At 38.6% G+C, this 57,671-nt stretch carries 59 protein-coding genes (1 of these 59 running past the window's edge); 45 read left to right on the forward strand and 14 right to left on the reverse strand.

The window, feature by feature from the left end; genetic code table 11:
- Positions 1-371: 371 nt before the first annotated feature.
- From mnhG to AC2VNP_RS10410, 7 genes are read right to left on the reverse strand one after another with little or no spacing between them, the layout of a single operon-like run.
- On the reverse strand, positions 372-740 hold the full coding sequence (gene mnhG, locus AC2VNP_RS10380) for a monovalent cation/H(+) antiporter subunit G (RefSeq protein WP_486917273.1): 369 nt from the start codon (positions 738-740) through the stop codon (positions 372-374).
- Positions 715-996 carry a Na(+)/H(+) antiporter subunit F1 gene (locus AC2VNP_RS10385; protein WP_486917395.1) on the reverse strand — a complete coding sequence of 94 codons (282 nt, stop codon included), beginning with the start codon at positions 994-996 and terminating at the stop codon, positions 715-717. Before AC2VNP_RS10385 ends, mnhG begins: the two co-directional genes overlap by 26 nt.
- A complete protein-coding gene (locus AC2VNP_RS10390) occupies positions 996-1,472 on the reverse strand; it encodes a Na+/H+ antiporter subunit E (protein WP_216829004.1) in 477 nt (158 codons plus the stop codon). The genes AC2VNP_RS10385 and AC2VNP_RS10390 overlap by 1 nt, the downstream gene beginning before the upstream one ends.
- A gap of 5 nt (positions 1,473-1,477) precedes the next feature.
- Complete coding sequence (locus AC2VNP_RS10395; RefSeq protein ID WP_486917274.1) at positions 1,478-2,959, reverse strand: Na+/H+ antiporter subunit D; 1,482 nt, start codon at positions 2,957-2,959, stop codon at positions 1,478-1,480.
- Positions 2,952-3,290, reverse strand: a complete 339-nt coding sequence (locus AC2VNP_RS10400) for a Na(+)/H(+) antiporter subunit C (protein ID WP_275118453.1) — start codon at positions 3,288-3,290, stop codon at positions 2,952-2,954. The genes AC2VNP_RS10395 and AC2VNP_RS10400 overlap by 8 nt, the downstream gene beginning before the upstream one ends.
- Positions 3,290-3,715, reverse strand: coding sequence for a Na(+)/H(+) antiporter subunit B (locus AC2VNP_RS10405; protein ID WP_418198374.1), 426 nt, complete (start codon positions 3,713-3,715; stop codon positions 3,290-3,292). Before AC2VNP_RS10405 ends, AC2VNP_RS10400 begins: the two co-directional genes overlap by 1 nt.
- Entirely contained in the window at positions 3,712-6,135 is a 2,424-nt protein-coding gene (locus AC2VNP_RS10410; RefSeq protein ID WP_486917275.1) for a Na+/H+ antiporter subunit A, read from the reverse strand. The genes AC2VNP_RS10405 and AC2VNP_RS10410 overlap by 4 nt, the downstream gene beginning before the upstream one ends.
- A gap of 542 nt (positions 6,136-6,677) precedes the next feature.
- Here AC2VNP_RS10410 and AC2VNP_RS10415 point away from each other — a divergent pair.
- A complete protein-coding gene (locus tag AC2VNP_RS10415; RefSeq protein ID WP_486917276.1) occupies positions 6,678-6,881 on the forward strand; it encodes a hypothetical protein in 204 nt (67 codons plus the stop codon).
- Between the two features lie 338 nt (positions 6,882-7,219).
- Here the strand turns inward: AC2VNP_RS10415 and sda are convergent, their stop codons facing one another.
- Positions 7,220-7,360: a sporulation histidine kinase inhibitor Sda gene (gene sda, locus AC2VNP_RS10420; RefSeq protein WP_486917277.1), complete on the reverse strand. Its 141-nt coding sequence runs from the start codon at positions 7,358-7,360 to the stop codon at positions 7,220-7,222.
- A 697-nt stretch (positions 7,361-8,057) separates the two neighbouring features.
- Here sda and yqeH point away from each other — a divergent pair.
- From yqeH to AC2VNP_RS10455, 7 genes are read left to right on the forward strand one after another with little or no spacing between them, the layout of a single operon-like run.
- Complete coding sequence (gene yqeH / locus AC2VNP_RS10425) at positions 8,058-9,164, forward strand: ribosome biogenesis GTPase YqeH (RefSeq protein ID WP_486917278.1); 1,107 nt, start codon at positions 8,058-8,060, stop codon at positions 9,162-9,164.
- Between the two features lie 14 nt (positions 9,165-9,178).
- Complete coding sequence (aroE, locus tag AC2VNP_RS10430) at positions 9,179-10,024, forward strand: shikimate dehydrogenase (RefSeq protein WP_486917279.1); 846 nt, start codon at positions 9,179-9,181, stop codon at positions 10,022-10,024.
- Between the two features lie 5 nt (positions 10,025-10,029).
- On the forward strand, positions 10,030-10,323 hold the full coding sequence (yhbY, locus tag AC2VNP_RS10435; protein ID WP_486917280.1) for a ribosome assembly RNA-binding protein YhbY: 294 nt from the start codon (positions 10,030-10,032) through the stop codon (positions 10,321-10,323).
- A 23-nt stretch (positions 10,324-10,346) separates the two neighbouring features.
- The gene (locus AC2VNP_RS10440) at positions 10,347-10,943 is read left to right on the forward strand and encodes a nicotinate-nucleotide adenylyltransferase (protein WP_486917281.1); all 597 of its coding nucleotides are present in this window, start codon (positions 10,347-10,349) and stop codon (positions 10,941-10,943) included.
- On the forward strand, positions 10,912-11,487 hold the full coding sequence (yqeK, locus tag AC2VNP_RS10445; RefSeq protein WP_486917282.1) for a bis(5'-nucleosyl)-tetraphosphatase (symmetrical) YqeK: 576 nt from the start codon (positions 10,912-10,914) through the stop codon (positions 11,485-11,487). Before AC2VNP_RS10440 ends, yqeK begins: the two co-directional genes overlap by 32 nt.
- Positions 11,488-11,495: 8 nt before the next feature.
- The gene (gene rsfS, locus AC2VNP_RS10450; protein ID WP_486917283.1) at positions 11,496-11,849 is read left to right on the forward strand and encodes a ribosome silencing factor; all 354 of its coding nucleotides are present in this window, start codon (positions 11,496-11,498) and stop codon (positions 11,847-11,849) included.
- 20 nt (positions 11,850-11,869) lie between these two features.
- A complete protein-coding gene (locus AC2VNP_RS10455; protein WP_486917284.1) occupies positions 11,870-12,610 on the forward strand; it encodes a class I SAM-dependent DNA methyltransferase in 741 nt (246 codons plus the stop codon).
- Positions 12,611-12,666: 56 nt separating this feature from the next.
- Here the strand turns inward: AC2VNP_RS10455 and comER are convergent, their stop codons facing one another.
- Together comER and AC2VNP_RS10465 are read right to left on the reverse strand one after the other, a co-directional pair.
- Complete coding sequence (gene comER / locus AC2VNP_RS10460; RefSeq protein ID WP_486917285.1) at positions 12,667-13,503, reverse strand: late competence protein ComER; 837 nt, start codon at positions 13,501-13,503, stop codon at positions 12,667-12,669.
- Positions 13,504-13,617: 114 nt separating this feature from the next.
- On the reverse strand, positions 13,618-13,884 hold the full coding sequence (locus tag AC2VNP_RS10465; RefSeq protein ID WP_486917286.1) for a DUF2533 family protein: 267 nt from the start codon (positions 13,882-13,884) through the stop codon (positions 13,618-13,620).
- Between the two features lie 37 nt (positions 13,885-13,921).
- Between AC2VNP_RS10465 and AC2VNP_RS10470 the strand changes: the two genes are divergently transcribed.
- Together AC2VNP_RS10470 and AC2VNP_RS10475 are read left to right on the forward strand one after the other, a co-directional pair.
- Positions 13,922-14,533 carry a helix-hairpin-helix domain-containing protein gene (locus AC2VNP_RS10470; RefSeq protein ID WP_486917287.1) on the forward strand — a complete coding sequence of 204 codons (612 nt, stop codon included), beginning with the start codon at positions 13,922-13,924 and terminating at the stop codon, positions 14,531-14,533.
- Positions 14,534-14,641: 108 nt separating this feature from the next.
- A complete protein-coding gene (locus AC2VNP_RS10475; RefSeq protein WP_486917288.1) occupies positions 14,642-15,928 on the forward strand; it encodes a homocysteine synthase in 1,287 nt (428 codons plus the stop codon).
- 431 nt (positions 15,929-16,359) lie between these two features.
- Here the strand turns inward: AC2VNP_RS10475 and AC2VNP_RS10480 are convergent, their stop codons facing one another.
- Positions 16,360-16,557 carry a hypothetical protein gene (locus AC2VNP_RS10480; protein WP_486917289.1) on the reverse strand — a complete coding sequence of 66 codons (198 nt, stop codon included), beginning with the start codon at positions 16,555-16,557 and terminating at the stop codon, positions 16,360-16,362.
- A 29-nt stretch (positions 16,558-16,586) separates the two neighbouring features.
- Between AC2VNP_RS10480 and AC2VNP_RS10485 the strand changes: the two genes are divergently transcribed.
- Together AC2VNP_RS10485 and AC2VNP_RS10490 are read left to right on the forward strand one after the other, a co-directional pair.
- The gene (locus AC2VNP_RS10485) at positions 16,587-17,153 is read left to right on the forward strand and encodes a ComE operon protein 2 (RefSeq protein WP_486917290.1); all 567 of its coding nucleotides are present in this window, start codon (positions 16,587-16,589) and stop codon (positions 17,151-17,153) included.
- Between the two features lie 18 nt (positions 17,154-17,171).
- Positions 17,172-19,520 (forward strand): DNA internalization-related competence protein ComEC/Rec2, encoded by a 2,349-nt coding sequence (locus tag AC2VNP_RS10490; protein ID WP_486917291.1) that lies wholly within the window; start codon positions 17,172-17,174, stop codon positions 19,518-19,520.
- A 25-nt stretch (positions 19,521-19,545) separates the two neighbouring features.
- Here AC2VNP_RS10490 and AC2VNP_RS10495 read toward each other — a convergent pair whose 3' ends face one another.
- Positions 19,546-19,683 (reverse strand): YqzM family protein, encoded by a 138-nt coding sequence (locus AC2VNP_RS10495; RefSeq protein ID WP_209122973.1) that lies wholly within the window; start codon positions 19,681-19,683, stop codon positions 19,546-19,548.
- 612 nt (positions 19,684-20,295) lie between these two features.
- Here AC2VNP_RS10495 and holA point away from each other — a divergent pair.
- Positions 20,296-21,315 (forward strand): DNA polymerase III subunit delta, encoded by a 1,020-nt coding sequence (gene holA / locus AC2VNP_RS10500; RefSeq protein WP_486917292.1) that lies wholly within the window; start codon positions 20,296-20,298, stop codon positions 21,313-21,315.
- Positions 21,316-21,454: 139 nt separating this feature from the next.
- On the opposite strand, the gene rpsT is transcribed toward holA, so the two are convergent.
- Positions 21,455-21,721: a 30S ribosomal protein S20 gene (gene rpsT / locus AC2VNP_RS10505; protein WP_486917293.1), complete on the reverse strand. Its 267-nt coding sequence runs from the start codon at positions 21,719-21,721 to the stop codon at positions 21,455-21,457.
- Positions 21,722-22,054: 333 nt separating this feature from the next.
- Between rpsT and gpr the strand changes: the two genes are divergently transcribed.
- The 13 genes from gpr (at position 22,055) to deoC (ending at position 37,419) form a co-directional block, all read left to right on the forward strand.
- Positions 22,055-23,179, forward strand: a complete 1,125-nt coding sequence (gene gpr, locus AC2VNP_RS10510; protein WP_486917294.1) for a GPR endopeptidase — start codon at positions 22,055-22,057, stop codon at positions 23,177-23,179.
- A gap of 313 nt (positions 23,180-23,492) precedes the next feature.
- Positions 23,493-24,665, forward strand: a complete 1,173-nt coding sequence (spoIIP, locus tag AC2VNP_RS10515; RefSeq protein ID WP_486917295.1) for a stage II sporulation protein P — start codon at positions 23,493-23,495, stop codon at positions 24,663-24,665.
- 39 nt (positions 24,666-24,704) lie between these two features.
- Complete coding sequence (locus tag AC2VNP_RS10520) at positions 24,705-25,097, forward strand: DUF3679 domain-containing protein (RefSeq protein ID WP_486917296.1); 393 nt, start codon at positions 24,705-24,707, stop codon at positions 25,095-25,097.
- Between the two features lie 133 nt (positions 25,098-25,230).
- Complete coding sequence (gene lepA / locus AC2VNP_RS10525) at positions 25,231-27,066, forward strand: translation elongation factor 4 (protein WP_486917297.1); 1,836 nt, start codon at positions 25,231-25,233, stop codon at positions 27,064-27,066.
- Positions 27,067-27,248: 182 nt separating this feature from the next.
- Positions 27,249-28,391, forward strand: a complete 1,143-nt coding sequence (hemW, locus tag AC2VNP_RS10530) for a radical SAM family heme chaperone HemW (RefSeq protein ID WP_486917298.1) — start codon at positions 27,249-27,251, stop codon at positions 28,389-28,391.
- Positions 28,392-28,483: 92 nt separating this feature from the next.
- Entirely contained in the window at positions 28,484-29,515 is a 1,032-nt protein-coding gene (hrcA, locus tag AC2VNP_RS10535; RefSeq protein WP_486917299.1) for a heat-inducible transcriptional repressor HrcA, read from the forward strand.
- Between the two features lie 99 nt (positions 29,516-29,614).
- On the forward strand, positions 29,615-30,184 hold the full coding sequence (gene grpE / locus AC2VNP_RS10540) for a nucleotide exchange factor GrpE (RefSeq protein WP_486917300.1): 570 nt from the start codon (positions 29,615-29,617) through the stop codon (positions 30,182-30,184).
- A 63-nt stretch (positions 30,185-30,247) separates the two neighbouring features.
- Positions 30,248-32,092 (forward strand): molecular chaperone DnaK, encoded by a 1,845-nt coding sequence (gene dnaK / locus AC2VNP_RS10545; RefSeq protein WP_486917301.1) that lies wholly within the window; start codon positions 30,248-30,250, stop codon positions 32,090-32,092.
- 186 nt (positions 32,093-32,278) lie between these two features.
- Positions 32,279-33,391, forward strand: coding sequence for a molecular chaperone DnaJ (dnaJ, locus tag AC2VNP_RS10550; RefSeq protein WP_486917302.1), 1,113 nt, complete (start codon positions 32,279-32,281; stop codon positions 33,389-33,391).
- Positions 33,392-33,425: 34 nt separating this feature from the next.
- Complete coding sequence (gene prmA, locus AC2VNP_RS10555; protein WP_486917303.1) at positions 33,426-34,364, forward strand: 50S ribosomal protein L11 methyltransferase; 939 nt, start codon at positions 33,426-33,428, stop codon at positions 34,362-34,364.
- 62 nt (positions 34,365-34,426) lie between these two features.
- Entirely contained in the window at positions 34,427-35,179 is a 753-nt protein-coding gene (locus tag AC2VNP_RS10560) for a 16S rRNA (uracil(1498)-N(3))-methyltransferase (protein WP_486917304.1), read from the forward strand.
- A 5-nt stretch (positions 35,180-35,184) separates the two neighbouring features.
- On the forward strand, positions 35,185-36,531 hold the full coding sequence (mtaB, locus tag AC2VNP_RS10565; protein WP_486917305.1) for a tRNA (N(6)-L-threonylcarbamoyladenosine(37)-C(2))-methylthiotransferase MtaB: 1,347 nt from the start codon (positions 35,185-35,187) through the stop codon (positions 36,529-36,531).
- Between the two features lie 213 nt (positions 36,532-36,744).
- Entirely contained in the window at positions 36,745-37,419 is a 675-nt protein-coding gene (gene deoC / locus AC2VNP_RS10570) for a deoxyribose-phosphate aldolase (protein WP_486917306.1), read from the forward strand.
- Between the two features lie 396 nt (positions 37,420-37,815).
- Here deoC and AC2VNP_RS10575 read toward each other — a convergent pair whose 3' ends face one another.
- Positions 37,816-38,751 carry a Na/Pi symporter gene (locus AC2VNP_RS10575; RefSeq protein WP_486917307.1) on the reverse strand — a complete coding sequence of 312 codons (936 nt, stop codon included), beginning with the start codon at positions 38,749-38,751 and terminating at the stop codon, positions 37,816-37,818.
- 202 nt (positions 38,752-38,953) lie between these two features.
- Between AC2VNP_RS10575 and AC2VNP_RS10580 the strand changes: the two genes are divergently transcribed.
- From AC2VNP_RS10580 to AC2VNP_RS10670, 19 genes are all read left to right on the forward strand, one after another.
- Complete coding sequence (locus AC2VNP_RS10580) at positions 38,954-40,159, forward strand: acyl-CoA dehydrogenase (protein ID WP_486917308.1); 1,206 nt, start codon at positions 38,954-38,956, stop codon at positions 40,157-40,159.
- Positions 40,160-40,175: 16 nt separating this feature from the next.
- Positions 40,176-41,813, forward strand: a complete 1,638-nt coding sequence (locus AC2VNP_RS10585; protein ID WP_486917309.1) for a long-chain-fatty-acid--CoA ligase — start codon at positions 40,176-40,178, stop codon at positions 41,811-41,813.
- 39 nt (positions 41,814-41,852) lie between these two features.
- On the forward strand, positions 41,853-42,626 hold the full coding sequence (locus AC2VNP_RS10590) for an SDR family oxidoreductase (protein ID WP_275118487.1): 774 nt from the start codon (positions 41,853-41,855) through the stop codon (positions 42,624-42,626).
- Between the two features lie 31 nt (positions 42,627-42,657).
- Positions 42,658-43,833 carry a thiolase family protein gene (locus AC2VNP_RS10595; protein WP_486917310.1) on the forward strand — a complete coding sequence of 392 codons (1,176 nt, stop codon included), beginning with the start codon at positions 42,658-42,660 and terminating at the stop codon, positions 43,831-43,833.
- Between the two features lie 31 nt (positions 43,834-43,864).
- A complete protein-coding gene (locus AC2VNP_RS10600; protein ID WP_486917396.1) occupies positions 43,865-44,617 on the forward strand; it encodes an SDR family NAD(P)-dependent oxidoreductase in 753 nt (250 codons plus the stop codon).
- Positions 44,618-44,639: 22 nt separating this feature from the next.
- Positions 44,640-46,256 (forward strand): long-chain-fatty-acid--CoA ligase, encoded by a 1,617-nt coding sequence (locus tag AC2VNP_RS10605; RefSeq protein ID WP_486917311.1) that lies wholly within the window; start codon positions 44,640-44,642, stop codon positions 46,254-46,256.
- Between the two features lie 84 nt (positions 46,257-46,340).
- Positions 46,341-46,907 carry a TetR/AcrR family transcriptional regulator gene (locus AC2VNP_RS10610; RefSeq protein WP_486917312.1) on the forward strand — a complete coding sequence of 189 codons (567 nt, stop codon included), beginning with the start codon at positions 46,341-46,343 and terminating at the stop codon, positions 46,905-46,907.
- Positions 46,908-46,983: 76 nt separating this feature from the next.
- On the forward strand, positions 46,984-47,868 hold the full coding sequence (locus AC2VNP_RS10615) for a 3-hydroxyacyl-CoA dehydrogenase family protein (RefSeq protein ID WP_486917313.1): 885 nt from the start codon (positions 46,984-46,986) through the stop codon (positions 47,866-47,868).
- Positions 47,868-48,647 (forward strand): enoyl-CoA hydratase, encoded by a 780-nt coding sequence (locus tag AC2VNP_RS10620; protein ID WP_486917314.1) that lies wholly within the window; start codon positions 47,868-47,870, stop codon positions 48,645-48,647. The genes AC2VNP_RS10615 and AC2VNP_RS10620 overlap by 1 nt, the downstream gene beginning before the upstream one ends.
- 89 nt (positions 48,648-48,736) lie before the next feature.
- On the forward strand, positions 48,737-49,144 hold the full coding sequence (locus AC2VNP_RS10625) for an acyl-CoA thioesterase (RefSeq protein WP_486917315.1): 408 nt from the start codon (positions 48,737-48,739) through the stop codon (positions 49,142-49,144).
- A 52-nt stretch (positions 49,145-49,196) separates the two neighbouring features.
- Entirely contained in the window at positions 49,197-50,264 is a 1,068-nt protein-coding gene (locus tag AC2VNP_RS10630; RefSeq protein ID WP_486917316.1) for a phosphotransferase family protein, read from the forward strand.
- A gap of 19 nt (positions 50,265-50,283) precedes the next feature.
- The gene (locus AC2VNP_RS10635; protein WP_486917317.1) at positions 50,284-51,018 is read left to right on the forward strand and encodes a 2-phosphosulfolactate phosphatase; all 735 of its coding nucleotides are present in this window, start codon (positions 50,284-50,286) and stop codon (positions 51,016-51,018) included.
- A gap of 3 nt (positions 51,019-51,021) precedes the next feature.
- On the forward strand, positions 51,022-52,797 hold the full coding sequence (locus AC2VNP_RS10640) for an acyl-CoA dehydrogenase family protein (protein WP_486917318.1): 1,776 nt from the start codon (positions 51,022-51,024) through the stop codon (positions 52,795-52,797).
- A gap of 18 nt (positions 52,798-52,815) precedes the next feature.
- Positions 52,816-53,580: an SDR family NAD(P)-dependent oxidoreductase gene (locus AC2VNP_RS10645; protein ID WP_486917319.1), complete on the forward strand. Its 765-nt coding sequence runs from the start codon at positions 52,816-52,818 to the stop codon at positions 53,578-53,580.
- Positions 53,581-53,594: 14 nt separating this feature from the next.
- Positions 53,595-54,374, forward strand: a complete 780-nt coding sequence (locus AC2VNP_RS10650; RefSeq protein ID WP_486917320.1) for an enoyl-CoA hydratase/isomerase family protein — start codon at positions 53,595-53,597, stop codon at positions 54,372-54,374.
- A gap of 25 nt (positions 54,375-54,399) precedes the next feature.
- Positions 54,400-55,383 (forward strand): quinone oxidoreductase family protein, encoded by a 984-nt coding sequence (locus tag AC2VNP_RS10655; RefSeq protein ID WP_486917321.1) that lies wholly within the window; start codon positions 54,400-54,402, stop codon positions 55,381-55,383.
- Positions 55,384-55,638: 255 nt separating this feature from the next.
- Entirely contained in the window at positions 55,639-56,502 is an 864-nt protein-coding gene (locus AC2VNP_RS10660) for a branched-chain amino acid ABC transporter permease (protein WP_486917322.1), read from the forward strand.
- Complete coding sequence (locus tag AC2VNP_RS10665; RefSeq protein ID WP_486917323.1) at positions 56,502-57,494, forward strand: branched-chain amino acid ABC transporter permease; 993 nt, start codon at positions 56,502-56,504, stop codon at positions 57,492-57,494. Before AC2VNP_RS10660 ends, AC2VNP_RS10665 begins: the two co-directional genes overlap by 1 nt.
- Positions 57,495-57,508: 14 nt before the next feature.
- Positions 57,509-57,671, forward strand: the start of a protein-coding gene (locus AC2VNP_RS10670) for an ABC transporter ATP-binding protein (protein ID WP_486917324.1). Its footprint extends 623 nt past the window's final position; only the first 163 of its 786 coding nucleotides appear in the window; its start codon is at positions 57,509-57,511; its stop codon lies beyond the right edge, outside the window.

Consider the following 57,671-nt stretch of genomic DNA (forward strand, 5'->3'; position numbering starts at 1 on the left):
CAAAAATACGGTAGTCAAAACGCGAGTTGAAGCCCGAAAAAAGAGAGATCGCGAAAAAACGGTCATCAAAACGCGAGTTGAAGCCCGAAAAAAGAGAGATCGCGAAAAAACGGTAATCAAAGAGCAAGTTAAAGTCCGAAAAAAGATAAATCGTAAAAAAACGGTCGTCAAGGCGAGAGATGAAGCCCGAAAAAAAGGAACTCCTCAAAAAACGGTAATCAAACAGCGGGCGACCTCAAAAAGAAGCGCTATAAAAATGTCATCAAATCTGTCCCAAACACCACACAAAAAGAGAACCCCCAGGAAAAAGCCGCTTCACCAAGTTACACACGCATCCCTTAAACAAAAAAAAGCTAAAGGAGAAATCTCCTTTAGCTTTTGGCACGACTCTTTTTCTTGTCTTTTTCCATCTTTGCTTTTAAATCATCTTGAATGCTATGTTCCCACAACGGGACACCGATACGGTAAGCCGATCTAGACATCATCAAACCAGCAACCGGTGCTGTTAAGAAGACGAAGAGGATCGTTAGTAAGATTTTTGCAACAAACAGTTGTTCATAAAGAAGAAAGAACAAGAAGGTTGCTGTCATGATTAAAATAACACCTAATGTAGCACTCTTTGTAGCTGCGTGTAAGCGACCGTACACATCAGGGAAACGTATCATACCTACTGCGCCTAAAAGGCTGAGAAGACCGCCTAACAGGACGAATAGGCTAATTACTATCTCGATCAAAGACAACACCCCTTTCTAAGAACTTGGCTAGTGCGATGGAACCGACAAAAGCAAGAATACTGAGGACTAGAATGATTTCTGCGTAGGCCGTTGTTTCTTGAATAATCATGAGGATTCCAACAAAGCCAATTAAGTTAATACCAAATGTATCTAGTGCAACAACACGGTCAGACATAGTAGGTCCAATAATCGCTCGAATGAAGCAAACGAAAAGTGAAATGGACATGATGACTAGAACAATTTGCAACACAGTTTGCAGCATCAATGGGTCACCTCCATGATGGCTTTTTCAAACGTATTTTGAATTTGTTTGATCATCTCTTCTTTGTCAGGAACATGGATCGAATGGATATAGAGAATTTTATTATCATCCGAGAAATCCATCGATAATGTCCCTGGTGTTAACGTGATGAGAGAAGCTAATAGTGTTAATTCCCAATCCGTTTTTAATTTAGTTGGGACCGCAATAATTCCAGGCTGTATATTCATTTTAGGACTTAAAACGATCTTAATAACATCCCAGTTGGCTAGAATTAATTCTTTACTAAATAGTAAAATCAGCTTGATTATTGCAACCACACGTCTGAAGTAAAAATCGAATTTAAGAAAACGTCTCAGTACAAATAGGATAAACAAACCAACTACATAACCGATTAAAAAGTCGACCCAAGTGTAGCTATTTTGCAAGAAGACCCAAATGACAGCAATGACGAGATTTAATAAAATTTGAAAAGCCATAGCAACTACTCCTTAAGTACAGAATTAATATAAATCGATGGATTTAAAAGCTCTTCTGCAACTTCTAGTGAATATGAGAAGATCGGTTCTGCGAAGAAGCCTAACACAATCGTTAAAATGACTAAAGGAACAATTGGGAGAATTAACTTTCCAACCTTTTGTTTTGCTTGCTTTTCAGTCATCTTCTGCTCTCCCCAGAAAGCATAGATAAAGATTTTCATCATTGAGAAGAGGGTTAGTAAACCTACGACTAGGGCAACGGTAACGATAATGTAACGTCCTTCTTCAAAGCCCGCAAGAATAAGGGCAAATTTACTGAAGAACCCACTAAGCGGTGGAATACCAGCTAAAGAAATAGCAGAAATAAAGAACAACCAAGACAGCCAAGGATGTGTTTTTAATATTCCACCCATCTCTTTTAAGTTTGTTGTACCTGTTAACTTTTGTGTCGCTCCTGCAAATAGGAATAGTGCAGCTTTTACGATAATGTGATGAGCGATATAATAGATCGCACCCGCAATCGCAAGCGGTGTAAAAATCCCAAGACCCATTACCATATAACCGACCTGACTAATGATGTGATAGGAAAGGATACGTTTGAAGTCGAACTGTGATACCGCTCCTAATACCCCAAAGAACATTGTTAATCCAGCCAGGATAAGAATGATTGTATGTGTAAAGCCAGGGTCATGATTAAAGATTAACGTAAACATTCGAATAATCGCATACATTCCTACTTTCGTTAAGAGACCCCCGAATAGTGCGGCAATCGCAGCAGGCGGACCATAGTAAGAACGAGGCAACCAGAAGTAGAGTGGAAATAATGCACCCTTCATTCCAAATATGATCAGGAAGAGGATCGCAATTACATTTAATACCCCTTGTTGTTCTAGCAAAGCAACTTTAACTGCTAAGTCGGCCATGTTTAACGTTCCAGTTGCTGCGTAAATATAAGCAACACCGACGATAAACAGGATGGAAGCGAATATATTGATAGCTACATATTTTAAAGATTCACGTAGTTGATATTTGGTTCCGCCCATAACAATTAAAATGTATGATGCAATAAGCATAACTTCGAAGAATACGAACAAGTTAAACAAATCGCCTGTTAAAAATGCACCGTTTACCCCTGTCAGCAGGAAAAAGTAAAACGGATAAAAGTAATATTTTTCGCGTTCACTTGAAATCGTTTGAAAGGCAAAAAATAAACAGACAAGACCTACAATACTTGAAAGCACGACCATCATCGTAGCAAACATATCAGCAACTAGGATGATACCAAATGGTGCTTGCCAGTTACCTAGTTCTATTGTTTGAATGCCTTCTTGATAGACTAAAACGGCTAAGTAGATAGATACACCAAGAAGAGCAAAAACTGTAATCCCACTGATCACGCGTTGGATCGTATGCTTTTTTGCAAATAAGATGAGTACAGTCCCGATGATAAATGGTATTAATATTGGTAATATTACTAAATTATTCATCGCCAGTTCCCCTTAATTTATCTAAATCATCTGTTTTGTGCTCTTTATATGTTCGATAAGCTAAAACGAGTAAAAATGCCGTAACACCAAAGCTGATAACGATCGCTGTCAGAATTAATGCTTGTGGCAGCGGATCGGCATAGAAGGGAGCTTCTTCTCCTAGTAAAGGAGGGGCTCCTCTTTTTAATCCCGACATTGTCAGTAACAATAGATGTGCACCATGAGAAAGCAGCATTAATCCTAAAACAAGGCGTAATAAACTTTTCGTTAAGATTAAATACGTACCGACCATAAAGAGGACACCAACTGTGATGGACATTAAGATTTCCATTACGCATCATCCTCCGCAATCGTTAAGATTATTAACAATGCAATACCGACAACAACCAAGTAAATGCCTAAATCAAACGGTAATGCAGTTGTTAAGTGAAACTCTCCTAAAAATGGGACTGTAACATAACGATCAAACTGAGTTAAGAAAGGAAAACCAAGACCGATACTTCCCAGCCCCGTAAAGATTGAAATTAATAATCCAACCGCAATCATATGGGTGAAGTTAAATGGAATTGCTTTTTTTACACTTTTCATATCAAAGCCTAAATACATGAGTAATAAAGCACTTGCCGTCATTAACCCACCTATAAAGCCTCCACCTGGATTGTTATGTCCAGCAAAAAATAAGTAGACGGAGAAGGCGAGAATAATGAAAGTAACAATCCGCGTAATCGTGTGAAGCATTACATTGTTCGACCTCATACATCTTCCCTCCCAGTCATTCTTAGCTTAATAAGCGTAACTACTCCAAGTGCTGCTATTCCAAGTACGAGTACCTCTAGTAACGTATCAAGACCACGGAAGTCAACGAGGATAACGTTAACCATATTTTTCCCGGCAGCTAGCGTATAAGAGTTTTCTACGAAAAATTGAGAAATTGGCTCAATTCCATTGGACGTACTAAGAGCAAATGAACTAAATGCAGTTACCGTTACAAAAATACCGACAGCAATTGAAATGATTAAGTTCACACCATTGAATCGTGGAGTGAATTTTTCTTTTCTAAGCTCAGGTAAATGATAAAACGCAAGTAGTAACAATACGACCATTACTGTTTCAACAAGTAACTGAGTTAACACAAGGTCAGGCGCTCTAAATACAGCAAAGAATAGAGCGAGCAAGAACCCGATCACCCCAACAATAATGATGGCGGTAATTCGATGATTAATAAACGGAACGGATAGTGTTGCTGCAATAAATACGAGTGTCAAAATCCACATGTAAGGTGAGATGGTAGCCACATTGACTGTATCAATGGCAAAAACATCGTATCTAATAAAGGTGTATCCGAGTAAAAGAACTGAGAACGTAATCATGTAAGCAAAGTAATCACGTAATAATCCAGTCATTTGAATTTGAGTGACGCTAGTAGAGCCTTTAATTAACCCAACTAATGATTGATCATAAACGTAATTTAGCGGGTCACGCTCTTTTAAGTAGATATTTAATTGCATCCACTTCTTCGCTGTTAAATAAATGAATACCCCAACAGCAATTACACCAATCGTCATTAATAATTCGGTATTAAACCCGTGCCAGTGATAAATATTGACATAGAAGCGCTGACCTTCATCTAACAAACCTGGAAGAATTGCTGCCATTGCCGGCTCAATTACAGTGTAAGATAGAAGGTTCGGGAAAAATCCGAAAATAACAACTAATGATACTAGGATGATCGGACTGATTAACATTCCAATCGGTGCTTCGTGTACATGTTTTACATCAAAGTTTTCAGGTTTGAATTTCCCTGTGAACGTTTTGAAAAACATGATCGTACAGTAGACGAATGTAAAGACACTAGCAATCCAACCGACTACAGGGAATAGTAAGCCCCACGTTTGCATGTTGAAAATGTCTAGCTCGGAAGCTCTTAAAATCCCTGTAAAGAACATTTCCTTACTTAAGAAACCATTCAATGGAGGAAGACCTGCCATTGCTGCTAGACCAATTAAAGAGATCGTAAAGGTGATAGGCATGATGGCCATTAATCCACCTAACTTGCGAATATCTCGTGTCCCTGTTTCATGGTCGATAATACCGACGGCCATAAACAAGCCGCCTTTAAACGTCGCATGGTTGATTAAATGGAAGACCGCTGCTAATGTAGCTGCAGAATAGTAAAGAGCTGCTTCTGTCCCTGTACCATAGTATAAAGAAGCTGAGCCTAGACCTAGTAATGCCATGATTAAACCAAGCTGACTAATCGTTGAGAAGGCGAGAATAGACTTTAAATCCTTCTGGCGAACAGCTGAGACTGAGCCCCATAGTAGCGTGAATATACCAAACACTGATATAATCCAAAACCACTCTGGTAACCCGCCAAAAACAGGAGTTAAGCGAGCAACTAGATAGATACCGGCTTTAACCATTGTCGCTGAGTGTAAGTACGCACTTACAGGTGTTGGTGCTTCCATCGCATCCGGTAACCAGATGTGGAATGGGAACTGTGCTGATTTAGTGAATGCCCCTAGTAGAATGAGAAGCATAGCAGGTAAAATTAACGGATCATTCGCAATGACAGCTGCCTGTTCAATAATTCCGCGAATGCTGAACGTATTGGTCATGACGTATAGTAGTGAGAAACCACCAAGCATTGCAAATCCGCCAAACACAGTAATAAGCATTGATTTTTGTGCCCCGTAAATTGACTTTTCACGATGGAACCAATAACTAATTAATAGTGATGACGCTAAACTTGTTAATTCCCAGAAAACGTATAAGACAATTAAGTTGTCAGAAATAACAACTCCAAGCATTGCCCCCATGAACATTAATAAATAGACATAGAAGTTATTTAGAGATTCTGTTTTCTTTGACAAGTAATAGATAGAATAGAGAACTACCAGTGAACCAATTCCGGTAATCAGTAATAGAAAGAGTAAGCTAAGTCCATCCACATAAACAGTGAAATTAATGCCTAAAGAAGGTACCCATGGAACTGTATGTTTTACGACATTCCCATTCGAAGTCACCGGAAGAAATTGAATGAAATAAATAAATAAGAAAACAGGTAATGCCAGTACGAACCAGCCCGTATGTATATTTCGAATATACTTATAAAGAAATGGAACTAGAATGGCTAGTAAAAATGGTGCTACTGTAGCCCAGTGTAGAGCAGTCAATGTTTATTACCTCCTTAAATTATTTTATGTGACATATCAGACTTAAAGAGGCTGAGTCATAAGTGTTAAGTTTCCTAAGTCAATAAACGAATAGTTGCATATCACGAATTAAGATTGTAACTATTCATTTATCTTGAGGAACTTATCACTAGCATTTGATTCAGCCTCTTTAGAGAACACCGAGATTGCTATGTCAAAGAAATACGTGTACGAACAAAAAAGTCATTTTACTTAAAAACAGGTGCTTCATCGTTCATGATATGCGGACATTACAAGGCTAAAACAAATTATATAATAAATTAAAAACACTTGCACCTTTGAAACCATAGCAAAACAGTCAGTATTTATTGTTTATTTTAAATATGTAGAAATTCGTAAAAACGAAAAAAAAAATTTTTTTTTAAGCGTGTTAAAACATTGATAGTTTTCACCTAAATGACAAAAATATGTAACTTTTTACTAAATCCATGTATAAATCCTTGGATTATTTTTCATTCTATAAGTACAACCACTTTCTTTTAGAATATACTGGAGTGAAAAAAATGAGACTTAGAAAAGGTTTAGTTGCGCTGTCCATCTTTACGATCATGTTTATTGCTGCCTGGCAAGCTGATTCATATAATGACCGCATGTTACAAATGTATAATTTAGATGAAGAGCATGAAAATATGGGCATTTTAGAAGCACCGCAACAAATCCAACAGCTTGAACCGTTTAGGCCAAGAGAATATATTAAAATTCGATAAAGCATAGGATATCCAAATCAGTTTACTTGGGTGTCCTTTTTCGTATCTTTAAAAATTATAAATTGTCAGCAAAAAAAGTACATTCAATGCTTGGGACAATTTTAGGGAATTAAGAACATGTGCAAATACTACGCCGCTATCTTCGCATAAAGGCTTGCTAATCGGCGAGTTTTCTTTATTATATTAATAGGAGAAGTTGTGAGAAGGACGGATATTTTTTATAGTTACTTTACCCATATAAGGTAAAGTAAATGGACATATAACCGCGTCCAAAAATATACTACAAAAAAGACCAACTCAAGAATATACTGAGTCGGTCTGTTGATTTCTATGGTGTCTTATGAAGAGAGTTTAATTTTGTCTGTTAACGAACGACGGTCAATTTCAAGTTTAATGAGGTAGATAAAATCTTCACTTAATTTAAGTTCGATCGCTTTGAAATACGTTTCAATTAATAAATCATCTGATAATTTCTTCATTAATATTAACCTCCTCCAAAAGGAAATTTACTTGGTGATTGAAAAGTAACGGTTAACGAGTATATTTTTATGTATTAAGCATGTTTTACTAGGTCGATTAATATACTAATAGGATTTCCAATTTGTTGTAACCTAATCCTAACATGTACAAAAAAATAGAACAACCGTTCGTTTTATCCACAATTAACAGTGGATAACTTGTTGATTACTTGTTTATAAATGCAAAAATTCCATAATTTATAAGATGTTAATAGGTGAATAAAGTTATCCACAGTGTAGATAACAGCCAATTTTTGTCGAAAACTTTTTTGGTTTTTTTTGAAAAAAAACGAATTTTTTCGAAATATCTCATATTTTTTAGAGATAAGTTGTCCAAAGCGGTTGATTATTTTTGGAGCGCATTTTTACATAACATCAAGCTGTTTTATAAAAGCAGTAACTCCTCAAGATGAAATCATTGAAATATACAGAAAAAAATTGTATACTTACGGTTTGATTAAAGGTTTGGAACATTTATCCTTTAATGACAAATTGAACTCGTCAATTGCTATATCCGAAAAGAAAAGATCTTACACATTTTCCAAAAAATCATTAGACATAAGAGGATAACAAGATACTTGTTTCAAATAATAGGAATAAGGAAAAGTGTAAAGAAAGAAAGAAATCACTTAAAAGCACGTACATTGGAGGATGAATAGTGGAAGAAAGAGATATTATTTGTGCTGGTTGTGGTGTCAAAGTCCAATCCACTGACAAAAGTGAATTGGGGTATGCCCCAGCTTCGGCATTAGAACGCGATGTAATTATCTGTCAACGATGCTTCCGTTTGAAACATTATAATGAAGTCCAAGATGTGAAATTAACTGATGATGATTTTTTAAAAATCTTAAATACGTTAGGGAATACTAATTCTCTCATCGTAAAAATCGTTGATATCTTTGACTTCAATGGAAGTTGGTTACCTGGTTTACACCGTTTTGTAGGTCATAATGATGTCCTTTTAGTAGGTAATAAAGTGGATTTACTTCCAAAATCGCTAAATCCTAACAAGTTGGTCAACTGGATGAAACGTTCATCAAAAGAATTAGGTTTGAAACCGATTGATGTGATGTTGATTAGCGCGGAAAAAGGACATGGTGTATTAGATGTTGCTAACCGAATCGAAGAGTTGAGAAAAGGTAAAGATGTATATGTTGTAGGCTGTACAAATGTGGGGAAGTCCACATTTATCAATAGGATCATTAAAGAATTCGGTGGAGATGAAGAGCAGCTAATTACGACCTCTCACTTTCCGGGAACGACCTTAGATATGATTGATATTCCTTTAGATGATGGCTCAGCTTTATATGACACACCAGGTATTATTAATCATCATCAAATTGCCCATTATATTGATAAAAAAGAATTAAAAACGATCACACCGAAAAAAGAAATTAAATCCATGGTATTTCAATTAAATGAAGAACAATCATTATATTTCGGTGGGTTAGCAAGGTTTGATTTTGTTGAGGGTGAGAGAAGTTCATTTGTTTGTTATTTCTCAAATGAAATAAATATTCATCGAACCAAATTAGAGAAGGCAGATGAGTTATATCAAAATCACCTAGGTGAATTGTTGTCACCACCAGGGCCGGAAACGAAAGAAAACCTGCCGGAACTAGTTAAACATGAATTTTACATCAAAGAAAAAAGCGATATTGTTTATTCCGGTTTAGGCTGGGTTTCGATACACCAAGAAAACGTACGCGTCCATGCATACGCTCCTAAAGGTGTAGGTGTGACAATTCGACCAGCGCTCATTTAAAAGGGGAGAGAACGATGGGGAAACTATTTGGATTGATTGGTCATCCGGTAAGTCATTCGATGTCACCAAGTATGCATAATGATGCTTTTAGAAACCTAGACATAAACGTAAACCATCATTATCACGCTTTTGATGTAAAGGAAGAGGATCTTGAAGCTGCAATTTCAGGCATACGTGCATTAGGAATTAAGGGATTTAACGTAACTATTCCTCATAAAGTGAATGTGATGAAGTTTCTTGATGAGGTTGATAATGAAGCAAAATTAATTGGGGCTGTTAATACAGTTGTAAACGAAAATGGAAGATTAATCGGGTATAACACAGATGGAGAAGGGTACTTACAGTCTTTATTAAATGTAACTGGACCAAACCTTGGACAAAAGAAGACATTGGTCATTGGTGCCGGCGGGGCTGCACGTGCCGTATTTACGGTTCTTTCCCGGTACGGGGTTACCGATTTGCACATTGCTAATCGTACAACAGAAAAAGCAGCTACACTTGCAAGTGAATGTAATTGCGGTCAAGCAAACGCAGAGGTTCTTTCAATAGAAGAAGCCGGGGAACGATTGAACGACTATGATCTTATTATTAATACGACTTCAGTTGGAATGAGTCCTCGCATATATGATCTGCCAATTCATTTAGGGAATTTAAAGGTAGATGCAGTTGTTAGTGACTTAATCTATAATCCCTTAAAAACCAAACTTCTGCATGAAGCAGAAGAAAAAGGAGCAACCATCATAAACGGAGTCGGGATGTTTGTGGAACAAGGGGCGCTCGCTTTTGAAAAGTGGACAGGTGTTGCACCTGACCGCCAAAGAATGGAAAATATTGTATTACAACAACTAGGAGGATTTTAAAATACATGTTAACGGGAAAACAAAAACGTTTCTTACGCTCAAAGGCACATCACTTAACGCCAATTTTTCAAGTTGGAAAAGGCGGTGTAAATGACAATATGATTAAACAAATTAAAGATGCCTTAGAAGCGAGAGAATTATTGAAGGTAAGCGTCTTACAAAATTGTGATGAAGATAAAGATGAAGTGGCAAATGATTTAATTAAAGGAGCGAGAGCTGAACTTGTTCAAGTGATTGGGAATACTATAGTACTGTATAAAGAATCAAGAGAAAATAAACAGCTGGAGCTCCCACAATAATTAGAAAAAAGGGGAGAAAGATTGTGCGAAAAATCGGTATTCTTGGAGGTACATTTGACCCTCCGCATATCGGACACTTACTTATTGCTCAAGAAGTACTAGAGCAATGTAAGTTAGATGAAATATGGTTTATGCCAGCAAATATTCCTCCCCATAAAAAAAACGATGAAGTATCATCTGTTACTGACCGTATTGAGATGGTAACCAAAGCAATCGAAGGTGTTGACCAATTTACTGTTTCTACCATTGAGTTAGAGCGTAATGGACCATCTTATACGGTAGACACATTAAAAGAGCTTAAATTGAAATTACCAGATGTGGAATTTTACTTTATTATAGGTGGAGATATGATTGAACAACTTCATACGTGGGAACGTATCAATGAGTTGTTTGAGTATGTGACGTTTGTTGGTCTGCAGCGACCTGGATACTCCCAATCTTCCATGTACGAGGAGAAGTTGCAATTGTTAACAATCCCTCAAGTGGACATTTCTTCATCAGATATTAGAGAAAGACTTAAGGAAGGGCGGAGTATTCGCTACTTTGTGCCTGAACAAGTCCGTCAGTTTATTGAGGAGAGAGAGTTATATGGAACGAGTGCAAGCGTTAGAAATCGTTAAGTCACACTTAACCGATCATCGTTATACTCATACAATCGGAGTGATGGAAACGGCCATACAACTTGCTAAACAAGAAGGGATCGATCAAAAAAAAGCGGAATTAGCTAGTATTTTTCACGACTATGCTAAATTTCGACCGAAAGAAGAAATGCGTCAACTCATAAAAGAACAAAGTTTAGGTGAGGATTTTGTTCACTATGGTGATGAACTTCTTCATGCCCCATGTGGAGCGTATTGGGTAAAGTATGAGGTCGGAATTAGTGATGAGGAAGTATTATCTGCGATCCGTTATCATACGACGGGTAAACCGGATATGACGACGTTAGAAAAGGTTGTTTTTTTAGCTGACTATATTGAACCTGGAAGGCAATTTCCTGGTGTAGAAGAAGTGAGAGAAGCCGCTGCTAAAAATTTGAATTATGCTTGCATTATGTCTTTGCGTAATACGATGACTTTTCTAATGAAAAAAGATCAATTGATATATCCGGATACATTAGCCGCTTACAATCACCTAATAACTGAATGGAAAAGAATAGGGAGGTAATTATCTTAATGGATGTAAATAATGTATTAAAATTAGCTGTAAATGCAATTGATGACAAGAGAGCCGAAGATATTGTTGTACTTAATATGAAGGGTGTTTCATTAATTGCTGACTATTTTATTATTTGCCACGGGAATTCAGATAAGCAAGTTCAGGCGATCGCTCATGAATTAAAGAAAGTGGCTCAAGAAAATGGAATGGATTTAAAACGTTTAGAAGGGTTTGATCAAGCACGTTGGGTACTAGTTGACTTAAACGACATTGTTGTTCATGTGTTCCACCGCGATGAACGTTCATACTATAATTTAGAAAAACTATGGGGCGACGCACAAGTGATGGAGCTTGAGGGAGAACTACTATAGTTAACTAGAAAGGAAAAAAAATGAACTACGAGCAGTTTGCTTATTTATATGATCAATTAATGAAGGACGCACCGTATGACGAGTGGTTAAATTTCACAAAAGATAAGCTTCACCTCTATTTACCAGAGGCTAGAGAGTTACTAGATGTCGGTTGCGGGACTGGCGAACTTTTGCTTCGTTTAGCTAAAAAAGGTTACGATGTGACAGGGGTAGATTTATCGAGTGATATGTTAGTTGTTGCCAATAAAAAGGTTGAGGCTGAAAAGGTAACAGCGAAGTTGTTTGAGCAAGATATGAGAAATCTAGAAGGACTTGGTCAGTTTGACGCAGTTCTAACGTATTGTGACAGTTTAAACTACTTACCAAATGAGGACGATGTTCAAGCGGCATTCTCAGCCTTTAACCGATCCTTAAAAGATAATGGCTTGTTAATCTTTGATGTTCATTCATGTTTTAAAATGGATGAAATTTTTACGGGGCAAATCTTTGCGGATGATGATGAACATATCTCCTATATTTGGAAGGCGTTTGAAGGCAAGTATCCATATAGTGTGGAACACGATTTAACGTTTTTTGTTCAAAATGAAGATCAAACCTACACTCGTTATGAAGAGTTTCATGAACAGCGAACCTATAGTATTGACCAATATAAGCAGTGGTTAGAGGAGGCTGGCTTTGCAATTTTAGAAATTAGCGCAGACTTCGGTAAAGAGATCACAGAAGGAAGTGAGCGAATTTTCTTTGTCGCTCAAAAAAAATAAGCAGGAATTTAAATATCAACAAAGAATAAGACAAGAGACGAAGTGAGTCTCTTGTCTTATTCTTTGTATGTTTTAGAAGAAAATTGTTGTTCAATCAACTCTTTGTCTTCGTAATACTTGGCATGTGTTTGTTGAAAAAGGTGATCAAACATTGGGCCAATCTCTTCTTCTAATACTTTAATTCCTTCACCAGTTATGCCCCCAGGTACACAGACTCTTTGTTGTAATGTTGGTAATGTAAAAACCTCTTTTTCCAACAGCTTCCCCATTCCAATAATCATATTCGTTGCAAGTGTCGTTGCATCTTCCGCTGTAATTTCGGTTTGCCTTACAGCCGCATCCACAAACCGTTGTAAAATGTAACTAAAAAAAGCAGGCCCACAACTTACGATATCCGAAGCTACTCTCGTAACATTTTCGTCAATGACAAGAGGGGTAGAAATATGACTCAGAAGGGAGGTGAGTACCTCTTTGTCTTTACTCGAACAACGGCTGCCGAAACTAAGTAGTGATGGCCCCGCGTGTGCACGATTCAAAATACTTGGGATCGCTCTTGCCACTTTACAATTTACAATCTGTTCAAGCTGCTGGACGGAAATCGGGCTTGTAATGGAAATGAGTAGCTGGCTGCTGTACAAATCTGCTTGAATCGACTCTAACAACGAGTGGAACTGTAAAGGTTTTACACAAATGAAAATGAAGTCCGTTTTCTGTACAACCTCATTTGGTGTTTCACATACGTTAAGGGAATGGTGCCTTTTTCCAAGATTTTTTGCTTTCTCTAATGTACGATTATGAATGAACAGCTGGGATGGAGTGACAGCTTTTGCTTCAATTAAGGAATCAATTAAAATGGTTCCCATGCTTCCTGTACCGATTATCCCAATATTCATGTTGCATCCCTCCTTTTCCTCACGCTGTGCTTACATAGGGGCTACAGAATGTCCTCTAGACAGTCTTTAACGTAAATATATGAGGGATGCTATCGTATTATGTTTGTTTTTAAATTAACCGTTTATATTCGATCTATTTGCGTAATCTGAAACCATTTCTTTCGTCACCGTTTTTCTAGTAGGAAAACCAAACTTCATCGCTATTCCGTTCATCTCATTTGTAATTTGATTAATTTCAGTAACTGAAAAATCCTTCCCATTCTTCGCATCAGCTACTACCTTTTCAATAGTTGCTTCACGCATGGCCTCTAATCTTTTAAATTCCGTTTGTCCATTTATATGGTTTTCAACCTGTTTAGATATCGCTAAGTGTACACTCATGTTTAACATCCTTTCCGAAAGCGAGGTGTAATGATTGATGAAATTCTCCAAGCGTGAGCTGTGGCTCGTTTGTTTGATTGGAGTATTACTTCTAGTAGTAAGTTTAAGCTTTATTTTTCAGTTTGACAACAACTCCGATGCAGAAGAATTAAACTGGTACTTTGAAGAAGAGGAGGACAATGACCAAGTTCCAGTTGAACAGAAACTTTCTATCATTGTCGATGTGAAAGGGCAAGTTGTGTTACCAGGTGTTTACGAACTTGAAGAGGGTCAAAGAATGAAAGACTTAATCGAACTAGCGGGTGGATTAACTCCAGATGCAGATGAAATGAAAGTTAACTTAGCAGCCATTCTATCTGATGCGATGGCGATCTATATCCCTAAAGTGGGGGAGGAAGACACACCAATGGTTGATTCGGTCATGGTCGGTAATCATTCATCAACAAGTGAAAATGGAAAAATTAATATTAATCAGGCATCAGCCGAAGAACTTCAAAAGCTTCCAGGTATTGGTCCGGCAAAAGCAACTGCAATCATTGCTTATCGTGATGAAAATGGTCCCTTTCAAACGGTTGAAGATCTGCAACAAGTCTCAGGCATCGGCCCAAAATCCATTGATAAGATGAGAGATGAGATAACAACTAGATAACAGAAAACTCATAATACATTGACAACTAGTTGGATTAGGGATATAATCAGCGCAAAATTCATATAATTTCTATCTGATTTTTTAGGTGGGAGTAGGAGGAAAAAAAGCATGAGTGAGAACAAGTGGTCTTTAGAAACTATTGCTGTTCATGGAGGACAAGAAGTAGATCCTGCAACGCAATCAAGGGCTGTACCTATTTATCAAACAACATCATACGGATTTAAAAGCTCTGAACATGCAGCCAACCTTTTTTCTTTAGCAGAACCTGGGAATATCTACACGCGTATTATGAACCCGACACAAGACGTATTTGAAAAACGTGTCGCTGAACTAGAAGGTGGAGTTGCCGCGCTTGCTACAGCTAGCGGAAGTTCTGCGATCCATCTTGCTATCCTTAACATTTGTGAAAATGGTGATGAAATCGTCGCTTCAAGTGCATTATACGGGGGAACGTACAACTTATTTGTACATACGTTAAAAAAGATGGGAATTACTGTTCATCTTGTTGATGGAACTGATCCTGAAGCATTTGAACGTGCAATCACACCGAATACGAAGTTACTATATGGTGAAATGATTGGAAATCCTCAAGGAGACATTTTAGATGTAGAAGCCGTTGCGGCTGTTGCGCACCGAAATGGCATCCCGCTGATGGTTGATGCGACATTAGTAACACCTGCACTATGTCGTCCGATTGAACACGGCGCTGATATTGTTGTTCATTCTGCGACTAAATTTATGGGTGGTCACGGAACATCGATTGGTGGAGTAATCGTTGATGCTGGAAAGTTCGACTGGGGTAACGGAAAGTTTCCTGGATTGTCTGAGCCGGACCCTAGTTATCATGGTTTAGTCTACACTGAAGCTTTAGGGAACCTAGCGTACATTATTAAAGCTCGTGTTCAGCTGTTACGTGATTTAGGGCCAGCAATTGCTCCGTTAAACTCTTTCTTATTATTACAAGGATTAGAAACGCTTCACTTACGTATGGAGCGTCATTGTGAAAACGCTGAGAAAGTGGCTCAATTTTTAGACAACCATGAGCTTGTCGAGTGGGTAAGTTATGCTGGCCTATCTTCACACCGCTCATATGATTTAGCCAACAAATACTTACCAAATGGTAAAGGAGCAATTCTTACATTTGGTATTAAAGGTGGAACGGAAGAAGGCAAGAGATTTATTAATGCATTAGAATTGCTTTCACATGTTGCCAATGTAGGTGATGCGAAATCACTCGTCATTCACCCTGCAAGTACAACACACCAACAATTATCTGAAGCCGATCAGCGAGCAGCTGGAGTAACTCCAGAGCTTATCCGTCTTTCGATCGGGATTGAAAATGTAAATGATATTATTTCTGATATTGAGCAAGCACTTGTAAAAAGCCAAAGCTAATCAGGATGAGGGTGACTCCTAAGTAGTTTGTACGCAGTATGATGCGATGACGATCCATTTATTGTCGTATCACGTTACTGGAGTCTCCTCTTTTTCTTGAGGAAAACCTTTTGGATGTTGAGAGGCATTGGTCAGTCGGCTAAACGGAGATGTGGGATGTCAGCTTAGTTTTGTTGCAGCTGGCTGCGCGCTCGTCGTTTTAAATATAATAGGACTGAGAGGCCTTTATTTGTGACAAAAAGCCACTTTTGTTTAGTTTAGAGGACTCAGAAGCCCTTAATTACTAGTTTTCATGGAGTTGAGTAATGATTTTAGGCAAATAAGAGCCTCTCAGTCCGTGAAATCCATAAATGAGGTGGTTTTCTCTAAAATAAGGTCCTCTCAGTCGCCTAAATTCTAATTCCACCCAATTTCTTTTATTTGCTTCAGTCTCACCGTTTTGTGCGGCCTGTTGTTGTTTTGGCTGCAGGTGTCTTCAGCTCGAGCTGCTTCGGTCCATCAAACGTGGCCAAACAGCAGAATGCTCCTTCCTGCCTTCCTTCTCTCCAGCGTTTTTCGCCAATAACCAGGTACCTTTCGCTTTTCTTTCCATTGACGCATGTTTCTGACGTTGGATAAACTATAGACATAGAAGCCATTTTACAAGGAGTTGAAAAAGTTGAATCGAATTTCATGGGATCAGTATTTTATTGCACAAAGTCATTTGCTGGCAATGAGAAGTACATGTACACGTTTGATGGTAGGCGCTACGATTGTCCGGGATAAACGAATTATTGCAGGGGGGTATAACGGATCGATTTCTGGAAGCGATCATTGTATAGATGAAGGTTGTTATGTCGTGGATAATCATTGTATTCGAACGATTCACGCGGAGGTGAACGCCCTTTTGCAATGTGCTAAATTTGGGGTTCCTACACAAGGAGCAGAAATTTATGTTACTCATTTTCCGTGCTTAAACTGTACGAAGAGCATTATCCAGAGTGGTATTTCTGCCGTCTATTATTCAACTGATTATAAGAACCACCCGTATGCGTTGGAATTACTTGAACAAGCTGGGGTGAAAGTGAAGCAAGTTGAATTAGAAGAATTGATCTTAGATAAAAATTCAAATGAAAAGCTTCAATTTACAGCATCATTATTAGAAAAGCTAGCTGCAAGTGGGCTTTCAGAAGACGAGCTTAAAAAGCTTCGTGATGAAGCAAACAAGCTTTATACTCCACTTTAATGTAAAGGAGTTATTTCTTTGACTGGACGTTGGCATATTGTTGTATTGGCAGCGATCATTAGTATTGTAATAGCTACAAAAGGATTTCAAATCTGGTTACTTTTTCTTATAGCATACTTAAGCTATTATTTAATCGTTCACAGGCGAAGGATAAGGATGGACGGACTTTTTCTTGTCCTTTGCTTACTGTTATTTTATACGAGTAGTTCTTTTATTCATCAACATAATGTAACGAATTATTCCTCAGAACAAACCGCTTTTATGGGTACGATTAGTTCCATTCCACAAATCAATGGCGATCGCCTAAGCTTTCAATTCACAACCGTAACAGGTGAAAAGTTACAGACCAATTATTTAATAAAATCAGAACAGGAGCAGCAGCAGTTAAAAGCTCTTAAAGTTGGGATGAAATGCCCTTTGCTAGGTAAGCTCCGTAAACCGTCTCCGTCAACTAACTTTTATGCTTTTGATTATGAGGAGTTTCTTTTTTATCAAAAGATTCATTGGAATTTCAATCCTGAGACTGTAGTTATCCAAAAATGCCAGTCATCATCTTTTTCTTTTCGCTATTCTCTTCAAACTATTCGGCAACATGGAATTCAATACATTAGTGAGCACTATCCAGATGGATCCACGGGAATTGTTACTGCTTTACTATTCGGTGATCGAGCGAGTATGGAGGAGGACGTATTAGAAGCGTATCAGCGTTTAGGTGTTATTCATCTTTTAGCTGTTTCTGGGCTTCATGTAGGACTCATCTTTTCTGCGTTATTTTTTCTCTTCATTCGTTTCGGTATTACACGTGAGCGAACGATCGATCTATTGTTAATTTTATTACCGATGTACATGATCGTTGCCGGTGGTGCTCCTTCTGTTATTCGTGCAGTATGTATGACAGTTGTCGTGCTGGTTTCATTGCGGTTAAAAAAGAAATTACATCCACTTGACGGTATTAGTTTCGTTTGTCTTTTGTATTTACTTTTATCTCCTTATTCCTTATACCAGTTAGGCTTTCAATTATCGTTTTTAATTAGCTTTACTTTAATTGTTTCTGCAGATATGGTCAGTAAACAAATTCATTATTTCAAGCAGCTGGTTACAGTAACTGCCATTTCTCAGATCGCATCCTTTCCAATTATCATCTTCCACTTTTACGAAGTTTCTTGGTTAAGCTTGCCTCTTAATTTGGTGTATATTCCATTTATCTCTTTACTCGTTTTACCTGCTGTTTTTTTAACCTATTTTATTCATTTGATTTCACCTTTTTTTGGAAACTTCTTATTAGAGCTTCTGAATGGAGTAATTGTTTATTCACATTCAGGTTTAACATACCTTAATGATTTGCCTTTTAGTTCGATCCTTTTTGGTCAATTTGATATTTGGATTGCTTTCTGCTTCATGTATATTTGTTTTGCCGCGTTCCTTTTCTATGAAAGGAAAGTTTCGTTCAAGCGTTGGGCCATTCTAATATGCGCCCTGACAAGTTTGATGCTCATCCATTTTCTTAGCCCTTATTTTACTGGAAAAGGTGAGGTGACGATGCTAGATGTAGGGCAAGGTGACAGTATCTTTATTGAACTCCCGCATCGGAAAGCAGTTTATTTAATTGATAGTGGAGGCTTAGTAAGTTTTGGAAGAGAAGAAGAATGGAAAAGGAGATCTCGTGAATTCGATGTCGGAAAACATATCGTCGTTCCGTTTCTCAAAGCGAAAGGAATTCAAACGATTGATAAGTTAATTTTAACGCACGGTCATTACGATCATATAGGTGGTGCTGAGGCACTTCTTGATCAAGTAAAAATAAAAGAGATAGTATATGCTTACGGTCCTGTTGAAGGAGACTTTGAGCGGTATTTATTGACTGAATTTCAGCAGAGAGGGACAAATATACAGTTTGCTAAAGAAGGAATGGGATGGACGGTGGCAGGAAGTGATTTTCGTGTTCTATCACCTCAAGGCAATGAAGACAGTTTGAATAATCGTTCCATCGTTTTGTATAGCACATTGGGAGGGTTACGGTGGCTTTTTACCGGTGATTTAGAGCAAAGTGGTGAGGCGCGTCTTATTCGTGATTTTAAAAAGTTAGAGATCGATATTTTAAAGGCTGGTCATCATGGCAGCCGTACATCGTCAACCCCTCCATTTATCGATCATATTCAACCTAAACTCGCCCTCATTTCCGCTGGAAGAAATAATCGGTTTCAACATCCTCATACCGAGGTGATTGAAACATTCACTGAACGGAACATACCTATTTATCGTACGGACGAACATGGAGGGATCCGCTTTGTTTTCTCGAAGAAAGGGCTTCTTCATATAGAAACGGCTATCCAAAGCAAACATGAAAAAAGGTTACCATTGCGGTAACCCTTTTTCTTTAAGTATGGTTGTCTTACATGTTGCCGAATACGTCAACTAGTGAAGCGATAATAAATAAAGTGGCAAAGAAGCCGAAAGAAACGATAAACCCAACACCTGAATCAATTGCGTCGTTGCGTTTACATTGTACTCTTTTTTCGAACTCACTCATTAGTAACCCCTCCTATTTCATTCTTTAGTATAAGGGAAGACAAGAAAAAAATCCATACAATCCAAAGTCCTTTTCATGTAAAATATTCGCAGTTGTCTAGCTCCAACGCCCAACGACTAAGCGAGACTTCCCTCACCTTCGTACGATAAGTCAACATCGACTCCCTGCCGATCATCGTGTTTCCTTTATCTCCTCAGTCCAGTCCGTACGTCGCTATACGGGCGTTTGCGCTTTTCGTGTCAAATATTAAAATATTGTCTTCCACTGCTGTAAAGAGTTGTCACCTATAGTTTTCACCTGCATAGGATATCATAACTAATGTAGAGGTCGCCGCAAACATGATTATCGTCATTAGAGGGGTTTCCTAGGGTCCCTTTGATGGCGTTTATCATAAATGGAGGTTAACTCATGAAATTGGGTCTTAACTTATGTTAATGAGATGACTCGCTCATTTCATTATCAGCGGATTAAGTAGGGAGCCAATGAACAATGGGTTGGCCTCTTTTTCATGGTTAAATTACTTAACAAGTATGGACAATGCTTTTTATATTACCCATAATAATATTACCAATCTCTTTTAGGAATATCCAACCATTAGGAAGGGACGTAAAAATGTCATACATAGAAACAAAACGAAAAATTTCGAAAGAAAATATTGCCCCGATTTATTTGTTCATCGGTGAGGAGCGCTTTTTAGTTGATGATTTAATTCATTCAATCGTTGCTAAATCTTTAACAGAAGATGAGCTAGATTTTAATTTATCGACATATGAATTAAAGGAGACGCCGGTTGATGTTGCTGTGGAAGATGCTCAAACACTTCCATTTTTAGGATCAAAAAGAGTAGTGATCGCTAAAGATGCCTATTTTTTAACAGCGCAAAAAGACGATAGTAAAATAGAACATAATTTAAAGTTACTGGAAATGTATCTACAAAATCCAGTTCAAGAAACGGTATTTATTTTAACGGCACCTTATGAAAAATTAGATGAGCGGAAAAAGTTAGTCAAATCGTTAAGGAAAGAAGCAGAGGTTGTTGATACGAAAGAGTTTGACGAAAAAATGTTAAACGAGTGGCTAAATGAACAAGCGATGAGTCATTCGATTGAATTGACATCAGGTGGAAAAGAAAAATTAATTCAGTTACTAGGCGGAAATTTGTTAATGCTCGTTAATGAGATTGAAAAGCTTTCTCTTTACGTCGGGGAGCATGGGATGATTGATGAATCAGTAGTTGATCAACTGGTAGCAAAGACAGTTGAACAAGATGTTTTTATGTTAATCGACCATATCGTACATAAACGCATTGAAAAAGCTTTAGAAATCTATTTTGACTTAATGAGACAAAAGGAAGATCCCATTAAGCTTGTCGCTTTATTAGCACGTCAAGTACGTATCATTTATCAAGTAAAAGAATTGTTGAAAAGAGGGTATTCGCAACAACAGATTGCCGGTCAAATTAAAGTTCACCCATATGCTGTTAAGCTAGCGAGTCAACAAGGAAAAGCATTTCAAGAAGCCGCATTGTTTCGTTTATTAGAGCGGCTTGCCGAGACGGACTTTAATATTAAAAGCGGGCAAGTGGATAAGCATTTAGCGATTGAATTGCTTTTGATGGAATTTCACCGGTAAGTAGGTGTGACCACAGTGATAGCATCTATGTACAATGTCAATTTTAATAAGAATATAAAAAACGGAGAAACTCTAAAAGAGTTCCTCCGTTTTTTACCTTAAAAAAGTTAACTTTTTTAAAACTTAGCCAATCATTCGATTATGCAGAAACTCCGTTTAATTGCTTTTGTAAACGAGACTTTTGACGAGATGCTGCATTTTTATGAATAAGGCCTTTGCTTGCTGCTTTGTCAAGCTTCTTAGCAGCTGCAACGTAAGCTTCTTTTGCTGCTTCTACTTCGTTAGCTGCAACTTTAGCTTCAAAGTTCTTGATAGCTGTACGAAGAGCAGACTTTTGAGAAGCGTTTTGCACACGGCGCTTGTCGTTAGTTTTTACACGTTTAATCGCAGATTTAATGTTAGGCATTCCTTTCACCTCCCTGATGCAACCTTCACAACAGTGAATAAGTACAACAAACAGCATTCTATCAAAAACCATGAATAATTGCAATAGAAGAATGAAAACCTTCTTCACGGGAAACCTATTTTTAAAAGAAATACTACTAGTATGTGTTCAAAGGCAGGACAAAAAGATCCGTTAAGTTCGAGGAAGCGCAAGCTGACGAGCTACCACAGGATGTGGTGACTTCGACGTTCCCACAGGACGTGGGGTTCTTAGTCGAAGGTCTTCTAATGAAAGGATTTTTCCCGGACTTTTGAACAACCTTACTAGTATGTGTTCAAAAAGGAGGATCTCTCTGTGTCGGATAAAAACTTAGATTTAAGTGAATATAACGTACGAACAGATTTAGCGGTAGAGGCTCATGAAATTGTTCAGGAAGAAGAACAAAAGAAGGCGCCTTCCAAAGAAAGAAGAAGAATTGAAGGTGTTGTTGTTAAAGAAAAAGAACAAGAAGGTGTAAAAATAACTAGAGTAGAAATTACAGACCAAGGTGCTGAAAGGTTAGGGAAAAAAGCTGGCCGATACTTAACGTTTGAAACACAAGGAATACGAAAAAAAGATACAGCACTACAAGAGAAAGTGGAGTCTGTCTTTGCACGCGAATTTAATTTATTTTTGGAAGAGCTTAATATTACAAAAGAATCGAGCTGCCTAGTTGTCGGGTTAGGAAACTGGAACGTGACACCAGATGCTTTAGGACCGATTGCAGTTGAAAACCTTCTCATCACTAAGCATTTATTTGCGTTGGCACCAGAACAAGTAGAAGACGGATTTCGTCCGGTCAGTGCGATCGCACCTGGCGTAATGGGGATTACTGGAATTGAAACAAGTGACATTATCCACGGTGTTATTGAAAAAACAAAACCTGACTTTGTCATTGCGATTGATGCCTTAGCTTCTCGTTCGATTGAAAGAGTCAATACGACGATACAAGTTTCTGACACCGGTATCCACCCTGGAAGCGGTGTGGGGAATAAACGTAAAGAGTTAAGCCAAGAAACCTTAGGGATTCCTGTTATTGCCGTTGGTATACCAACTGTTGTAGACGCGGTTTCAATCACGAGTGATACCATTGATTTTGTTTTAAAACACTTTGGCAGAGAAATGAAAGAAGGTAATAAACCTTCGCGAGCTTTAACTCCTGCAGGAATGACTTTCGGTGAAAAGCGCCAGCTAACGGATGAAGATCTACCTGATGAGTCGAAACGCCAAACCATTTTAGGAATGGTCGGAACATTAGAGGAAGAAGAAAAGCGCCAGCTCATTCGTGAAGTGTTAGCACCGCTTGGCCATAATTTAATGGTGACCCCGAAGGAAATCGATGTATTCATTGATGATATGGCAAATGTACTTGCGATGGGACTGAACGCAGCACTTCATGGTGAAGTGGACCAAGATAACGTTGGGTCTTATACACATTAAGCGGATCGTAATTTGATTACAGCCCCCAAACTATACTAAAAAGCTGCTTCTTCATAGAAGCAGCTTTTTTGATATTTAAAGCCTATTGAGTAAAATAGTCTCTCAACATCTCAATGAAGGACACTTTCATTTCAATCCCGAAATGTCCCTCAACATCTCATGAAGGACACTTCCCTTGCATTTTTGCTTGTTTTGTCCTTCATCAACTTTAGCGTATGTTACTCCAAAAAGCCGGATTAATCCTCGTTTTTTTGGTTCTATACAAGACAGCTTGTACATAGATTGTGATAAGAGTAATCGAAAGGGTGGGAGTATGAGGAGAAACCGATTCCATGGTTTGACCATTTCAATAAATAGGACAAGTCTTAGAAAAATCGCTGTTTTTATTATTGTTGGGATTATCGCTGTTTTTATCTTTACAGGAATGTTAACATCCATTGATCCAGGATACGGTATGGCTTCTTCGACGGTTCATAGTTGGACAACCCAAGTTACTGGAGAAAATCTCGTTTACTTAATGGGAATGGGAAATAGATATTTTCAACAAGCGTTACCTGAAGATAGTCAACCTCCTAATTTGTCTAGTATTGCATTTGAACTCGCAACGAGTATTAACCCCGATGACCCGAGGAGTTTGCTGGGGAGGGAGTTACCTGGCTTTGCATTGTTTGACGGGAATATCGTCGTTGCCGGTGACAAGTCAGACTATACGAACATGCCAATTGAGTCGGCACCTCCAATGGAAGTGTTAATGGCAGAACGAGAAGCGGCAACAACGTCTTTTGATGAGTTGGACAAGCCGACAGATCAAGCGCAACCTGAGATGACAACTGGTGATCGAAAAGTTGTTCATATTATTCATTCGCATACAAGAGAATCGTTTTTACCGGAGTTAAAGGGTGTAACAAACCCGAATGAAGCATGGCACGCAGAAGTTAATATTTCGCTTGTCGGTGAAAGATTAGGTCAATCTTTAAGAAATCGCGGCATTGGTACGGATGTTGATAGTACAGACATTCAGAGTATTTTAAACCAAAGAGATTGGGGCTATCCGAAATCATATGATGCTTCAAGAGAATTAGTCAAAGAAGCAATGGCAAACAATGATCAATTAGAGTTCTTCTTCGATTTACACCGTGACTCTTTATTGAGAGATAACACTACAGTTACGATTAACGGTGAACACTACGCAAGGATTTATTTTGTAATTGGAAGAGATAATCGAAATAGAGAACAAAATACAAAATTAGCGAAAGACTTACACCACAGACTAGAGGAAAAATACCCTGGTTTAAGCCGCGGGGTTGTTGAGATGGGCGGTATTGGAAGAAATGGTGTATACAACCAGGATTTACATGGTAATTCGATTTTAATTGAGTTTGGTGGAGTTGAAAACTCAGTGGAAGAAAACTTTAGATCAGCCGATGCCTTTGCCGAAGTATTTAGTGAATTTTACTGGGAGCAAGCAAAAGTATCAACAGAGTAAAGCAACAAATAAAACCGGAATAGATGGGGAGGAAGAGGGATGACCAAATTTTTGCTTAAAACCTTTTTTGTACTAACGATCTTATTGTTTGGAGTTGTCTTTGGAATTCACCAGGCGAATGAAGGGACATTAAGCTTATTTGGAAAAAAAGAAGCAGAACAGACGGTCACAGCCCCTTCCACCCCGTCGATTGAAAAACAAAAAGTAAAAGACGAGAAACAAACTGTACCACCTGCTGAAAAAGAGCAACCTAAAGAGGAACGAGTAAAAACAACCCAAGAATTACAAGAGAAACAGCAACTTGCTGCTGATGTTGGTGCTTTTAATTTTTATTCTGAGCTCGGTTCAAATATAGGGGAATTACTAGAAATACTTGTCTATCATACCGTTTCAGCCATTACTGGAATTATCCATGGTTGGTTGAATAATTAACGAATGATCAATGAACTTCTGTCTTTTCAGACAGAGGTTTTTATTTTTTTACCCTCCAAAGCACTACGGTTATTGAAGGAAGAGCAACACATTGGTATAATCAAACTTAGTGCATATAGGAGTGATAATGACTATGAATAAAGAACAACGTTTAACGCGCAGATCGAAAATCAGAAACTTTTCGATTATTGCTCATATCGATCATGGAAAATCAACGTTAGCGGACCGAATTTTAGAGAAGACTAGTGCGTTAACGCAACGCGAAATGAAAGAACAAATTCTCGATTCAATGGATTTAGAACGTGAACGTGGAATTACAATAAAATTAAATGCTGTACAGCTTACTTATAAAGCAAGCGATGGCGAAGAGTATATTTTTCACCTAATTGATACGCCAGGACACGTCGACTTCACGTATGAAGTTTCACGAAGTTTAGCGGCGTGTGAAGGAGCTCTTCTAATCGTCGATGCAGCTCAAGGAATTGAAGCTCAAACACTTGCGAATGTTTATCTAGCTTTGGATAATGACTTAGAGATTTTACCAGTCATTAATAAGATCGACTTGCCAAGTGCTGAGCCTGAGCGAGTAAAAAAAGAAGTTGAAGATGTCATTGGTTTGGATGCTTCTGATGCTGTTCTTGCGTCTGCAAAGAATGGTATTGGTATTGAAGAAATTTTAGAGCAAGTAGTGGAAAAAGTACCGGCACCAACAGGTGATCCTGAAGCTCCATTAAAAGCGCTGATCTTTGACTCGTTATACGATTCGTATCGCGGGGTTATTGCGTATATCCGAATTATTGAAGGTACAGTTAAGCCGGGCCAGAAAGTTAAGATGATGGCAACAGGTAAAGAGTTTGAAGTCAATGAAGTTGGCGTATATACGCCGAAGCCGACTCGCCGTGACGAATTAACAGTTGGTGATGTAGGGTTCTTAACCGCTTCAATTAAAAATGTAAGTGATTGTCGTGTCGGTGATACCGTTACACTTGCAGAAAATCCAGCTGAAGCTGCGTTACCTGGTTACCGTAAAATGAACCCAATGGTTTTCTGTGGTATTTATCCAATTGATACAGCCGATTACAATGACCTGCGTGAAGCGTTGGAGCGTCTCCAATTGAATGATGCGTCTTTACAATTTGAGCCGGAAACTTCTCAAGCTTTAGGCTTTGGTTTCCGTTGTGGATTTTTAGGGTTGCTCCATATGGAGATCATTCAAGAGCGTATTGAAAGGGAATTTAATATCGACCTTATTACGACAGCGCCGAGTGTTGTTTATCACGTTTACCAAACGGATGGAGAAGTATTAGAAATTGATAATCCATCTAAAATGCCAGATCCACAAAAAATTGAACGAATTGAAGAGCCGTATGTTAAAGCTAAAGTGATGGTGCCAAATGATTATGTGGGAGCCGTCATGGAGCTTTGCCAAGGCAAGCGCGGTATATTTATTGATATGCAATATTTAGATGAGAACCGAGTTTCGATTGTTTATGACATTCCTCTATCTGAGATCGTTTATGATTTCTTCGATCAATTAAAATCAAATACAAAAGGCTATGCATCGTTTGATTATGAGTTAATTGGCTATAAGGAATCGAAGTTGGTGAAGATGGATATCTTATTAAATGCAGAAAAAGTGGATGCTTTATCGGTCATTGTTCACCGTGATTCTGCTTACGACCGTGGAAAAATTATCGTTGAGAAGTTAAAAGAACTTATTCCTCGTCAACAATTCGAAGTGCCTGTTCAAGCAAGTTTAGGGCAAAAGATTATTGCACGTTCAACGATTAAGGCGATGCGTAAAAACGTTTTAGCTAAGTGTTACGGGGGAGATATTTCTCGTAAACGTAAACTATTAGAGAAGCAAAAAGAAGGTAAAAAGCGTATGAAGAGTGTTGGTAGTGTAGAAGTGCCGCAAGAAGCATTTATGGCCGTATTGCGTATGGACGATTCTAACCCTTCAAAGTAACTGGATTTCTAATTTATAGACTAAGCAAAACCGCAGGCCTAAAAATCCTGCGGTTTTTTACCACCTAAGAAAGTTTTTTTGATTCCTAGGTGTAATTTTGATCAAGAACGACAACTAATGAATAAGAGAGATGACATTGTGTGTTCTAATATCTTTATCTTTTCATAGAAAGTAGGAAGACCATGCCGACTGCGATTTACGTTCACATTCCTTTTTGTGAACACATTTGTCATTATTGTGATTTTAACAAAGTATTTTTACAGGGACAGCCTGTCGATGAATATGTTCAAGCTCTTGATATCGAACTATCCGATGCAGCCGATAAGTATTTTACGGAACCGATTAAGACGATTTATATCGGGGGAGGAACACCGACAGCTCTATCAGCCAAGCAATTAGAGAAAGTATTCACAAGTTTACATACCCATTTCTCACTCAGAAACTCATTAAAGGAGTGGACGGTAGAAGTTAATCCAGGAGGGGTTACGGATGATCAGCTGAATGTTTTACGGGACGCTGGTGTAAATCGTCTAAGTATTGGAGTTCAGACATTTGATCCGCTCTTATTAAAGAAAATTGGCCGCACCCATCAGCCTGAAGATATTTATAAAACCATTGAGCGAGCGAGACAAAAAGGGTTTAACAACTTAACGGTGGATCTTATGTTTGGATTACCAGAACAAACTATGGAAGCATTCGACGATACTTTAAAAAAAGCTTTTTCATTAGAGATTGAACATTTTTCTGCTTACTCGTTGAAAGTGGAAGAAAAAACGGTTTTTTATAATCTTTTAAGAAAAGGAAAACTGCCCCTTCCTACAGAAGATGAAGAAGCTGTTATGTATGAACGGTTGATCGAACAAATGAACAAGCATGGATACCATCAATATGAAATTTCTAATTTTGCAAAGTCTGGTTATGAAAGTAAGCATAATATCATCTATTGGAATAATGAAGAGTATTTCGGAATTGGTGCAGGGGCCCACGGTTATATCAACGGTGTACGTTACGCCAACATAGGACCGGTACAAAAGTATATCCAATCTATAACGGAGAAGAAACAAGCAAGGTTCGCAGCTAACGAACTGAGTGAAAAAGAACGAATGGAAGAAGAAATGTTTATGGGGCTCAGGATGCTTAACGGTGTTTCAAAGCAAAAGTTCTATGAACGTTATGGAATACAGCTAACAGATATGTACCATAAGCAAATTGAACAACTAGTAGCAAGTCAATTAATTCATGTGACACCAGATCGGGTAAAATTAACAAGAAAAGGTGTTTTCTTGGCAAATGAAGTTTTTGAACAATTTTTAGTAGTAGAGTAGTGTCTAACTAGTTGACAAAAAATGACCTTTTTGATAATTTTATTTTAGATTTAGCACTCGATACATTAGAGTGCTAACAGAGGTGATTTGGGATGTTGACAGAACGACAACTTTTAATTTTGCAAGCAATAGTTGATGATTACATTCGTTCTGCAGAGCCAGTCGGTTCACGCAGCATTTCAAAACGTGAGGACGTTGAGTATAGTGCAGCGACCATTCGTAACGAAATGGCTGATTTAGAAGAACAAGGTTATATAGAAAAGCCTCATAGTTCTGCTGGACGAATACCGTCGCACAAAGGATATCGCTATTATGTGGATCACTTGTTAATGCCACATCATTTGACTGGTGAAGAAATTGAAAAAGTAGAAACTCTTTTTTCTAGTAAGAAAGAAGAAGCTGAACAAGTCATTCAACAGTCAGCAAAAATATTGTCACAAGTTACGAGTTATATTTCCATCGTACTAGGCCCTGAAATGTTTGAGGCTTCCTTAAAGCATGTACAAATTATTCCACTTTCAGACCATAAAGCGGTTTTTATTCTCGTGACCGACACAGGCCATGTTGAGAACTTTTCTATTAAAATTCCAGAGGGGATGAACCCTTCAGAAATGGAAAAAGTCGTTAATATCTTAAATGACCGTCTAAAAGGGGTACCACTCTATCGATTAAGGGAAAAACTGAATAATGAAGTTGCTAGTATTTTTAAAGAGCATCTTTACAACTATCAAGCTATCTTAGAAATGTTTCAGACAACGTTTCAAACAGATCGGAATGACAAAGTGTTCTATGGTGGGAAAACCAATTTACTCACGCAACCAGAATTTCGGGATGTAGAAAAAGTCAGACACCTGATGAACATTTTAGAAGAGGATACACTCGTTCAGCAGATTTTCCGCTCAGAGTCTTCAGGAATTCAAGTAAAAATTGGGCATGAGACAAATATGGATGCTTTAGAAAACTGCAGTATTATCACAGCATCGTATTCCATTGGTGGAAAACATATGGGGACAGTTGGAATCCTTGGGCCGACAAGGATGGAATATCGTCGAGTCATTGGACTCGTTGATTATATTTCTAAAGATTTAACGAAATTATTAACTCACTTGTATCAAAGAGGGTAGGAATGGTAATATTGACAATTAGTTGTGGGGACGTTCTCCCCACAGCTCAAAGTCATGTCATTCTAACATATGACTTTATAAATACGGGAGGTGAACAGGTTGGAACAGGAAAAAAATCAAACCGAAACAATAGTTGAAGAACAAACTACTGAAGAAGTAAATGAACAACCTGAAAGTGAAGTTGAGCAAACGGAAGTGACTGAAGAGCTTTCGGAAGAACAACAAAAGATAAATACACTAGAGCAACAAGTTGCTGATTTAAATAGTAAGTTGTTACGTGTTCATGCGGACTACGATAATTTTCGCCGTCGTACAAAAGATGAAAAAGAAGCGGCTGCAAAATATAGAGCACAAAGTCTAGTAGAAGAACTATTACCAGTACTAGATAACTTTGAGCGAGCTTTAGCGGTAGAGCCAGCTAATGAAGAAACAAAAACGTTGCTTCAAGGCATGGAAATGGTTTATCGTCAATTTCAAGATGGACTGCAAAAAGAAGGCCTAGAAGTTATTGAGTCTGTTGGACAAATGTTTGACCCACATTTACACCAAGCAGTTATGCAAGTTCAAGAAGAAGGACACGAGCCGAATACGGTCGTAGAAGAGTTTCAAAAAGGGTACAAACTGAAAGACAGAGTAATTAGACCTTCAATGGTTAAAGTGAATGGTTAATGCATCTAATACACTACATATATGAACTGAAAATTGAATTGATTTGAATGGAGGAGTTACAAAATGAGTAAGGTTATCGGTATTGACTTAGGTACAACAAACTCGTGTGTTGCTGTAATGGAAGGTGGAGAAGCGGTTGTCATTCCAAATGCAGAAGGAAATCGTACAACACCTTCAGTAGTAGCGTTCAAAGATGGTGAACGTTTAGTTGGGGAAGTAGCAAAGCGTCAAGCAATCACGAACCCAAACACTGTTATTTCAATCAAACGTTTCATGGGTACAGACCACAAGGAAGAAATTGAAGGTAAACAATTTAGTCCTCAAGAACTCTCAGCGATCATCCTGCAAAAATTAAAATCAGACGCTGAAAGCTATCTTGGTGAGACTGTAACAAAAGCAGTAATTACAGTCCCAGCTTACTTCAATGACGCTCAACGTCAAGCGACGAAAGACGCTGGTAAGATTGCTGGTCTAGAAGTTGACCGTATTGTAAACGAGCCGACAGCAGCAGCACTTGCTTACGGGCTTGAAAAAGAAGAAGATCAAACGATCCTAGTATATGACCTTGGTGGAGGAACATTTGACGTTTCTATCCTTGAGCTAGGTGATGGTTTCTTTGAAGTTAAAGCTACTTCTGGTGACAACAAACTTGGTGGAGATGACTTTGACCAAGTAATCATTGATCATCTAGTAGAGCAATTCAAAAAAGACAATGGCATTGATCTTTCTCAAGATAAGATGGCAATGCAACGTTTAAAAGACGCAGCTGAAAAAGCGAAAAAAGACCTTTCAGGTGTAACACAAACACAAATTTCGTTACCATTTATTACAGCTGATGCGACAGGTCCTAAGCACTTAGAGCTAAGCTTAAGCCGTGCTAAATTTGAAGAGTTATCTGCTGACTTAGTAGAACGCACATTAGGTCCGACTCGTCGTGCGCTTCAAGATTCAGGTCTTTCTGCAAGTGAAATTGACCGTGTTGTACTTGTAGGTGGTTCAACTCGTATCCCTGCAGTACAAGAAGCAATTAAAAAGCTTACAGGAAAAGACCCTCATAAAGGTGTAAACCCTGATGAAGTAGTTGCTCTTGGTGCAGCAGTTCAAGCTGGTGTATTAACAGGAGACGTTAAAGATGTTGTTTTACTTGACGTAACACCTTTATCACTAGGTATTGAAACAATGGGCGGCGTATTTACTAAACTAATTGACCGTAACACAACGATCCCAACAAGTAAGTCACAAACGTTCTCAACGGCAGCTGATAACCAAACAGCAGTTGATATCCATGTTCTTCAAGGGGAGCGTGAGATGGCTGCGTACAATAAAACATTAGGGCGTTTCCAATTAACAGACATTCCTCCAGCTCCACGTGGTGTTCCGCAAATCGAAGTATCATTTGACATCGATGCAAACGGAATTGTAAACGTAAGAGCGAAGGACTTAGGTACAAATAAAGAGCAATCAATCACGATCACTTCTTCTTCTGGTTTATCAGATGATGAAATCGAAAAAATGGTAAAAGAAGCTGAAGCGAACGCTGAGGAAGATAAGAAGCGCCGTGAAGAAGCTGAACTTCGCAACGAAGCAGATCACTTAGTATTTACGACTGAGAAAACATTAAAAGACCTTGGAGATAAAGTAGAACAAGCTGAAATTGATAAAGCAAACGAAGCAAAAGATAAAGTGAAAACAGCTTTAGAAGGAACTGATCTTGACGCAATCCGTACTGCAAAAGATGAGCTTCAAGAAGTAGTTCAACAGCTTTCTACTAAGCTTTATGAGCAAGCAGCTCAAGCAGCACAACAAGCACAAGGTGAAGCAGGTGCCGAAGGTGCTGGTGCACAACAAGCTGACGAAAATGTTTTTGATGCAGAGTATGAAGAAGTAAACGATAACGACAAGAAATAACAGTCTTTAGATACTTCTATTGAAAAAAGTCAAAGTCAGGCTTTCTTGGCTTTGGCTTTTTCATCTAATTAGGCACAGTGTCAAAATGGAGGGATAAAATATCTAGATTGGAATTTGTCTAACCTTTTTGAACGACACCTTATATGGTATGATTACTGTTATGTAAAAAAATCGGGAGTGGATAGGATGAGCAAGCGAGATTTTTATGAAGTCCTTGGAGTCGATCAGAACGCTTCAGAAGACGAAATTAAGAAAGCGTACCGAAAATTAGCACGTAAATATCATCCAGACGTCAATAAAGCCGCTGATGCGGAAGAGAAGTTTAAAGAAGTGAAGTCTGCCTATGATACGTTAAGTGACTCACAAAAAAGAGCGCACTATGATCAATTTGGCCACACAGATCCTAACCAAGGCTTCGGTGGCGGCGGAGCTGGTGATTTTGGTGGTTTTGGGGATATTTTCGATATGTTCTTTGGAGGCGGCGGTGGACGTAGAAATCCAAACGCTCCTCGTCAAGGTGCTGATTTACAATACACGATGACGATCGACTTTAAAGAAGCTGTATTTGGGAAAGAAACTGAAATTGAAATTCCTCGTGAAGAAACATGTTCAACGTGTACGGGATCGGGTGCTAAACCGGGAACAAAGCCTGAGACATGTTCTCACTGTGGAGGAAGCGGTCAATTAAACGTAGAACAAAATACGCCATTCGGTCGAATTGTTAATCGTCGTGTCTGTAACCATTGTAGTGGAACGGGTAAATTTATTAAGGAAAAGTGTTCAACTTGTCGTGGAGAGGGTACAGTAACTAAGCGTAAAAAGCTTAAAGTCCGTATCCCAGCAGGTATTGATCATGGTCAACAAATTCGTCACACAGGTCAAGGTGAAGCCGGCGCAAATGGCGGACCTCCTGGAGACTTATATATTGTATTTAATGTAAAACCACATGAGTTCTTTACTCGTTCTGGTGATGACATTTATTGTGATATGCCAATCACTTTCGTTCAAGCCGCACTTGGTGATGAAATTGAAGTGCCGACATTAGAAGGAAAAGTGAAGTTGAAAATTCCAGCAGGTACCCAAACCGGAACAAGTTTCCGCTTAAGAGGAAAAGGTGTACCGAACATTCATGGTCGTGGTCAAGGAGATCAGCATGTGAAAGTTAAAGTGATTACACCGAAAAACTTATCAGAGAAACAAAAAGATTTATTACGCGAGTTTGGTAAACTAAGCGGTACTGAAGTCGATGAACAGCATGATAACTTTTTTGCAAAAGTGAAGCGAGCTTTCAAGAGTTAATTTTTAATTAAGAATTTGGATGGAGTTGGTAGTTTTGAAATGGACAGAATTTAGTATTCATACAACACAAGAAGCAGTTGAACCAGTAAGTAATATTCTGCATGAAGCTGGAGCAAGCGGAGTAGTCATTGAAGATCCTCATGATTTAATTAAAGATTGGGGTGTCCATCTCGGCGAAATCTACCAACTCTCTCCTGATGATTATCCCGAAGAAGGAGTAATCGTCAAAGCGTATTTCCCAGTTAATAGTTTTTTAGCTGAAACAGTTGATGAAGTAAAAGAAGCGATTAATGGGCTACTTTTATATGATATTGATTTAGGTTACAACAAAGTGACCTTACATGAAGTGAAAGAAGAAGATTGGGCAACAGCTTGGAAAAAGTATTACAAACCTGTTAAAATTTCTAACTCTATTACAATCAGTCCAACATGGGAAGAATATAAACCAGTACGTGCTGATGAATGTGTCATTGAACTAGACCCTGGAATGGCGTTTGGAACAGGCACACATCCTACTACAGTCCTTTGTGTTCAAGCGATAGAGAAGTATATTCATAAAGGCGACAAAGTGATTGATGTTGGTACGGGGACTGGTGTGTTAAGTATCGCTGCCGCAAAACTTGGGGCAGGTAGAGTCATTGCCTTAGACTTAGATGAAATTGCTGTTGAAAGTGCCAAGTTAAATACGGAAATTAATAAAGTAGATGACGTCGTTGCTGTTAAACAAAACAACCTAATTGAAGGAATTGAAGGACAGTATGACGTGATTGTTGCTAATATTCTAGCCGAAATCATCGTTCGATTCGTCCAAGATGCGGCAAGGGTACTTAAACCAGGTGGAACTTTTATTACATCAGGGATTATCCAACGAAAGAAAGTAGAAGTTAAAGATGCACTTCTTTCCCATGGATTTGAAATTGAGGAAATATTAGAAATGGAAGATTGGGTAGCTATCATTGCAAAAAAGGTGTAAAATAAACACTACCGTAGTAGGGTAATACTACCTTCTCCAGTAGTAATAATTAGGTGAAAATAATGCAAAGATACTTTGTTGCAAAAGAACAAATGAATGACCATATGGTGCTCATACACGGTGAAGATGTAAAACATATTACTCGAGTCATGCGGATGACAGAAGGCGATCAGATTATTTGCAGTAATAATTTTGATCGAGTCTGTTTATGTGAAATCGATCGTTTTGAAGAAGATCAAGTGGTCGCATTAATTGTTGAAGATCTACCGAGTGAGAGTGAGCTGCCGGTTAATATTACAATTGCTCAAGCTCTTCCAAAAGGAGATAAGCTTGATTATGTCATACAAAAAGGAACTGAGCTCGGAGCAGCTCAGTTTATTCCTGTTCAAGGTGAGCGATCCATCGTTAAATGGGATGGAAAAAAAGAAGGCAAGCGAATTGAACGTCTAAGTAAAATCGCCAAAGAAGCTGCAGAACAGTCGCATAGAAGTCGTATTCCAGCAATGGAAAGCCTTCATACACTAGAGCAATTAATAGAGCGTAAGAACGAGTTTGACCATCTGTTATTTGCTTATGAGGAAGAGGGAAAGACAGGTAATCATAAACAGTTGGCTAACGTTTTTTCGAAAGCAGAAAACGGAGACTCTTTACTATTTGTGATTGGACCAGAAGGAGGCTTTTCTGAAGCAGAAGCCGTTAAGCTTCGTGAAGCTGGATTTATTTCTACGAGTCTTGGTCCAAGGATTTTACGAGCAGAAACAGCACCTATGTATATTCTTTCAGCTGTTTCGTATTATTTTGAATTAGAGAGGTGAGATAAATGCCTACAGTTGCATTTCAAACATTAGGTTGTAAAGTAAACCACTATGAGACGGAAGCGATCTGGCAGCTATTCAAAGCGGATGGTTATGAAAAAGTAGACTTTGAAAAAACAGCCGATGTTTATGTTATAAATACATGTACGGTTACGAATACAGGAGATAAGAAAAGCCGTCAAGTGATCCGACGAGCAATACGCAAAAATCCTGATGCGGTTATTTGTGTAACGGGATGCTACGCGCAAACATCTCCAGCAGAAATTATGGCGATCCCTGGTGTTGATATCGTAGTAGGGACACAGGACCGTACAAAAATGCTAGAGTATATCGAGCAATATACAAAAGAACGTGAGCCGATTAATGGTGTAAGTAATATTATGAAAACACGTGTTTACGAGGAACTTGATGTTCCAGCTTTTACTGATCGTACCCGTGCTTCTCTAAAAATCCAAGAGGGCTGTAATAACTTCTGTACGTTTTGTATTATTCCTTGGGCACGTGGCTTAATGCGTTCACGTAACCCAGAAGAGGTTATTAAACAAGCGACACAGCTAGTGAACGCTGGTTATAAAGAAATCGTATTAACAGGAATTCACACAGGTGGATACGGAGAGGACTTAAAAGACTACAGTCTAGCACGTTTGCTTGAGGATTTAGAAAAAGTAGAAGGGTTAAAACGTATCCGTATTTCTTCAATTGAAGCAAGTCAAATTACGGATGAAGTGATTGATGTGATTGACCGTTCAACAAAAGTTGTCCGTCACCTTCATATTCCACTTCAATCAGGTTCGGATACGGTCCTAAAAAGAATGCGCCGTAAATATACAATGGAATTTTTCGGTGAGCGCTTAGACCGTTTAAAAGAAGTCCTTCCTGGATTAGCAGTAACATCTGATGTGATTGTCGGTTTCCCTGGAGAAACAGCAGAAGAGTTCCAAGAAACGTATGACTTTATTGCAAAACACAAGTTCTCTGAGCTTCATGTTTTTCCTTATTCTAAACGTACAGGCACGCCTGCTGCGCGTATGGAAGATCAAGTGGATGAGGATGTAAAAAATGAACGAGTTCACCGTCTAATTGAGTTGTCCAATCAATTAGCGAAGGAATATGCTTCCCAATTCGAAGGAGAAGTTTTAGAAGTCATTCCAGAAGAAATGGATAAAGAATCAGCAGATAGCGGAAAGTATATCGGTTATTCAGATAACTATCTAAAAGTAAAATTCACTGCAACTGAAAGTATGATCGGGCAAATTGTTAAAGTAAAAATTAAAAAAGCCGGATATCCTTACAATGAAGGTGAATTTGTGCGTGTCTTAGAAGATCAACATCAAGCTGTCGTTACTGGATAAAGATATTAAAGAGACTAACGTTACTAGTTTAGTGTCATGTAGTAAAAATAGTTCCAAGTTTTAATGGGTATACTATATTTGCTACAGAAGCACACGCTAGAGTTAGTCTCTTTTTGTTTTCCATTAGGTTAACGATCATAGCTTGCACAATTTTAGACTCCTATGCTAGGATTAAAGAGGTACGTACAAGTAAATTGAGAGTGAGGAATACATATGAGTGAAAAAATCGCTGAAATGATCGATCATACATTACTTAAAGCAGAAGCAACAAAGGAGCAGATTATTCAACTTTGTAAAGAAGCAAAAGAATACAAATTTGCATCTGTTTGCGTAAATCCAACTTGGGTAAAAAATGCTTATGAGCAATTAAAAGATACACCAGAAGTGAAGGTGTGTACGGTTATTGGGTTTCCGCTCGGAGCTAGTGCATCTGAAGTGAAAGCTTTCGAAACGACAAAAGCGATTGAGGACGGGGCGACTGAAGTCGATATGGTCATCAACATTGGTGCCCTTAAAGATAAAAATGACCAACTCGTCGAGGCTGACATTAAGGCAGTAGTGGAAGCGGCAAAAGGTAAAGCGTTAACAAAAGTTATTATTGAAACAAGCCTACTAACAGATGAAGAAAAAATTCGTGCTTGTAAGCTGGCAGTACAAGCTGGAACGGACTTTGTGAAGACTTCAACAGGATTTTCAACAGGCGGTGCCACAGTTGAAGATATTCGTCTAATGCGCGAAACGGTCGGACCTGACATTGGTTTAAAAGCTTCAGGTGGCGTAAGAGACCGTCAAGGTGCATTAGCTATGATTGAAGCGGGTGCCACTCGAATAGGAGCGAGTGCAGGTATTGCTATTGTGAATGGTGGTCAATCACAATCGGATTACTAAAATTTTGATTAAGTCTAATCTGATTACTAGAACGAAGAGTAGTCTGCCTCAAGATGAATTGCAGAAGACAAAATTTTTGAGGACTCACAGGACCTTATTTCTTAAAAACTGACGATTTTCCGTTGTTAGCGGACTGAGGGGACCTTATCTGTGGTAATTTTTGTGCGAAAGACTGTTTATGGCTGAAATAAGGGCTTCTGAGTCCCCTAAACTGTAGAAATCACTGCTTTTGTCAAAAATAAGGGCTCTAGAGTCCGCTAATGCTAATCTTCTTCTCATTTGTAATGTAGAGGTGCTCATCAATGCCGAAGTTGATGAGCACCTCTGCTTTGTGTACCGCGTCATATTTGCTCCTGCTCCATAATTATGGAAGCTTAGTCATCCCACTTATTTTCATCAGTTCTTTCTGCCATGTACAAAAATAATAAACTTCGCATACCAATGCACAAAAGGAAGAAGCACTAGCGAAGAAATGATATTGAATATGGTACTCGCATGGGCGAGTTGTAGGCTTGGTAAGTGAGTTAAGGAACTTGCGACCTCACTTAACCATCCAATGAATGGAAAGAATAAAATAACACCTAATACATTTAACCAAATGTGTGCAAAAGCAACTAGCCTAGCGGAATGATTTGCACCAACACTAGCTAAAAATGCACTAAAGCATGTACCGATATTCGCTCCTAGCATAATCGCTATTCCAGATGTGAGCCCAAAAATTTCATCATTCATAAATCCCATCGCAATGGCAGTAGTCGCAGTACTCGATTGAATAATGGCTGAAAAGACAGTTCCTAACCCCACTCCAAATAATTCACTATTATTCGTCCAGGTAAAAAAGGAATGGGCAAATGGCAAAGATGAGATTGGAAATGCGAGACCTTCTAAACCGTGCATTGCTACAAAAATACACCCTAAACCAAACGAAATACATCCGAGAAAATACGTAATCTGGTTCTTTAAGAAGATTAAGAAAACCCCGATTAGTAATAATGGCATGATAAAGGCTGAAAGGTCAAAGGCTAACATTTCTAATGTTAGACAAGTCCCAATGTTCGTTCCAAGTATGATGCCGATGGACTGCTTAAAAGTTAGGATTCCTGCAGCGACAAGACCAACGGCCATAATCATAACGGCTGAACTACTTTGGAGTAGTGCTGTAATTCCAGCACCTAACAATAAACCTTTCCAAGGACTATCCGTCATTTTTTCTAATATATGCTTGAACCGATCCCCCGCTAAATTATGAAGACCTGCCCTCATAATTGTCATGCCAAATAGGAATAAGGCGATAAACACAATAAATAAAGTGAATAATTCTTTATGAGTCATAAAATCACCTCTATTACATCCTATGGACAAGAGGATACAAGCATGACAACTTCATGATTTTAATAATTTACCCTTGAATATTCTGAAAATATAGTCTAATATAATACAAGAATAAGTGTTTTCAATCAGTCATATATTTTTTTATCTCTAACATACTAACCGGTTAGTGAGTATGTAAAATTCCATTTTGGAGGGGTATATTATGAATTTCGATTTTAGTCCGAAAGTTCAGGAGTTACAAGCAAGGTTAACTGATTTTATGAACGAAGTTGTGTACCCAAATGAAAAGGCTTACAAAGAGCAACTTGATCAACAAGAAACTCGTTGGAGCGACATTCCGCCAGTAATGGAGGAAATGAAGAAAAAAGCTAAAGAAGCTGGCCTTTGGAATTTATTCTTACCAGAAAGTGATCATGGGGCAGGTCTTTCCAATTTAGAATATGCTCCATTGTGCGAAATTATGGGACGTTCTTTTATTGCTCCTGAAGTTTTTAATTGTAACGCTCCTGATACAGGAAATATGGAGGTCCTTGTTCGTTACGGAACAGAGGAACATAAGGAAAAATGGCTAAAGCCATTATTAGAAGGTGAAATTCGTTCTGCGTTTTGTATGACAGAACCAGATGTTGCTTCTTCAGATGCGACAAATATTCAAGCTGAAATTCGCAGAGATGGCGATGAATATGTAATTAACGGAAGGAAATGGTGGTCGTCTGGAGCTGGTGACCCTCGTTGTAAAATTTTGATCGTCATGGGGAAAACAGATCCTAATGCAGCTCGACATGAACAACAGTCGATGATCCTCGTACCAATGGATACACCAGGAGTTAATGTTCTTCGTATGCTTCCTGTATTCGGCTATGATGATGCACCTCATGGACATGCGGAAATTGAATTTAAAGATGTTCGTGTACCAGCGTCTAACATTCTTTGGGGAGAAGGAAAAGGATTTGCCATTGCTCAAGGACGATTAGGGCCTGGTAGAATTCACCATTGTATGCGAACGATCGGAGCTGCTGAACGAGCGTTTGAACTGATGGTTAAGCGTGCAAAGGAACGTGTCGCTTTTGGAAAAACGATTGGTGAGCAAGGTGTAGTAAGAGAAGCGATTGCCAATTCAAGAATTGAAATTGAACAAGCCCGTCTTCTTACGCTAAAGGCAGCTTATATGATGGACACGGTTGGAAATAAAGTGGCGAAAAAAGAAATCGCAATGATTAAAGTCGTTGCACCTCAAATGGCTCTAAACGTCATTGACCGAGCGATTCAAGTGCATGGAGGAGCTGGTGTAAGTGAAGACTTCCCGTTAGCTTATCAGTATGCAGGAATTCGTACACTTCGATTAGCGGATGGTCCAGATGAAGTTCATAGAGAGTCAATTGCCAAACTGGAATTAAGAAATTATTAATTGGAGGGTCTGTTAAATGAGTAAGAGTTGGTTACCTTTATACCATGAAAACATTAGTGAACAATCTAATATTGAAGAAAGATCTCTAACTAACTTATTTGAAGAAACGGTGAAAAAATATCCTCAAAATACAGCATTAACTTTCTATCATCTAACTTGGACATATGAAAAAACATATGCAATTGTTGAAAAGCTAGCTTCAGCTCTAGCAGCAAGCGGTATGAAAAAAGGTGATCGCCTTGCTATTATGTTACCGAATTGCCCGCAATACGTATTCTCGTTATTTGCAACATTTAGAGTAGGCGGTATTGTTGTTCAAGTCAATCCGATGTATGTCGAGAGAGAGTTGGAATATATATTACAAGATTCTGATGCAGAGTATATGGTCATTTTGGCTGATTTGTATTCACGTCTCAACAATGTCCGTAAGAAGACTTCTTTAAAGAAAGCAATCGTTGTCGGTTTACAACCAGGAGTTGAAGTTGACCTTCAAGGAGATGATATTCTTTTTGATGATTATGTAGCCGAAAGCCATCCGCCGGCGCCAACAGTTACCATCGACCCAGCTGATGATATTGCCGTACTTCAATATACAGGTGGAACAACAGGCGTATCGAAAGGGGTTATGCTGACTCATCTTAATTTCATCTCAAATATCGAACAAACTTACGACTTCATGTACAAAGTACTTGATGAGTTTCCAAACAACGCAAAAGTAGTGAATGTTCTGCCGATGTTCCATATTTTCAGTTTAACTTGTGTCAATTTCTTATGTGTTCGTCACGGTGGAAATCAAATTTTACTACCTCGTTTTGAAATGCAAGAAGTACTTGAAACAATTAAGAAAGAGCAGCCTTTCCAATTTGCTGGTGTTCCAACGATGTATGTAGGATTTAATGCGGTCGGACAATACGATGTATTTGGACTTGATCAAATTAAAAGCTATGTAAGCGGCGGATCTTCTCTTCCAGTAGAAGCTCTTGAGCAGTTTGAAAAAGGAACAAATACTCAAATTTGTGAAGGGTTTGGTCTTTCTGAAGCATCACCAGTAACTCATTTTAACCCTTCTTTTAGAGAACGTAAGGCAGGAAGTATTGGTATTCCATTACCAAGTACAGATGCAAAAGTTGTTCGAGTAACGGAAAATGGGTTTGAAGAAGCTCCTGTCGGTGAAGTAGGAGAATTAATTATTAAAGGCCCACAAGTGATGAAAGGGTATTGGAAAAAGCCTGAAGCTACTGCTGAAACAATTAAAGACGGTTGGTTATATACTGGTGACTTGGCGCGAATGGATGAAGATGGCTATTTCTACATCGTTGATCGTAAGAAAGATATGATCATTGCTAGTGGATATAATATTTATCCTCGTGAAATTGAAGAAGTGCTGTATCAACATCCAGATGTTCAAGAGGTTATTGTACTTGGTATTCCTGATCCATATCGTGGTGAAACCGTTAAGGCATATGTAACACTTAAGGGTGGATCACCGCTAACAGAAGAAGAGCTAATTAAATTCTCTCAATCTTACTTAGCAGCTTATAAGGTACCGAAATTCATTGAATTCCGAGATGAATTACCAAAATCTGCGGTAGGGAAATTATTAAAACGTAAACTGAGAGACGAAGAATTAGAAAAAATTAAAGCACCAAAGTGATAGATTACCAGAACAATAGAGAAAGAGGCGATAAAAAAGATGAACGTACTAGATTTATTTAAACTCGATGGAAAAACAGCCATCGTTACAGGCGGGGGCCGAGGACTTGGAGCACAAATGGCTGAAGCCTTTGCTGAGGCGGGGGCCAATGTAGTCGTTTGTTCTAGAAAGCTCGAAGCTTGTGAAGAAATTAGTAAACAATTACGTGAAAAAGGTGTTCGTTCGATCGCATTCCAATGTGATGTAACAAATCCAACTGAAGTCCAAGACGTAGTGGATGGAACGCTTGAGGAATTTGGTTCGATTGACATCCTTGTTAATAATAGTGGAGCAACTTGGGGTGCACCAGCAGTTGAAATGCCGTTAGAGGCGTGGAACAAAGTAATGAATGTTAATGTGACAGGTACTTTCCTAATGTCACAAGCTGTTGGTCGAGAAATGATTAAACAACAATCTGGAAAAATCATTAATATTGCCTCTGTAGCCGGGCTTGGCGGTGCTGACCCTCGTGTGATGGATACGATTGGGTACAACGCTAGTAAAGGTGCAGTGATAACGTTTACAAAAGATCTAGCTACAAAGTGGGGTCAATATAATATTAACGTAAATGCGATCGCACCAGGATTTTTCCCGACAAAAATGTCTCAAGGATTATTAGATCAAGGATCTAAGTTAATCTTAGAAGGTACACCGTTAAATCGCTTTGGTAGCGATTATGACCTTAAAGGGGCAGCTTTATTTTTAGCATCGAATGCCTCGAACTTCGTAACTGGCGATGTTCTTATCGTTGATGGTGGAAGCCACGCTATGTAATTCAAATTCTAAAATGTAGGAGGAAAAAGATATGTCCAAAAGAGATGCTGTTATTGTTTCAGCGGTTCGTACGGCAATTGCAAGACAAGGAGGTGCTTTTGCAACACTTCAAGCTCACGAATATGGAGCTGTTGTGATTAAGGAAGCATTGAAAAGAGCCAATGTGTCAGCAGAAATGGTCGAAGACGTTATATTTGGAAATGTACTAAGCGGCGGCGGAAATATTGCTCGCTTAACTGCTTTACAAACGGGATTGTCACAAGAAATTCCAGGGGTAACGGTGGATAGACAGTGTGGTTCAGGAATGAATGCAATTAACCTAGCAGCTCAAGCAATCAAAGCAGGTGACGGTGATATTTTTGTCGCTGGTGGAACTGAGAGTATGAGTCGAGCACCTTATTTAATGGACCGTCCAACAAAACCATACAGCATGATGCCTCCAAAATTTAGATCAGCTCAATTATCACCGAAAGAAATTGGTGACCCGCCAATGGGAATTACAGCTGAAAACTTAGCTAACAAGTATTCTATTTCTCGTGAAGAGCAAGATGAATACGCTTTAATGAGTCAGCAACGAATGGCTGCTGCGATGGAAGCGGGTTATTACAACGAACAAATCGTTCCTGTCGATATTCCAGTTCGAAAAGGCGAGCCGATTCGTGTTGCTGTCGACGAGCATCCGCGTCCGTCTACAACACTTGAAGGATTACAAAAGCTTCCACCAGCCTTCATGAAAGATGGGACAGTTACAGCAGGAAGCAGTTCAGGACTAAATGATGCTGCTAGTGCTCTCGTCCTCATGTCTCGTGAAAAAGCAGAGGAGTTAGGTTTAAAACCGTTAGCGGTTGTAAGAGAGTATACAGTTAGTGGTGTTGACCCAAATATTATGGGGATTGGACCAGTACCTGCAACTCGTAAACTATTAAATAAAGCTGGTTTGACAATGGATGATATCGATCTAGTGGAATTGAATGAAGCATTCGCAGCTCAAGTGATCGCTTGTAACCGCGAGCTAGAGATTGACTTAGCAAAACTAAATGTTAACGGTGGAGCAATCGCTCATGGTCACCCACTTGGTGCAACAGGGGCTATCCTGACAACAAAAGCTGTATACGAGCTTGAGCGCCGAAATGCAAGAAGAGCAATTATTACGGCTTGTATCGGCGGTGGTCAAGGGATTGCTACATTAATTGAACGAGAAGTGTAATTGTTAATGAACAAGGATCGGGGTGCTAATGATGAGAGTTAAAGATAAAGTAGCGGTTGTAACAGGGGGGAGTAGTGGCATTGGCCGTGCCACGGCTCTTCGCTTAGCTGAAGAAGGAGCTAAGGTCGTTGTTTCTGATGTCAATGAAGAAGCAGGGAAAGCTACTGTTTCTGATATTGTACAAAAAGGTGGAGAAGCCCACTTCCATAAAGCTGACGTTTCGAATGAAGAAGATGTAAAAGCATTAATGGCATCTACTTTTGAACAATATGGATCCATTGATGTTGTCTTTAATAACGCAGGAGTTGGAAATCAACAAAAAAAAATTACCGAAATCGAAACTGATGAGTGGGATCAAGTCGTAAATATAAACTTAAAAGGTGTTTACCTCGGTATGAAGCATGCTATTCCATATATGGAAAAAGGTAACGGCGGGTCGATCATCAATACATCAAGTGTTCTCGGAATTAAAGGAATGAGATACCAAGGTCCATACAACGCTGCTAAAGGCGGAGTAATTACGCTGACGAAAAATGCAGCGCTGGAGTTTGGTACAAAAAATATCCGTGTGAATGCAATAGGGCCAGGAGTGATAGATACACCTATCATTAATGACTGGAAAGAAGATGAGTGGAAGTGGGGAATTATCTCTAAAGCAAATGCTTTGAGACGCTTAGGGAAGCCGGAAGAAGTGGCCAACGTCGTATTATTTTTAGCATCAGATGAAGCATCGTTCGTTACAGGGTCAACGATGATGGTTGATGGCGGCGGTCTAACATATTAAATCAGGATTGAGGAGGAGTAAAGTGATGGAGAAAGTTTGGCTCAATCAATATCCAGAAGATATTAAAACAACGGTAGACATCCCAGTAAAAACGATACCGGATATTTTAAAAGAAACGACTCAAAAATACCCGCAACATATTGCTTTAACGTTTTATGGAAATGAAATGACTTATGAGAAGTTAGCTCAATTATCACAGGCATTTGCTTCTGCGTTACAAGGAGCTGGAGTTCAAAAAGATGACAGAGTAGCTATTATGTTGCCGAACTGTCCTCAATTTGTCGTTTCCTATTACGGGATTTTGACAGCCGGCGCTATTGTGACACAGGTTAATCCAATGCTTGTAGAACGAGAATTAGCTCATATTTTAATAGATTCTGGAGCAGAAACAATCGTAGTCTTTGATGCGTTATATCCTCGTTTTAAAGCAGTACAAGAGCAAACGAAGGTAAAGAATGTGATTGTTGTTAGCTTTGGTGAGCCACCATCACTAGAGGAAGACCTCAGCTTTGAACAATTTCTTAGCACAGCAAAAAGCTTTACTCCTCCTAAATTTGACCCTGAACTAGATGTTGCTGTACTACAATATACAGGGGGAACAACCGGTCGTTCTAAAGGTGCTATGTTGACGCATCGTAATTTAATTGCCAACCTAGAGCAAGTCTATGAATTTTTTAAGAATGATTTTGAAGTAGGAAAAGAACGAACGTTGACCGTTATTCCATTGTTTCATGTATTTGGGATGACGTCTTGTATGAATTTAGCTATTTATACAGCGGCAACGAACATTTTACTTCCACGCTTTGATTTACAAGAAGTCCTCGAGACGATTAAAAAAGAAAAGCCTACTACATTCCCAGGGGTTCCAACGATGTACGTTGCGATAACGAACCATCCGAATGCTCAAGACTATGGAATTGACAGTATCCGGATTTGTAACAGTGGTAGTGCACCGATGCCAGTTGAACTGATGAAAGACTTCGAGGCTAAGACAGGAGCAAAAATTCTTGAAGGCTATGGCTTATCTGAAACAGCACCGACTACACATGTCAATCCGATGTTTTCCAAAAGGAAACCTGGCAGTGTAGGTATCGGAATACCATCAACTGAGTATAAGATTGTCGATGTTGCATCAGGGACAGAAGAAGTTCCTGCCGGGGAAACAGGTGAAGTGATCATCCGTGGACCTCAAGTAATGAAAGGGTATTGGAATATGCCTGAAGAAACAGAGCATACATTACGTAACGGTTGGTTATATACAGGTGATATCGGAAAAGTAGATGAAGAAGGTTACCTATATATTGTCGATCGTAAAAAAGATATGATCATTGCCAGCGGATTTAATATTTATCCAAGAGATATTGAAGAAGTATTATATGAACATGAAGCAGTACAAGAAGCAGTCGTTATTGGTATACCAGATCCGTATCGTGGGGAAACCGTAAAGGCCGTCATTGTATTAAAAACAGGAAAGACAGCAGATGAACAAGATATGATGAAGTATTGTCAGAAAAACCTTGCTGCTTATAAAGTTCCCAAAATTATAGAATTCCGTAATGAGCTGCCTAAAACGAGTGTAGGCAAAATTTTAAGACGGACACTTCGCGAAGAACATCAAGAAGATAAGAAAATGTCATAAATACTAGATCAGGTATGAAGGGAAGTGACACATAGTATGCTATAATGGGAAATTGAATAAAAAGAGATGGTGAGGTTAAGGCCAATGAAAGATAAAATTTTTGAAAAAAGTATAGACCTTTTTGGTGAAAATGGATTTTCAGAAACATCCATTCAACATATTGTGGATGCACTAGGTGTTACAAAAGGTACATTTTATTATTACTTTACGAGCAAAGAGCAAATCTTGATGGAAATTCATTTACGCTTTATAAATGATATATTGGCGAAACAAGAAGCTATTATTCAAGATCCTAAACAGAATTATCAAGAAAAGATTTATCAGATCATCTGTATGTTAATGAAAAATATTGAGGCTCAAGGAAAGAGTGCAAAAATCTTCTTTCGAGAAATGCAAAATCTTTCTGATGGTCACCTTTCGCAAATTTTTGAAAAACGCGATGAATTCCGAATTAAGTTTCAAGAGTTAATTGAATTGGGTATGGAAAAAGGTGAATTCCGAAAAGATCTAGACTCACACATAGTAGCATTAGGAATTTTAGGAATGGTGAACTGGAGTTATCATTGGTTTGACCCTGATGGTCCATTATCTGATATTACAGTCGCTAAAATATATATTGATTTAGTCCTAAATGGAATAAAAGCTGAATAGTAAGGATATCTCCCTTTTTGGGAGTTATTATATCAGTAACATACTAAACGGTCAGTATAAGAGGAGGTAACACAAGATGAATGTAAACGATATTAAAAATATTACGGTTATAGGTGCAGGTTCAATGGGGCATCAAATTGCAATGCTTTGTGCTTTAGGTGGATATCAAACCACGCTACAAGATATTCAGGAAGATGCATTACAAAAAGCGAAAGAAAGTCTTCAGTACCAAATGGGTAAATGGGTAAGCAAAGGTAAGATCAGCCAAGAGGCTTTAGACGAGGCGTTTGGTAGATTAAACGTGACGACTAGCTTAGAAGAAGCTTCTGTAAATGCAGACTTTGTTATTGAAGCAATCGTTGAAAAACTTGATGTGAAAAGAGAGCTATTTGAAAAGCTAGATCGTTTTACACCTCCACATGCTATTTTAGCAACAAACAGTTCGACAATTATTAATTCTAAGATTGCAGACGTAACTTCAAGACCGGAAAAGGTATGTAATATGCACTTCTTCTTCCCGCCTTTAGTTATGGACTGTGTAGAAGTGGTTATGAGTGATCAAACATCAGAAGAAACAGCACAAATTACAATGGATGTATGTAAACAAATTAACCGAACGGCTGTCTTACTAAAAAAAGAGATTTGGGGCTTTGTTGCTAATCGCCTATTATTCGCTCTTCATGCGGAAGCTATTAAGCTCTATGAAGAAGGAATTTGTGACTTCAAAGATATCGATATCATTACGAAAAAATCATTAAATCATCCTTTAGGACCATTCGAACTAATGGATTTATCAGGAATTGACGTAGGCTATTTTGCTCAACAGCAGCACTATAAGGAAACAGGAGATCCAAAAGATAAGCCTGCAAAATGTATTGAAGAAAAAGTAAAAGCCGGTGAGCTAGGAAGAAAAACAGGTAAGGGCTGGTATGATTATGAAAAAGCAGGGGTGAAGAAATAATGGGACAATTAGTAACATTAAAAAAAGAGGCTGGTATTGGAATTGTAACTATTGATAACCCGCCACTGAACGTACTTAGTCAACAAGTTGTGACAGAATTAAATGAAGTGTTTACAGCGATTGAGAATGATGACGAAGTAGTTACTGTCATTTTAACCGGTGCAGGAAACAAAGCGTTTATGGCGGGAGCAGATATCAAAGAGTTTCCTCAGTCGATCGGCCAACCAAACATGAAAGAAAATGTGATGAAAACACATGAAGTACTTAACCATATCGACTTTTTGCCGAAGCCGACGATCGCTGTATTAAATGGGCTCACATTTGGCGGCGGGGCTGAGTTAGCGTTAACTTGCGACTTAAGAATTGCTGAAGAGCACAGCCAATTAGGTTTACCTGAAATTAAACTCGGTATCTTTCCAGGAGGTGGCGGTACACAACGTTTACCACGCTTAGTAGGAGAAGCAAAAGCTAAAGAATTAATGTTCATCGGTGACCCAATTACAGCCGAAGAAGCAGAGAAGATTGGCTTAGTCAATAAAGTAGTCCCGAGCGGAAGCGGGATGGAAGCAGCAATGGCTGCAGCTAAAAAAATTAGCGGTTATTCTCTTCAAGCTCTTTCAAGAATTAAAAAAGCAGTTGATGAGGGAAGCAATATGGAATTCCATGCAGCAATTGAGCGAGAAGCGGAGCTTTTTGCTGAAGTCTTCCAAACAGAAGATGTCCGTGAAGGAGTCCAAGCTTTTATTGAAAAAAGACGTCCAGTGTTTACTCATAAGTGATGTTTAAATCAAATTAGAAGAGGTGAAATTTTTCACCTCTTCTATACCCTCAAAAGCTTACCAATAAGTAGAAAGAAAGGGGCTCGTTCATGAAACATGAAATACAAGTGAAAGTGCGGGCTTGTGAAACAGACGGCTTAGGCCATGTTAGTAACATAAGCTATTTTATTTACTTAGAAGAAGCACGAGTGGAATTTTTTAAATTATTTACTTCAGATATGGATATGAAAAGCTGGAATTTTATCTTAGCGCATACAGGCTGTGACTTTGTCAATCAGGCCTACTTTGATGAAATATTGACAGTTGCTACGTCTGTGGAACATGTAGGTAATTCTAGTTTTGAAGTGTCTCATCACATCTATAATCGTCATCAACAATTAATTGCAAAAGGTAAGGCAGTCGTTGTTTACTTTGATTTTGAAGACCAAAAAAGTAAGCCTATACCAGAACCAATAAAAGAAAAGTTAAACCAATTTTCGATAAGTACTCCATCTTAAAGAAAGTTGTCTATTATAAAAACTGAATTTTCTTGAAAAAGGAGGACTTAGAATGAGTTATAAGGATACAATTCCAGTTCGCCAAGGCGAGGAATTAAATCAAAAGCAATTAGAAACGTACTTAAGAGGTTATGTTGAAGAACTTGAAGCACACCATCTTGAAATTGAACAATTTCCTTCAGGGCATTCTAATTTGACGTATGCCTTAAAGGCTGGCCCTTGGGAGGCAGTACTTCGCCGTCCACCTCTGGGACCGGTAGCTCCGAAAGCTCATGATATGAAGCGTGAGTATCACATTTTAAAGGAACTTCATCCGCTTTTTCCAGTTGCGCCTAAACCGATCGTATTCTGTGAAGATGAAGATGTAATAGGACGTCCATTTTTTATTATGGAGCGCCGTCATGGTGTCGTCATTGATACGGAATTCCCATCGAATATTGAAGTGACTCCTGAGATTTGCAGAAGTATTTCAGAAACGATGATTAATACGTTAGTAGATTTGCACAGCGTCGATTATCGTTCTACTAAACTAGTAGAAATGAGTCGTCCTGAGGGTTTCCTAGAACGGCAGGTACAAGGCTGGATTGGTAGATATCACAAAGCCAAAACCGATGAAGTAAAAGGAGTAGAAGAGCTTACGAATTGGTTAGCCAATAACGTTCCAACGTCACCGGATCCATCTGTTATTCATTATGATTTTAAACTAAATAATTCAATGTTTGCTCATGATGATATAACTAAGATTGTTGGTCTATTTGACTGGGAGATGACAACAGTTGGTGACCCGCTGGCTGATTTAGGCGTTGCTCTAGGGTATTGGATTGAAGATAGTGATCCAGATCTGCTAAAGATCGGATTTGGCAAACCGCCAGTTACCATCCTTCCTGGGTTTATGACAAGAAGTGAAATGGTCGAAGCATATGCGAAAAGAAGTGGACGTGATGTATCCGATGTTCATTACTACCTTACTTTTGCGTATTTCAAATTAGCGGTTATTGCCCAACAAATCTACTATCGATATAAAAAAGGCCAAACGAATGACGCCCGTTTCTCGAAGTTTAACTATACCGTTGCAAGTTTAATTCATCACGGGCTAACTGTTTCAAAAGAACCGTTCTAGTCCGAATGAGGTGGTGTACATGAGTAAAATTCATGTCGTATTAAAAAAAGAAGAAGTAAGCAATGAAAAGGTAGAAGGTAAAATTGCGATCGTATTTGATGTTCTACTAGCAACATCAACTATTACAGCATCGATACATTATGGAGCAAACTGTGTCATTCCTGTAATAGACCAAGAAGAAGCAAAGAAAGTAGCAAACGAGAGAAATAATGATGAGGATGTTTTAGTCGGCGAATATGAAGGAAGAGCAATCGACGGCTTCCTTGTTCCCAATCCGGTCATGATTCGAGATCAAGTTAAAGGGAAAAACGTTATTCTTTCAACGACAAATGGCACAGTAGCTATTCATAAAGCATCAGGAGCTGACCACATCTATATCTCATCGTTACTAAATTGTAAATCGATTGCTGAAGTGATCAATGAGCGTCATCAGGATGAAACGATCGTTATTATTTGCTCAGGTTCTTCTAATGAATTTTGCTTGGAAGATTTCTATGGAGCAGGTTGTATGATTGACCATTTACTAGCTGACCAAGAGTCCAATTGGGAACTTACTGACTCGGCTAGAGCGGCAAAATTATTTTACTCGGCTTACAAAGAACAAGGAAAGAATGTCTTGAAAGATTCATATGTAGGACAAATGCTCATACATTTTGATTGTGAGGAAGAAATAGAATTTGTTGCCAGCCAAGATATTTTACCGATTGTTGCCGTGTATGATCAAAAAAATATGAAAGTAGTCAAGGAGGAATAAAGAATGGGAGAAACACAAATGAAAGCAAAAGGCGGAAGCTTTCTTGTCTCATCATTAGAAGCGAATGACATATTTACTCCAGAAGACTTTACCGATGAACAGAAAATGATTGGTCAAACAGCTAGACAGTTTATTGATAAAGAAGTAGAACCTCATAATGAAGCAATTGAAAATCAAGATATCGAAAAAATTGTTTCTCTTCTTCAACAAGCCGGTGATTTAGGCCTTCTCGCTCATAGTATTCCTGAAGCCTATGGTGGATTAGGACTTGATAAAGTTAGTAAAGGACTTGTCGGTGAAATTGTCGGCAAATCAGGCGGTTATGGGGTCGCTCATTCCAATCATACGTGTATTGCTACTTTGCCGATTACGTACTTTGGAACAAAAGAGCAAAAAGAGAAATATCTACCCAAAATGGCTTCAGGTGAATATTTAGGTGCGTACTGTTTAACAGAGCCTTCTTCAGGATCAGACGCGTTAGCGGCTAAAACAACAGCAACATTAAATGAGGAAGGAACTCATTATTTGTTAAACGGGACGAAGCTTTATATAACAAATGCCGTCTTTTCGCAAACGTTTATTGTGTATGCGAAAGTCGATGGAGATAAGTTCACTGCATTTATAGTAGAAAAAGATTTTCCAGGTTTATCATTGGGGCCAGAAGAAAAGAAAATGGGTATCAAAGGATCATCTACTCGTTCTGTTATTTTCGAAGATTGTCTTGTTCCAGTTGAAAACGTACTTGGAGATATTGGCAAAGGACATGTCATTGCGTTAAATGTATTAAATTTAGGGCGTTTCAACTTAGGTTCAGCTTGTATGGGTGGGGCAAAATCAGCCTTATCATTAGGGATTACCCATACTAATGAGAGAAAGCAATTTGGGAAAAGAATTGCAGAATTTGGAGCAACTAAAGAAAAAGTAGCTAAAATGGCTGCTCGTATCTATGCGGCTGAGACATTGCAGTATCGCACAGCTGACTTATTAGAAAGTGCATTAGGTGGCGTATACGATACGGAAGATAAAGGCCTTGTTTCTCAGCGTTTAATGGAGTTTGCCTTAGAATGTGCCATTTGTAAAGTTTATGGTTCTGAAACATTAGATTATGTTGTTGACGAGTCATTGCAACTACATGGTGGAGCAGGCTTTATTAAAGAATATCGAATTGAACAGGCATATCGTGACTCTCGAATTAACCGAATTTTTGAGGGGACGAATGAAATTAACCGCTTACTTGTCCCAGGAATTTTCTTTAAGAAAGCAGCAAAAGGTGAATTACCAGCTTTAGAAGCTGTTAATCAAGCCATTGAAAGACTAAAGACAGGTGCTACGACGGTTGAGGGCGGAGAGCTCATAGCAGAACGTCAAGCGGTCCAATCTATTCGTGATACGTATTTAGCTTTAGCTGGAATTGCTTATCAGAAGTTTGGGGCCAAGTTAGATGATCAACAAGAGTTAGTGATGAAATTAGCGGATATTGGAATTGAACTATTTGCTGCCGAGTCAGCGGTGCTACGATCACAGAAAGCGATAGAAAGAAATGGCCCTGACAAAGAAAGGTTAAAAGAACAACTGGCGAAATTGGTCACAGAAGAAGCATTATTAAAAGTTCAAACCTTAGCAAGAGAATTCATCGGCGGACTAGAAGCTTCAACCGAAAGCGATGGTCTTCTTTCACTTATTACGAACCAACTATGTTCTTATCGCATGGAAAATAGAGTAGCTAGATTCCGTGAAATTGCATCGTATGCGAATGAAAGCGGTCAGTATACATGTTAAGCGTTTGGAGGAGATGAGATGTCACGATTTGATGGGCAAGTTTGTGTTGTTACAGGTGCAGGCAGTGGAATAGGAAAAGAAGCGGCTGTTCGCTTTGCAAAAGAAGGAGCCAAGGTGGTTCTTGTTGGACGAACAAAATCGAAATTAAATGATGTAGCAAAAGAAATCACCGCATCGTTTGGAGAAGGAACTGCTACCCCATTTCCAACTGATGTGACAAAAGAAGAAGATGTTCTGAAATTAGCTCAATTTGTTCAAGATACTTTTGGTCGTCTTGATGTTGTAGTTAATAATGCAGGAGGATCAGGGTCTTCTGCGATTTTAGAAATGGATGTAGAAGAATGGGAACGAACACAGGATACGAATTTAAAGAGTGTTTTTCTCGTATCGAAGCAACTAGGTAAGGTAATGATTGACTCCAATGTACAACAAGGGTCGATTGTAAATGTAGCTTCACTATCAGGTTATAAAGCAGGCGCTAAAATTCCTCATTATAGTGCAGCAAAAGCAGGAGTTATTAATTTTACGAGAGCGCTTGCCAATGAATTAGCCCCACATCATATTCGAGTCAATTCAGTTTCACCTGGGTTTATAGAAACCCCTTTAACTGAAAAAGGCTTAGAAAATGAGCATTTTACAGCTGCCATTAGGCGAAATACAGCTTTGAAGAGAGTTGGGAATGCTGAGGAAATTGCAAATGTCATTACGTTCGTCGCTTCAAGAGAAGCAAGTTATATGACAGGTTCTGATGTATTAGTTGACGGTGGTTGGCTTATTACCTAAAAGGAGGAAATCGAATGGAAAATCAACATTTATTAACTCATATTGAAGCAGGTGTAATGAGACTTACTTTAAATCGACCTGAAGCCCTAAATGCCTTTAGTCCAGAAATGATCACAGGATTAATGAGCTCTATTAAAGAGGCAAAGGAAAATCAAGATGTAAAAGTTGTCGTTATTAACGGGGCAGGACGTGCATTTAGTTCTGGCGGTGATGTAAAAACGATGGGAAAGGCTTCTGGTGCTCAAGTTTATGAACACATTGGAAAGCTGAATGAACTGGTCCTAGAAATTAAATCATTAGAAAAGCCTGTTGTGGCAGCCGTTCATGGTTTTGCAGCAGGGGCTGGATTTAATTTAGCATTAGCTTGTGATTTAATCTTGGCTGCTGATGATAGTAAATTCGTTCTAAGCTTTGCACAGGTAGGGCTCATTTCAGACGGTGGCGGTTTATTCTTCCTACCGAAAGTGCTTGGGCCGTATCGAGCAAAGGAATTACTATTTAGTGCAAAACCATTAGAAGCAGCCAAAGCAAAAGAATGGGGTCTAGTAAATGAAATTGTCCCAGTAGAAGAATTAGAGAGTACAGTCGGAGTATTTGCAAAACAATTAGCCAATGGACCGACAAGAGCTATTGGATTAATGAAGAAGATTGTGGATGAATCAGTAAATATGACATTAGAAGATGTATTAAAACGTGAGCAAATCACACAAACATTAATGGTTACAACCGAAGATCATTTGGAAGGTGTTCAAGCGTTTGTAGAAAAAAGAAAAGCAAAATTTACAGGAAAATAACTAGAAAAATAGGAGCGTGTAAATAATGAGAGCAATTCAATTTAGCAAATATGGTGGTCCAGAAGTATTAGAGATGGTAGAACTAGAAAAGCCAAAACCTGTCGGTAAAGAAGTATTAATCGAGATTAAAGCAATCGGCGTTAATTATGCAGATACAGCTAGAAGAGAAGGGCAGTATGTTGTTCCAACTCCTTTACCATATGTTCCGGGTGCTGAAGTAGCTGGTGTTATTACTGAGGTTGGAGATGAAGTTAAGAATGTAAAAGTAGGAATGTCTGTCGTGACTCTATTAGGGACAAAAAAATCAACAGGATATGCTGAATATACGATTGCTGATGAGCGTGGATTAATTCCCATTCCTGACGGTGTTGATTTTAACCTAGCGGTTGCATTACCACTTCAAGGTCTAAGTGCTTACCATGTCATTAAATCGATGGGACGCCTAGAAGAAGGAGAGACCGTATTAGTTCATGCTGCAGCAGGAGGAGTAGGTACGATTGCCGTACAGTTAGCCAAACTTATGGGGGCTGGAAAGGTAATTGCTACTGCGAGTAATGATGAGAAACTAGCTCTAGCAAAAGAACTTGGAGCGGATGTTTTAATTAATTATACGGAAGAAGGCTGGGAACAGAAAGTTCTTGAACATACAGATGGTAATGGTGTCGATGTAGCTCTTGAAATGGCCGGTGGCGACATTTTCTACAAGACTCTTGCGTGCCTGGCACCGTTTGGTAGATTAGTTGTTTACGGAGTGGCTAGTGGTCAACAAAATAAACTCTATCCTTCGTCTTTAATGGCAAAGAATCAGTCAATTATTGGCTTTTTCTTGCCTCAAATGATGAGAAAACCAGAGTTGTACAAACAAAGTCTAGTCGAATTGTTACAGTACGTTCAAACTGGTCAATTAAAGCTGCAAATTGGAGGCACATATCCTTTAGATCAAGCAGCAAAAGTACATGAGCTAATGCAGGGTAGACAAACGAGTGGAAAACTTGTATTAGTACCATAGAAATTGGAAGAAAAATGCAGTAAAGTTCTGTTTATAATTGTAGTAAATTGTCGTGAATAAGAGTGATTACCTGTCGTAAAAGAAGGGATTAGAACAAGTTTTGTCGTCTAATCTCTTCTTTTTAAAATACTAGTTTACAAATTTTCAAAACATTTAGTATAATTAACTCAATAATACTAACCGGTAGGTATAATGAGTGTTATACATATACTAACCGGTTAGTATATAAAAAATAATAAAAGGGGGTAGACCAAGTTGGAATTATTTTTTCAACAGCTATTAAATGGACTCACAACTGGAAGCGTTTACAGTCTTGTGGCTCTAGGGTTAACACTAGTTTTTGGTATTCTACACGTTCCAAACTTTGCACATGGGGCCTTTTACATGGTAGGGGCTTATGTGACATTAACAGTAATGACGGCACTCGGGGTTCATTATTGGGTGGCAATTGCAATCTCCGCTCTAGTTATTGCTTTATTATCAATCTTAACTGAGCGTCTGGTCTTTAGTAAACTAGGGACTGCTGACCCATTATCATTAATGATCGCAGCCATTGGTATACTTTTCTTCCTAGAGTCATTTTCTCAATATATATGGGGAACAGAATACCAAAGAATGTTTACTCCTTATGGGGATACTATCAATTTGTTTGGTCTAACAGTTACTTTCCAAAGGGTCCTTATTATTATTGCAGCAGTAGTACTGATGATCTTATTACATTTATTCTTAACTCGTACAATGACTGGTGCTGCTATTGTGGCGATGTCTCAAAATCGTGATGGTGCCTTCCTTGTAGGAATTAATGCAAATAAAGTTGCCATGCTTACATTTGCTATTGCCGGTGCTTTTGCAGCAATCGCTGCATCGTTAGCCGCACCTATTAATCTAGTATTTCCTAGTATGGGGAACTTAGTAATTATGAAAGCTTTCGTTATCATCATCCTCGGAGGAATGGGAAGTATTCCCGGAGCAATTCTAGGTGGATACATACTAGGGATTGCAGAGAGTCTGGGTGCAACATATATTTCAGCTGATTATAAAGATATCATTGCTTTCGTACTTCTAGTTATCATCTTAACGTTCAAACCAACTGGAATTTTTGCGAAGGGGGTTCATTAATGAAATCGTTCCTTAATGAAAGAAATACCTTGCTCCTTCTGCTCTTGGTCGCAATCGCATTCCCGCTAGTTACTCAAAATAACTATTACATTCAAGTTATGATCCTTGTCTTTATTTGGTCAATTGCTGTATATGGTTTGAATACAATCACTGGTTTTATAGGCCAACTATCTTTAGCGCATGCTGGGTTCTTTGCAATAGGTGCCTATTCATTAGGTCTTCTTACTGTTAAAGGAAACATGTATTTCTGGGTAGCATTTGTGTTTGCCATTATTATAGCTTCAGCTATTGGTCTTTTAGTTGGCTTAGTTGCACTTCGAACGAAGTCTCACTTCTTTGCGATCTATACAATGTCAGTTGGGTTCTTAATTTATTTAATTATCTATAAAGCAGAATTTACAGGTGGAGTTAGAGGTCTCATCGGTGTTCCAAATCCACCAGGTTTAGGACCAATCACTTTTAATTCTATGCAGTCTCAATATTACTTAGTTCTATTTTTCCTAATTTTAACCGTTTTCTTCATGAGAAGAATGGTAAGATCACTGATTGGAAGGACATTTGTTGCGATCCGAAATAGTGATGAACTTGCCCAAACATTAGGAATTTCAGTAATGAGAAATAAATTAATTGCCTTTGTAATTTCTGCAGCCTTTGCAGGTATGGCAGGTGCATTATATGCGTCATTTATACGTTTTATCGGTCCAGAAATTGCTTATATCCATGTAGCATTTGAAATTCTTCTATACTTACTAGTTGGCGGAATTGGAACGTTAACTGGCCCAATTTTAGGCACATTCATTGTAGTTGTCTTAACTCAAATGCTTCAATTCTTAGAGCAATATCGAATGCTTATTTTCGGACCAATTGTAGTATTACTCATTCTCTTCTATCCGCGTGGGATCGTTGGTGGCTACTTAATGTGGAAGTTTAAGCGAAAGCAAAAACAAGCGAAAGTTAGTGGTGCAGCGGATAAACAACAAAAATCAGCATAGGAGGTGCAAGAACATTGTTATTAAAAATAGAGCAACTAACAAAATCATTTGGTGGACTCACAGCAGTAAACCAAGTTGATTTAGAAATCGAAAAAGGAAAAATTACAGCTGTTATTGGGCCTAACGGTGCTGGTAAATCGACGTTCTTTAATTTAATTAGCGGCTTCCATTTGCCGA

The organism is Alkalihalobacterium sp. TH-98 (genome assembly GCF_057473385.1).

Bases quoted from the DNA above. Each gene is read 5' to 3' on its own strand.
- holA (WP_486917292.1), top strand. From the start codon at position 20,296: ATGTCATACATAGAAACAAAACGAAAAATTTCGAAAGAAAATATTGCC.
- AC2VNP_RS10520 (WP_486917296.1), top strand. From the start codon at position 24,705: ATGACCAAATTTTTGCTTAAAACCTTTTTTGTACTAACGATCTTATTG.
- AC2VNP_RS10470 (WP_486917287.1), top strand. From the start codon at position 13,922: ATGAAATTCTCCAAGCGTGAGCTGTGGCTCGTTTGTTTGATTGGAGTA.
- AC2VNP_RS10590 (WP_275118487.1), top strand. From the start codon at position 41,853: ATGAACGTACTAGATTTATTTAAACTCGATGGAAAAACAGCCATCGTT.
- yqeK (WP_486917282.1), top strand. From the start codon at position 10,912: ATGGAACGAGTGCAAGCGTTAGAAATCGTTAAGTCACACTTAACCGAT.
- hrcA (WP_486917299.1), top strand. From the start codon at position 28,484: ATGTTGACAGAACGACAACTTTTAATTTTGCAAGCAATAGTTGATGAT.
- AC2VNP_RS10475 (WP_486917288.1), top strand. From the start codon at position 14,642: ATGAGTGAGAACAAGTGGTCTTTAGAAACTATTGCTGTTCATGGAGGA.
- AC2VNP_RS10650 (WP_486917320.1), top strand. From the start codon at position 53,595: ATGGAAAATCAACATTTATTAACTCATATTGAAGCAGGTGTAATGAGA.
- AC2VNP_RS10615 (WP_486917313.1), top strand. From the start codon at position 46,984: ATGAATGTAAACGATATTAAAAATATTACGGTTATAGGTGCAGGTTCA.
- AC2VNP_RS10635 (WP_486917317.1), top strand. From the start codon at position 50,284: ATGAGTAAAATTCATGTCGTATTAAAAAAAGAAGAAGTAAGCAATGAA.
- AC2VNP_RS10400 (WP_275118453.1), bottom strand. From the start codon at position 3,290: ATGGAAATCTTAATGTCCATCACAGTTGGTGTCCTCTTTATGGTCGGT.
- AC2VNP_RS10390 (WP_216829004.1), bottom strand. From the start codon at position 1,472: ATGGCTTTTCAAATTTTATTAAATCTCGTCATTGCTGTCATTTGGGTC.
- AC2VNP_RS10480 (WP_486917289.1), bottom strand. From the start codon at position 16,557: ATGTCTATAGTTTATCCAACGTCAGAAACATGCGTCAATGGAAAGAAA.
- rpsT (WP_486917293.1), bottom strand. From the start codon at position 21,721: ATGCCTAACATTAAATCTGCGATTAAACGTGTAAAAACTAACGACAAG.
- AC2VNP_RS10610 (WP_486917312.1), top strand. From the start codon at position 46,341: ATGAAAGATAAAATTTTTGAAAAAAGTATAGACCTTTTTGGTGAAAAT.
- hemW (WP_486917298.1), top strand. From the start codon at position 27,249: ATGCCGACTGCGATTTACGTTCACATTCCTTTTTGTGAACACATTTGT.
- AC2VNP_RS10665 (WP_486917323.1), top strand. From the start codon at position 56,502: ATGAAATCGTTCCTTAATGAAAGAAATACCTTGCTCCTTCTGCTCTTG.
- AC2VNP_RS10625 (WP_486917315.1), top strand. From the start codon at position 48,737: ATGAAACATGAAATACAAGTGAAAGTGCGGGCTTGTGAAACAGACGGC.
- AC2VNP_RS10495 (WP_209122973.1), bottom strand. From the start codon at position 19,683: ATGAGTGAGTTCGAAAAAAGAGTACAATGTAAACGCAACGACGCAATT.
- rsfS (WP_486917283.1), top strand. From the start codon at position 11,496: ATGGATGTAAATAATGTATTAAAATTAGCTGTAAATGCAATTGATGAC.
- AC2VNP_RS10620 (WP_486917314.1), top strand. From the start codon at position 47,868: ATGGGACAATTAGTAACATTAAAAAAAGAGGCTGGTATTGGAATTGTA.
- AC2VNP_RS10560 (WP_486917304.1), top strand. From the start codon at position 34,427: ATGCAAAGATACTTTGTTGCAAAAGAACAAATGAATGACCATATGGTG.
- AC2VNP_RS10585 (WP_486917309.1), top strand. From the start codon at position 40,176: ATGAGTAAGAGTTGGTTACCTTTATACCATGAAAACATTAGTGAACAA.
- AC2VNP_RS10600 (WP_486917396.1), top strand. From the start codon at position 43,865: ATGAGAGTTAAAGATAAAGTAGCGGTTGTAACAGGGGGGAGTAGTGGC.
- aroE (WP_486917279.1), top strand. From the start codon at position 9,179: ATGGGGAAACTATTTGGATTGATTGGTCATCCGGTAAGTCATTCGATG.
- AC2VNP_RS10395 (WP_486917274.1), bottom strand. From the start codon at position 2,959: ATGAATAATTTAGTAATATTACCAATATTAATACCATTTATCATCGGG.
- deoC (WP_486917306.1), top strand. From the start codon at position 36,745: ATGAGTGAAAAAATCGCTGAAATGATCGATCATACATTACTTAAAGCA.
- dnaK (WP_486917301.1), top strand. From the start codon at position 30,248: ATGAGTAAGGTTATCGGTATTGACTTAGGTACAACAAACTCGTGTGTT.
- AC2VNP_RS10655 (WP_486917321.1), top strand. From the start codon at position 54,400: ATGAGAGCAATTCAATTTAGCAAATATGGTGGTCCAGAAGTATTAGAG.
- spoIIP (WP_486917295.1), top strand. From the start codon at position 23,493: ATGAGGAGAAACCGATTCCATGGTTTGACCATTTCAATAAATAGGACA.
- mtaB (WP_486917305.1), top strand. From the start codon at position 35,185: ATGCCTACAGTTGCATTTCAAACATTAGGTTGTAAAGTAAACCACTAT.
- AC2VNP_RS10645 (WP_486917319.1), top strand. From the start codon at position 52,816: ATGTCACGATTTGATGGGCAAGTTTGTGTTGTTACAGGTGCAGGCAGT.
- AC2VNP_RS10465 (WP_486917286.1), bottom strand. From the start codon at position 13,884: ATGAGTGTACACTTAGCGATATCTAAACAGGTTGAAAACCATATAAAT.
- AC2VNP_RS10630 (WP_486917316.1), top strand. From the start codon at position 49,197: ATGAGTTATAAGGATACAATTCCAGTTCGCCAAGGCGAGGAATTAAAT.
- AC2VNP_RS10640 (WP_486917318.1), top strand. From the start codon at position 51,022: ATGGGAGAAACACAAATGAAAGCAAAAGGCGGAAGCTTTCTTGTCTCA.
- AC2VNP_RS10575 (WP_486917307.1), bottom strand. From the start codon at position 38,751: ATGACTCATAAAGAATTATTCACTTTATTTATTGTGTTTATCGCCTTA.
- AC2VNP_RS10595 (WP_486917310.1), top strand. From the start codon at position 42,658: ATGTCCAAAAGAGATGCTGTTATTGTTTCAGCGGTTCGTACGGCAATT.
- yhbY (WP_486917280.1), top strand. From the start codon at position 10,030: ATGTTAACGGGAAAACAAAAACGTTTCTTACGCTCAAAGGCACATCAC.
- AC2VNP_RS10385 (WP_486917395.1), bottom strand. From the start codon at position 996: ATGCTGCAAACTGTGTTGCAAATTGTTCTAGTCATCATGTCCATTTCA.
- lepA (WP_486917297.1), top strand. From the start codon at position 25,231: ATGAATAAAGAACAACGTTTAACGCGCAGATCGAAAATCAGAAACTTT.
- dnaJ (WP_486917302.1), top strand. From the start codon at position 32,279: ATGAGCAAGCGAGATTTTTATGAAGTCCTTGGAGTCGATCAGAACGCT.
- AC2VNP_RS10415 (WP_486917276.1), top strand. From the start codon at position 6,678: ATGAGACTTAGAAAAGGTTTAGTTGCGCTGTCCATCTTTACGATCATG.
- AC2VNP_RS10455 (WP_486917284.1), top strand. From the start codon at position 11,870: ATGAACTACGAGCAGTTTGCTTATTTATATGATCAATTAATGAAGGAC.
- comER (WP_486917285.1), bottom strand. From the start codon at position 13,503: ATGAATATTGGGATAATCGGTACAGGAAGCATGGGAACCATTTTAATT.
- AC2VNP_RS10580 (WP_486917308.1), top strand. From the start codon at position 38,954: ATGAATTTCGATTTTAGTCCGAAAGTTCAGGAGTTACAAGCAAGGTTA.
- AC2VNP_RS10405 (WP_418198374.1), bottom strand. From the start codon at position 3,715: ATGAGGTCGAACAATGTAATGCTTCACACGATTACGCGGATTGTTACT.
- sda (WP_486917277.1), bottom strand. From the start codon at position 7,360: ATGAAGAAATTATCAGATGATTTATTAATTGAAACGTATTTCAAAGCG.